Source organism: Bartonella sp. AA23NXGY, from assembly GCF_042197165.1.
Taxonomy (GTDB): domain Bacteria; phylum Pseudomonadota; class Alphaproteobacteria; order Rhizobiales; family Rhizobiaceae; genus Bartonella.
Genome location: NZ_JBHIRO010000001.1, coordinates 115,343 through 173,013, shown reverse-complemented (window position 1 = coordinate 173,013; position 57,671 = coordinate 115,343). Strand labels below are relative to the sequence as shown.

Below are 57,671 nucleotides of genomic sequence, written 5' to 3'. Positions count from 1 at the left end.
ATTGAATCAATCAAAATCATTCTCTTGCACACCACAAGCGGGTCTGGCGTGTGGGTAAAATTTTTTAAAGAAAGAGTTAAAATGCTCCTTATGAACCATCTCAAGTGCTAAGCGCTGTCGCAGCATTGAAAATTGGCAAAGTGTGTGATGATGCCGGCTTGCTCTCTTATGAAGCGTAAAGACGGGAGTACTCTATAAATTTTATAAACTTCATAAGGGACTTACCACTATACTATTAACGAACGCCGTCGCGAAATAGGTTGGGTACCTTAAGAAAGCTTTCTTTAAAAAAGCACGTGAATTAGCGACCCAATGGCGTTCTGTTTTGCATGAGAGGCGTGACTTCATTAAAGAAATGGAAAAAATCACAGTTCAAATTGCATACAAAATATATTAAATAATGCACATTCATTATCAAAATAAAAAATGTTCTCTTGTCAAACCTTTCATCTTAAACTGAAGTTTATTTTAGTTTATAAACTTCATTATCCGCTGGGAAAGCACGAGATGTGACATCCTCTGCATAATTCTTTATTGCAGTTTCCATGGCTTGTTCAAGGTCTCCATAACGGCGTACAAATTTTGGCACATGAGAACCATAGCCCAACATATCTTCCATAACCAATACTTGCCCATCACATTGATTGGACGCCCCTATACCGATCGTAGGGATAGAAAGCTTATCTGTCAGTTTCACCGCTAAAGGTTCAACCATTGCTTCTAAAACAACAGCAAAAGCACCTGCCTCTTCAATCGCTGCTCCATCTGCTTCAATTCTTTGCCAATCATTCTCCTTGCGTCCTTGTGTTTTAAAACCACCAAAACGATTCATTGCTTGGGGTGTAAGACCGATATGCCCCATCACTGGAATGCCACGTTTACACAAAAAATCTACTGTTTCGGCTATATAAACGCCCCCTTCAAGCTTAACTGCACCACACCCCGTTTGTGCAAGAATGCGCGATGCATTTAAAAAAGCTTGCTCTGGACTTTCCTCATAAGAACCAAAAGGCATATCAATAACAACAAGAGCTTTTTGAGATCCACGCACCACGGCTTTCCCGTGTGAAATCATCATATCTAAATTAACAGGAAGCGTTGTCTCAAACCCATACACAACCATCCCAACGCTATCACCAACCAAAAGGATATCGCAATATGGATCAGCAATCCGCGCAGTATAAGCTTGATAAGCTGTTAAAGAAACAATTGGCTGTTGTCCCTTTCGTGCACGTATTTCGGAAGATGTTATACGCTTTACGGTTTTATGTACACTCATTTTCCACCCTTCTCTTGCAATATATATTGATCAATCAGCCTTATCTCACCAAAGCGGACAGTAAGAAGTAAAACTGCTGGTTTATTCAATGTTCCTTTAACCACGCATAAAGTTTCCATATCCCGTAAATCTATCGCTTCAATGATTGCACGCGTTTCTTGTTGTAAAATATCACGAACAGTTTTGCATAATTTATCAACCGACCGTTCACCTTCATGATAAAGCTTTTCAGCAGCTTTTCCACTTTCAGGAATAATTTTGGCAGCTTTACGATCTTCTAATGTTAAAAGCTGATTGCGTGAAGAACACGCTACACCATCTGACTCCCGTAGAATAGGAACTCCAACGATTTCAATAGGAAAAGCCAAATCTTCAACCATACGCCGAATAATTAAAATTTGTTGAAAATCCTTTTCCCCAAAAAAAGCCTTATCTGGTTGGACAATGTTAAAAAGTTTAGCAACAACGCTTGTTACACCACAAAAATGCCCTGGACGTAATTTTCCCATCAAAATACGTGATAATTTTTTCACTTGTACAATTGTATCATTTCCTAGTGGCCACATTTCATCTACAGAAGGAGCAAAAACACATTCAACACCTGCTTCTTTTAACAAAGCACAATCGCCCTTCAAATCTCTTGGATATTGAGAAAAATCTTCATGAGGTCCAAATTGCTTTGGATTGACAAAAATAGAAACCACTACGCGATCACACATTGCTCTTGCATACTGTACTAATGCATGATGGCCATCATGCAATGCCCCCATTGTTGGAACAAAACCAATCGAAAAACCTAAACGTCGTTCCTCTGAAGTATATTGGCGGACTTCAGCAATTGTCTTTAAAATTCTCATTTTCCCATTCAATTATCATCAGATCAACCAATTAATGCCTGTACACCAAATTGACGCTCAAACAATTGTATCAAATTCATGCGCACTGACGGCTGCTTTATATCTCGTGGCTCCCAGACATGACGCATAAGAAAAAAACCCGTCAGTATAAAACCATTTATTATGTCACTAAAATCAGCAGGACGAGTCGTTCTGTGTACAAGAAACTGTGGTAGAATGAGAAGCTTTTTTTTCCAAGGTTCCCCTGCTTCTTCACAGACAGCCCGTCCAGATTTTGGTGATACGTAATGAAGCCTTTCCTGACGACCTGTTGCAGCACAACAAGATAAATCAAGACCAAAACCAAGTTCTTCAAGAAGCCGCATTTCAAAACGTACAAGCAATTCTGCATTTACAAATGGTTCATCAAAATTCTGCATAAAAAGGTGTAAAATATCATATAAAATGGGGTGCGGATCACGTTCGGGAAGAAGCCGCAAATGAAAAGCTATCAATTGCAAAGCATAAAGTGCTTCTGGTAGACAGATTAATCGTGCCGCATGTAAATCAAGAGCTTCAAGCCGAAAAAGTCCCAAATGTTCGTCTAAACGAGCCCACCATTCAGCCTCCACAAAATTTCCAGGTTGAAGAAGAGCTGCCATGCGACGCGAGCGCCCCCCTTTTACCACTCCCATATAACGACCATGTTCACGTGTCATAATCTCAAGAATAACACTTGTTTCACCATATTGGCGTGTACCAAGTATAACGGCTTGTTCTTTCCACTTCATTTTACTTTAATTATTTTTAAAAATCTTATTTTAAAAAATCCAATCCCATTTCACGATAACGTTCTGGATCGGTATCCCAATTATCGCGCACTTTCACAAAGAGAAAAAGATGCACCTTTTGATCCATAATTTCCATGAGTTCTTTACGTGCTGCTTGACCAATCGCTTTAATTGTATCGCCTTTTGCTCCTAAGACAATTTTTTTCTGACTCTCACGCTCGACATAAATAACTTGATTAATTTTAACGGAACCATCTGAACGCTCTTCCCAGTTTTCTGTTTCAACCGTTGAGGAATAAGGAAGTTCATCATGAAGACGAAGAAAAAGTTTTTCACGCGTAATTTCAGCAGCAAGATGACGCATAGGCATATCAGAAATTTGATCTTCCGGATAATACCATGGCCCTTCCTGCATCATGTTACTCAACGCATGAAGTAAATCCTTGCAACCAGAACCGTTTAGAGCAGAAATCATAAATGTTTGCGCAAACTTTACACGTTCATTTATTTTAGTGGTTAACGCTAGAAGAGATGATTTAACAACTGTATCAACCTTATTAAGAACAAGAACTTTTTCTTGTTTCATATTGTTTACAATATCTAACATCATATCAACTTCATCCGAAAGACCACTTTGAGCGTCAATTAAAACGAGTAGAACATCAGCGCTCTTAGCCCCTCCCCAAGCAGCAGAGACCATGGCTCGTTCTAAGCGCTTATGGGGTCGAAAAACACCCGGTGTATCAACCAACACAATTTGCACATCATCATGAATGACAATACCGCGGATTAAAGTTCGTGTTGTTTGTACCTTATGTGTTACAATTGAAACCTTTGTTCCAACCAATTGATTAACCAATGTCGATTTACCGGCATTAGGCATCCCAATAAGCACAACAAACCCAGAACGCTTTTTCATAACGTCACTCATGATCATTTTTTCCTACTGTTTTCCATACACCCTCTCGTCGCAAAATTTTTTCAGCTGCCATTCTTTCAGCATATCTTTTGGAGCTTCCCTGCCCAATCTCTGAAGCAAACCCAGAAATACTGACCTCTACCATAAAAACAGGATCGTGATCTGGACCTGAACGTTTTATAACCTGATAATGTGGTTGTGCATTGCCTTGGATATGCGCCCATTCCTGTAATTCTGTCTTGGCATCACGTCGACCAGCATCCATTTTCTTTGCCCGACTTTGCCAATATTTTTGAATAAAAGGGCGAACGCTTTCCAATCCTCCATCGAGATATATTACGGCAATCAAAGCTTCCACGACATCTGCATGCATGTTGATAAGTCGACGCCCCTCAAAATTTTTCATCTCAAAACCAACACGGATCATATCAGGAAGTCTCATTTCACGCGCAATATCAGCACATGTCTGTGCATTGACCAGATGATTTAAACGGACTGATAATTCACCTTCACTTGCCTGAGGAAAAAGTTGATACAGCATCTCTGCAATCAAAAGCCCTAAAACCCGATCCCCTAGAAACTCTAGTCGTTCATAATTCCCCTGTTCCGAATCTTGTACACTCGAGTGTGTTAATGCCTTCTTTAACCTCTCTTCATCTTTAAAACGATGCCCCGTCAGCTTGAAAAGCTGATCAATCATGAGACGTTTCATCGTTGTTTCCTTGCTTGATAAGCGGCAAATCATGAACCGTATTTATGAAAGAAAACAAACGTTTCCAACGCACATCAAATGGCCAGCGCCAAATCTGCCAAGCACTTGAACCATTACTGATAGAAAAGAAAATCACGCTCGCGCGACCAATAAGATTTTCTTCTGGAACATAGCCTACATCTAAACGACTATCATCTGAATTGTCGCGGTTATCTCCCATCATAAAGTAATGTCCTTGAGGAACTTCAAAGACTTCTGTATCATCAACTTTCGGGATGAAAGCTAAATCAAGTGTATCATAACTGACACCGTTAGGCATTGTCTCGCGATAAACCTCAACAGGATAGTTAACCTCTGTTATATCAGAATTATCAATCTCCCCCATAAAGTGACGTGAAACAGCCTCATCATTAATATAAAGGACACTTTGACGGACTTGTATACGATCACCTGGTAGCCCAACAACGCGTTTTATATAATCAATCTTCGGATTACTTGGTAAGCGAAAAACGACCACATCTCCACGTTGAGGTTGAGATGCCCAAATCCGTCCAGAAAAAAGAGGAGGAGAAAAGGGGATGGAAAAACGAGAATACCCATATGCATACTTAGAAACAAACAGATAATCTCCCACCAACAAAGTAGGACGCATTGAACCGGAAGGAATACTAAACGGCTGGAAAAAAAGTGTCCGAATAAACGCTGCTAAAAGCAAAGCCTGTATTAAAACAGAAATAAATTCACGAAGCCCACCTTTTTTTTCTTTTTTATGCACTTTATCTTTTTGGATCATCACCAACTGCCTTCTCATCACAGATATAATTTTTTTCATCATAATATTCAAATAACAAAAGCACAATCTCTCACGCCATCTATCCACGTGGAAGTGCTTCGATAATAATAAATGCCTGTGCCCAAGGAAAATCATCTGTTATGCTAAGATGAATAACTGCATCATGATGAGGAGGTAATAACTTTTGAAGTTGCACTTGCGCACGATTTGTTAATTGCATTATTGGTTTACCAGATGGCAAATTAACTACCCCCATGTCTTTCCAATTGATACCACAAGCGATTCCCGTTCCTAAGGCTTTAGCACATGCTTCTTTAGCAGCAAATCTTTTTGCATAGGACGAGGAGCTTTTTTTGAGATTTTCAGATCTATTTCTTTCAATATCCGTAAAAATACGTTGGATAAAACGCTCACCATAACGAACCAACATTTTCTCAATACGTCGTATATCAACCAGATCATTTCCAAGACCAATAATCATAAGATATTACCCGATCTTTCTTACGATGAGCGCTTCTTTAAACGCCTTTTTTTTATAATCTTTTGATATCGCTTTTGTTTAAAACGAACCGTTGCTCTGTAAACACCTATATAAGATAAACCACCAAAAACAATACCTAAAAGAGTTCCCCCTAAAATCATAGGACTCATAATTGTGTCCCATGCGCCTTTAAAGAGGAGAGAGAGATTTGACAATGTCAAACCATTAAATAGAGCACGAATTTGCGAAAGAGAAATCTCTTTGACATCGCTAAAAAGTGATAAACAAAAATACCCTACTTTATAATCAGCCATGACAATCAATAAAAATGTGAGTGGATTAGAAAAAATTGTCCCAATGATTGCGGCAGCAAAGTTTGCACGCAAAAGCCAAGAAAAAAATATTGCCAAAATAATATGCAGCCCAAAGAAAGGGGAACAAGCTAAAAAAACGCCAACAGCAACCCCTAATGCTACTTCATGCGGTGTTGCTGATATACGCAAAATACGTTTATGTATGTAGCAAAATGAGCGAGAAAATGAACGACGTGGCCATAACCAAAGTCGAATACGCGTTACAAAATCTATTGGTTCTCGACGACGAAAAAGCATATGACTCTCAATATACATCTTTTGATGATGAAATAATCTATATCATCCAAATTAATCTTTTTAAGCTTTTGCACAAAAAAAATAGAACGACAATTAAATATTTCGACTGCCTGGTTTAATCGCGGGAAGAACAGAAAGCTCTGCAGGAAGTGCATCACTAGCATAAGAGGTTATCTCGTATTCAGCAAGCGCAATCAATGGAACTCCAACATTGACCTTACCACCAGAACGATCAAGGATACATGCACTGGCCAACACCTCTGCTCCTGCTGCAACAAGCGCTTCAACAGTCTCACGAATGGAAAGACCCGTTGTTACAATATCTTCAACAATAACAACCCGTGCACCCTTCTTGATTTCAAAACGACGCAATTCAAAGATGCCATTTATACGCTCTACCCAAAGAGAAGGAACACCAAGGTGACGTGAAGTTTCATAGGAAGGAATAAGACCGCCAATTGCGGGACCAACAACATAGTCAATTTTTCCCTCGATAGATTTTTTGATTTTTTCAGCCAATCCACGACATAACTTTTCCGTCAAGTCAGCATGCATGAATACTTTCGCTTTTTGCATATAAGTCGCACTATGGCGCCCCGATGTTAAAATAAAATGCCCTTCTAGAATAGCATCTGCTTGTTTAAAAATATCAATGACATCTTGTGTCTTCATTGCAAAATCTTTCTTTTTATCCATGAACCCGCCGTACTGTACTTACTGAACCTGCCTTTTTTAACTGAGAAAAAATACGATTCAAATGTTTTAAATCCCACACTTCCAAATCAATCATAATTTCTGTAAAATCTGGTGCTGTACGGATAAAAGATAAATTTTGGATATTGGCATCGTTAGCAGAAATTATTTGTGTAATTTCAGCCAGAGAACCAGGACTATTTACAACTAAAATATTCATCCGTGCAGGAAAACGTTCATTCATTTGGGCATCAATATCCCAGCGGACATCAATCCATCGTTCTGGCTGATCATCATATGCCATCAAAGCTGAAGACTGTATTGGATAAATAACAATCCCAGCTCCTGGCTGCATAATACCAACAATCCGATCTCCAGGTACTGCTCCTTCCGGTGAAAAACGTACGGGTATATCTCCACGGGTTCCTCTAATAGGCAAGGCTTTAGATTGATGATTCTCGACCATTGCATTCTTTTCATTTTCTGGAACTTTAAAAATCATACCTTGAGCATTTTCAATATTAAACCAACCTTCTTCCCCAGGCTTAAAAGATGACTTTTGTACCACACGGTGATCTTGATAATCAGGATAAACCGCTTTAATCACATCAGCGGAAAACAGCTCTCCACGCCCAACAGCAGCCAATACATCCTCTACATCTTTACGTGCTAAACGTGGCAAAACTTTCTTCAAAAGGTCTTTTGAAAATTGCTTTCCCATATATTCAAATGAACGCTCGAGAATACGATATCCTAAACCCGAATATTGTTTACGTACCGCTGCACGACTTGCTCGTCGAATAGCTGAACGTGCTTTACCCGTGACAACAAGAAATTCCCATGCTGCTGGCGGAATTTGAGCGTGTGAGCGAATAATATCAACCTCATCACCATTTTTTAATTTGGTCATTAAAGGCATAATACGACCATTGATTTTTACACCAACACAAGAATCACCGATGTCTGTATGGACGGCATAAGCAAAATCAATAGGCGTAGCTCCTTTAGGAAAAGCAATTAATCGACCTTTCGGCGTAAAACAAAAAACTTGGTCTTGAAAAAGCTCAAGTTTTGTATGTTCTAAAAACTCTTCTGGATTATCTCCATCAGACAAAGATTGTATCGTTTGACGCAACCATGCATAGGCATTCGTTTCACTTGATAACTTCACAGTCGAATAATTGGAACCGTGCTCTTTATATATGGAATGAGCAGCAACCCCATATTCAGCAACTTCATCCATAGCAGCCGTTCTAATTTGCAACTCAACACGTTGTCTTGAAGGACCAACAATTGTTGTATGAATAGAACGATAATCATTTTGCTTTGGTATAGAGATATAATCTTTAAAACGACCAGGAACCATTGGCCATGTCGTATGAATGACACCAAGAGCACGATAACAATCATTCACGGACTCAACAATCACACGAAATCCAAAAATATCCGATAATTGTTCAAAAGATAATGCTTTACTTTCCATTTTGCGAAAAACTGAATAAGATTTTTTCTGACGGCTTTTAACATCTGCTTTAATGCCATTTTCCAAAAAAAGTTTTGTCAATTCATTTTCAATTGTGGAAAGCAAATCACGGTTGTGTTTCAATAATTCAGAAAGTCGATTGGTAATCGTACGATAACCTTCTGGATTTAAATAAAAGAAAGAGAGATCCTCTAATTCCTCACGCATATCCTGCATACCCATACGACCTGCAAGTGGCGCATAGATATCCATCGTCTCCTCAGCAATTCGCCGACGTTTATCATCACGCATAACACCAAGGGTACGCATATTATGAAGACGATCAGCAAGTTTGACTAAAAGAACACGAACATCATCAGAAATAGCAATAAGAAGTTTACGAAGATTTTCTGCTTGTACGGCTTTCTTTGATACAAGATCAAGCTTATTAAGCTTTGTAAGCCCTTCAACCAACTTCCCAATTTCAGAACCAAAAAGCTGATCAATTTCTGCTCGTGTAGCGCTTGTATCTTCAATTGTATCATGCAAAAGAGCAACAGCAATCGTTGCCTCGTCCAACCGCATATCTGTCAAAATAGCAGCAACTTCTAAAGGATGAGAAAAATAAAGATCACCTGACGCACGCTTTTGATGTGCATGCTTTTTCATTGCATAATCATAGGCCCTGTTTAAAAGAGCCTCATCTACGTCAGACTTGTAACGTTGAACACGTCCAACAAGCTCACACTGACGCATCATACGAGCATATCCTTTATCTTTTCACACCTCTAATCTTTATTGAACATGTCCTATCAATAAAAGACAAGAAAAATAATTGCTCCTTACATGACAAGGTATCTTTACTCCTGTAACATAAATTGCTGCAATTAATAATCGTCACTTTTTTCTGGAACAACCAAACCTTCAATACCCGCTAAAAGCTCTTCTTCTGACATATGATCAAATGAAGTACCTTCTTCTTGCGACGACGTATTAAAAACACTTTCAGCTTCACCTGAATGGGTAATAAATTCACTTGCCATTTCTGGCTCATCTACTTCCACATGCTTTTGCAACGAATGAATAAGGTCTTCCTTTAAATCAGCAGGCGACAATGTTTCTTCTGCTATTTCACGCAAAGCAACAACTGGATTTTTATCATTATCACGATCAACCGTAATCTGCGCTCCTTGTGAAATCTGACGCGCCCGATGACCTGCTAAAAGTACCAATTCAAAGCGGTTGTCAACTTTATCAATACAATCTTCTACCGTTACGCGGGCCATTTATGCCTCTTTCTCAAATAAAAAATTTAATAGCGGATAGAGGAGTATATACAATAATCAAAATAAAACACAAGAAAAACAACACAAACTTTTATATTTTTTGATTAAAGAACTTATTTAAAAAAATTCTTGGAAAATTTATAAAAATGTATAACCTATTCATGCTTGTTATCAAAATTTCTTTTAAAAGCATTCCAATAGATTGACTTCAAACAAAGGGAGGTCTTTCTTGACAAAATACTTGTCTGGAGTCCTTATCCTTTTAAAAGGAATACCTGCTGTTTAAACCCTTTGCAATAACAGCAGCCTTATACATACTTTTTATGATAATATCTTTATCTAAAGAGATAAACTTTTTTCTTTGAACATCATGTGTATCGCACTCTTATTCATCGAATAAATTACTGAAAGATGATCTCTCTTTACACAATAATGAGCAATAAGTTTATATTAAACTTTCTTCTAAAAAAGTTTATTTATATTCATTATAGATTGTTTATCAAAACATAACCCGTCATATACGCTATATAAAGACTCAAAAAAATAGAAAAACGATTGATGCCTAACACCATGAATAGCCAATTAACATCACTTTGCCCAGAACCACCCCAAAATTGCAATTTATGTCCTAGGCTTCATCAATTTATCGCTGGCTGGCGTGTAAAAGAACCAAGTTGGTATAACGCACCGGTGCACCCATTCTTTCCTTATAAAGGGCCAGATACAACACGCCTTCTTATTGTTGGGCTTGCTCCTGGATTACGCGGAGCAAATCGAACTGGACGTCCATTTACTGGTGATTATGCTGGGCACTTACTTTATTCAACTTTAAAAAAGTTTGGTTTTGCCCAAGGAACCTTTGAAGAAAGAGCAGACGATACTCTTGAACTTATTGATGCAGCAATTGTTAACTCTGTTCGTTGTGTTCCACCAGAAAATAAACCCACCGGTGCAGAAATTAACACGTGCCGCTATTTCTTCTCACCTCTTTTAACAAATCTTCCGAAACTTAAAGCCGTTATTACCTTAGGCACCATTGCGCACCATTCAACGATACGTGCCCTTAATGCAAAAGTTTTATCTCACCCTTTTGGACACGGTGAAATCAATAATATCGGCAGATTACGCATCTTTTCGAGCTATCACTGTTCTCGTTATAATACAAATACTGGGCGCTTGACAGACGCCATGTTTCACCAAATCTTTCAAGCAGCAAAAACATACTTAGATCAATGCTAAAACTGTTTTAAAAAGTGCTATAAATTTCGATAAAGAATATCGAAATTGCATCCATCATCCATATCTTTTTAAAAGTCTTGCTTTTTCACGTCCCCAATCACGTTTTTTTTCCGTTTCGCGCTTATCATGAAGCTTTTTCCCCCGCGCTAGAGCGATCTCCAACTTAACGCGCCCTCGTTCATTAAAATAAAGTTTGAGAGGAACAAGTGTCATTCCTTCACGAGACGTTGCATTAAAAAAACGTGCCATCTCACGTTTTGAAAGTAATAATTTGCGCAAACGTCGTGGTTCATGATTAAAACGATTAGCCTGCGTATATTCAGGAATATAGCTGTTTACTAACCATAATTCCCCATTCTCAAAACTCGCATAGCTTTCAGCAATATTGGCATGATTAGAACGTAAGGACTTCACTTCCGCTCCCTGAAGGACAAGACCAGCCTCGAGATTATTAAGGATTTCAAAATTAAAACGTGCTTTACGATTGTCAGCAATTATTTTCCGTACGGGCGCGTTCTTTTTTTTATTCATGGCTTTGTCAATATCATTTTATGCTTTTAAAAGACCAGCATGACTGAGGGCTGCATCAATAATCTTCTTTGTTCTTTCTGTTAATGGAACAATAGGAGAACGCACAGTATCACCACAAAATCCTAATTTTGCAGCAGCATATTTAATACCTGCTGGACTAGGTTCAATAAACAGAGCACGATTAAGAGGCATCAAGCGATCATTTAATTCTCGTGCTGTTTTATAATCACCACGAAAACAAGCGGCTTGAAGCTCTGCACAAAGCTTTGGAGCAACATTAGAAGAAACTGAAATACACCCCATACCTCCATGTGCATTAAAACCTAACGCCGTACAATCATCACCGGAAAGCTGCACAAAATCTTTTCCACACTTTTCACCTTGTTCACTAACGCGCTCAATTCTGCTCGTTGCATCCTTAACACCAATGATATTGTTAAAATCTTGATAAAGGTCTTTCATCGTTTCTACAGCCATATCGATAATAGAACGACCAGGAATATTATAAATTATAATCGGAATAGAAACAGCTTTGGCAATGGAAGAAAAATGCTTGTATAAACCAGATTGATTTGGTCTATTATAATAGGGAGTGACAACCAAAACTGCATCTGCACCAGCTTTTTGCGCGTATTGTGCAAGCTCTACAGCCTCGCTTGTGCTATTTGATCCCGCTCCAGCAACAACAGGAACACGCTTTGCAACCTGCTCAACACACAATTCTATAATCCGCTTATGTTCTTCATGACTTAACGTTGCTGATTCACCTGTTGTCCCAACAGGGCTTACACCGTTAATCCCTTGTGTGATCTGCCATTCAACAAAATCACAAAACGCCTTCTCATCAATCGCGCCCTTGTTATCAAACGGTGTGATAAGCGCAGTTATAGCTCCCTTGAGCATGATAAACTCCCTATAATGTTTGCTTTTATTTTTTTATAATCGCCTTTTATAAATTTTAAATAGAGCATAATCTTGCTCTATCATTGAAGCAAGATGAATTTCAAAAAAAGCCCCCATAAAATGAAAATGTCCCTCCTTAAATGTTGAACATTTCTTTAAAATAAGCCGTCTATATTAACGCGTTTTTCATGCTTGTGTTCTATAAATCCTTAAGTTTTTACAAAAAGCAAGGTCTCAAGGTCTTTTCTCTATGCGTGTATTTTCCACCTCTCTTTTCGTATCAACCTTTACTGCACTTATACTGGCAATAAGAATTTTATTTTCAAGTGCATACGCGCAAACACCCCTTTTGCAAGGGAAAGTACCAATCCCTTTGGTTCGCCCTACTCCCTTTACCGCAAAAGAAGCTCAAGAATCTCTTCAACAGATACACACGACATCACACAATACTGCTACACTTCAGCAACTGAAAACTGGGCTAGATGCACTAGCAAACAACAATATTGCAAAAACAATAAATCTTCGTAATTCAATGGAAAAACATAGCCTTGATCGTCATATTTTGACATGGGCGCTGGGGGTGTCAAACCAAGCTAATATACCCAGTTCTGAAATATTTAATGCAATCAACATGCTAAAAGGATGGCCAGGTATAGAAACGATGCAACGCAATGCTGAACGTGCTTTTCTTAACGAAACCAACGTCACACGCGCAATCATCCAAAAATTTTCTCATCACCCGCCCCAAACAGCACAAGGGATGGCTCTCTTCGCTAAAGCACTTATCGCAACGGGACAAACCACTCGTGCTCAACACGTTATTGCGCCATGGTGGCATAAAACACAGCTCAGTGCAAAAGAAGAAGTATTTGTTCTTAAAAATGCAAGCGCTGCATTAAAACCTATTGATTATTTGAAACGCATGCAGTTTATGCTGTATGCACATCGTTTTGATTCAGCAGCACGCGTTGCAAAATTAGCCCATGCTCAATCTCTTTTTAATGCTTTTGTAGCCGTTGAAAAAAATGATCCTAGAGCTACACAAAAATTAAAAGCTGTAGAGAGATCATGGCAAAAAGATCCTCTTTTTCAGTTTGCTCGAATACGCCATCTTCGACGAACAGAGCAATATGATGCGGCCGCAGCACTCATGATGAAAATATCAAAAGATGCATTCCGCCTTATGAACCCTCATTCATTGTGGAAAGAACAACGCGCCCTTTCTCGTGAAATGCTCGATTTAAACAAACCCAAAATTGCTTATCAACTCGTTGCAATGCACACTGGTATAACATCTGCATTAGCCGTCGATGCTGAGTTTCATGCAGGATGGTATGCACTACGGTTTCTTCATAACCCTAAATTAGCAATGCAGCATTTTTCACGTATTCCTCAACTCTCTTCTTTACCTTTTTATGCATCACGTGGATATTACTGGATGGGACGAACAGCAGAAGCGCTAAAAGAACATCAAAATGCCCAGCAATACTTTCATCGCGCAGCTCATTTTGGTGCAACTTACTATGGTCAATTAGCCGCTGCACGACTCAACCAAAAAAAGCTTAAAGTTTTCTTTCCCAAACCAACAACCGCTGAGCGACAACATTTTAGTGCACGAAAAGCGATCAAAGCAATTCAACGTCTTGAAGCAGCCGGCTATGCTGATTTTGCTAAATTTTTTTATAGAGAGCTCGGAAAAAAAATAGAAAGCCCCGGTGAATTAGCTCTTCTGGCTGTTATGGCAGAAAAAAATGGAGACTATTATACCAGCCTCAAAATTGGAAAAATGGCTGTTTTTCAGGGGAAAAATGTCGGTGCACTCTCTCATCCTCTGGGAGCTATACCAGCTTCTGCTAATATTTCTGTAGAAGAAAAATCGCTTATCTATGCCATTGCACGCCAAGAAAGCGAATTTAATCCAACAGCCATATCAAAAGCAGGTGCACAAGGTATACTCCAATTGCTTCCTACAACAGCAAAAGCACTGGCAAAAAAATACTCAATCGCATGGTCTCCTAAAAAATTTAGCAGTGATGCTCATTATAATGCAACATTAGGTGCACATTTTCTCAATGAACAATTAGAACGTTTTAATGGATCCTATATACTAACTCTTATTGGCTATAATGCGGGTCCCCGTCGAGTCAATGAATGGATAAAACGTTATGGCGATCCTCGAGGACAACCTCTCGATAACGTCATTGATTGGATTGAACGTATTCCTTATACAGAAACACGTAATTACGTGATGCGTGTCATGGAAAATTATGGTGTCTACAAAGCAAGACTCACTGGGAAAATAGATATAAAAACCGACTTGCTTTCTGGTCGACGGAAATAATATGCCTTAACTTCCCAAATAGCATTTGAAATGCGTTCACAAGAAGTGTTTTTATTCCTTTTTAAATAGTACCCACATACCAACCTTCTTAGGATATATAAAAAGTAATTTTAATTAATTCAGTATTAATAAATTCGAAATGAGAAAACCCTCCGCTATTTTGGTCTTTTATTCCAAATACAAAATGATGAATTATCATTATAAATAAACATGTCGTACAAATAGTTCATTTCTTCTCAACATAAACGACAATATCATAGAGATTACAAATATAAGAAAAGAGTGAAACAAATAGCTCATCCTTTTACTACTGCTTATTAGACAATATTCAAATCTTGTGAAACAGCATTTTTTAAAACTATTTTTTCTGCTTATAACATTTCTATACCAAATAAGAGCACGTTATTATATATATATATATCGTTTGGATTATTTCTGATAACAGAAAGATAGACACATTGAGTTAGAAAGCCTTTAAAGACAAACAATTTTCTTCTGCATCTTCCCTTTTCATTCGGTTTTACGACTTTTAAATATGTCAATATCTTTTAATAATGAAGATGAAACTTTGCTTTTTGTTTTTCTCATTTTTACATATAAGCTTTACATATAAGCTCACATCCTTCACACAAAACAGAGTATCCCCAAATAGTATGTTTTTCTTATTTATATTATTGTTTTATTTTAATGTTTCTAAGTCCATTTCACAACGGTGTATCTGAAAAGTACTTACGAAAATCCTCTCACGAATGGTATAAAAATCGATTAGACCTTTAATTAATAAAAGCTATAGCTCTATCATCCCTTAACTCCCAATGTTGCAAAAGCCCTTTCATTTAGAGCACTCATAAGAAGTATATTCACTGCTTTTTAGAAGTTTTTTATCCATGCTCCTCCTCAACTTGTATCATAAGTAAGCGGATGGTTTTGATTGATTCAACATCAAAAAAATTCGAATAAATTATATTTTAACTTTCATTAAAATTATAAACAATCATTATAAATCAATATATTATAAGAAAACGCCCCGCATAAAAAATCAGCTAAATATTAGGGATACTCTAATTGTTTTATTCACTTTTGATGGTGGTGGTGGTGGAAAAGAACCAACGCGTCGAAGGGCTGCCATCGCTAATCGATCAAGTTCCGGGTCACCAGCAGAGACTACTACACGACTAGAAAAAATACTCCCCTGCTCATGCACCATAAATTCTAACTTCACCGTTCCTTTTGTACGATTGGTGCGCTGTCCCACAATATAATTTTTTTGCCTTTCTAATTGTGACTGTACCTTTGCTAACCACTCCATTAACAACATATCTTCAAGCCCTGCTGTACCGCCGCCCTTGTTGATGGAAGAAGAACGTACCGCCTTTGCATTGGAGCGCTTTACTACAGCCTTTGGCATCGGTATTGTTTTTTTGATAAACGCTTTATGCTCCACTTTTTGAGGTAGGGGTTCTTCCAAAGGCTTTAAGTCATCTTGTTCTACTATATGCTGAGGTTCTTCCGATTGAACTTCATCCACGGATTCCAATCCTTCTGACTCCTGCTCTAGGAGATCAGACTGTAATACTTCTTGCTCTGTATTAATATCCGACTCTCTATGAATATCTGGCAAGTCTGTATCAACATCCGGATATACAGTTTCTTGCATAAAAGTCAGCATAATCTCCGACGAGAGCAAACCATTACTTATACCAGTACTTTGAAAATAAAACTGTGCTGCCAATAATACATGCAAAAAGAAAGCCCCAATAAATGCACCAATCCAAAGAGTTAATAATTGTTTCGTATTTGCAAAAATCATCGTTTCTTCTGCCACTATTTTAAGCTTAATATTGGTGTTCAATCTCATTAAAACAGGCTATTTTGAAATTGCAACTTTTTTCTTGACTGATTTTGTCATGTTTAATATGGTCTTCTAATGATTTTGTGACGTTGTCAAAATCATTCCTACTTGGCTGGCAAGTTTTAATCAGTGAGTCCAGCCTTTTTGTATTAAAAAATTTCAAAACAGAGAGGGGATGTTTAAAAGGGTTATGATGTGTTATGCAAATAAGACGAAAAAATATCTATAAAAGCTGTGTAATTTTAAGTGCATTATCGGTCTGTATACCTTCATTTGTTTTTGCACAAAATAAAGATGGAAGTGCTGTCACTGAACTCAAACCAATCCTTATTAAAGGAAAAAAAATAGAAGATGCTTCAAATTCAATAACCATTCTGACTGATCGTAAGACCAACAAGAATATTGATGAAAGACAAATAACTGATGTTTATGATGTGAGTCGTCTTAATCCTTCCGTATCCTATAACTCAGAAAATAACAGTTTCGTTATTCGAGGTTTAGATGCAAACCGTGTTCTTACGACAATGGATGGTATTTCTCTTCCATGGTTTAATGATATATTCCGTGGTGGAGGTGGAAACACAACTTTTGATTTCAATGCTCTTTCTACGTTTGATACTATTCAAGGATCAGATTCTAGTCTTTATGGTTCTGGCGCCTTAGGGGGAATCATTGCGTTGCGTACCCTTGATCCTGAAGACCTGATCGTGGAAGAAAAGAATTGGGGAAGCCTTATAAAAGGTGGTTATAATTCTGTTGATAACAGCTGGCGCATCGATCAAGCTTTTGCTGTGCGTAATTACCGGACATTTTTACTTTTTCAAGGATCTTATGTAGAAGGTCATGAGCGCAAAAATATGGGAACAGTAGAAGGGTATGAGGAACGCACGCGCAAAAACCCTTCTCACTTTGATAAAAATAACTTGCTTTTTAAAATTCATCAATATTTGAGTGATAATCACCGCCTTGGTTTTACCGCAGAGCGTTTTGGTCATAATAGTAACACACATGAATTAAATTCGTCTAAAAGATACGCTCCAGGTTCCGTTTATGAGCAGGATAATAAACTTCGTGAGCGCTTTTCTCTTTCTTATAATTATAATGGTAATGGTGATGCAGTTCTTGATGCGTTTAATGGGCAGCTTTATTGGCAAAGGCAATCAAGTCGTTACGTTATGACAGGCGTTCGTGTTTCAGCTCCCAAAGGGGATTATTTGAGAGATAATTTCTTGCGTAATATCAATTATGGTTTCAATGCTGATGCCCTTAAAAAAGTGGATTTTGGCACTATAAACCATACGTTAAAGTTTGTAATGAATGTTTCGTCATCTAAATTTCATCACTATTTGTTAGGTAAAGACAATTGTCATATAAAAGAATACGCTCGGGGATGTCTTTTTGTTCCTGCTAATCGATCAGATTCACCAGACACAAATGGTTACAATTTAGGTTTTGTTTTTGAAGATGAAATTGGGTTGGTTGATGATCGTTTTCGTATAACACCGGGAATCCGGTATGATTGGTACAAATATGTTCCTCAGAAAACACCTTCTTATGAGAAAGCACTGATTTCTGATAAATTCCCTCCAGAAAGAAATGGTTCACGCTTTTCTCCTAAATTACGCGTGGAGTGGGATGTTCGTAATCAAGTAACGCTCTATGCTCAGTGGGCACAGGCTTTTCGTGCACCACGTATTTCAGAACTTTACGTCTCTTATATCAAACCTTCTGCTTATTACGTGAAAGGGAATCCTGATCTTCAACCAGAAACAAGCAATGGGTATGATGTTGGTCTACGGTATGGAAATGTAAATTTCGGTGGTTCCTTCAATGCCTTTTTCAATAAATATAAGAATTTCATAGATACTGAGGATAGAGGGCCATCAGAGGAATTTAGATTTGCGCGTCGGCATTACATGAATCGTTTTCACGTGCAAATTTTTGGTGTTGAGACAAAAGCCCATTTAGTTCTTAAAAATGGTTTTCATAGCAATGTTGCTCTTGCTTATTCACAAGGAAAAGATCTTGATAAAAAGGAGTATCTTAACTCAATTCCTCCTTTGAAAGCAGTTATCGGATTAGGATATGCAAAAGAGGTTTGGGGAAGCGATATTATCCTTACTTTGGCAGCTAAACGTGACAAAGTAGCCGGAGAATCTGATTACCAAAAAATTCCAGGATATCATGTCGTTGATATGACAGGGTGGTGGAAACCATTCGGTGAAACGGGACCTATTCTAAGAGCCGGTGTTTATAATCTTTTCAATACAAAATATTGGAATGTATCTGAACTTCCTTCAGGTAAAAGTTCAACACCAAAAGATTATTATAGCCAGCCTGGTCGTAACTTTAAGGTGTCGTTTGTACAAAAGTTTTAGTCACTTCTGTTAATTATTCGGTCAATAAAATCGTATTGATAAAAGGATTAATTATTGTGTTTCTATTTTCAACATCTTTAAAATTACAAAGATTTGGTAGAAAAGTTTTAATTCTTTCTGTTTTATCGTTTTTTGATTGCTCAGCTGTTGGCGATAGAGTGTTATTTTGTGATAGATTGAACTCTTAAAAGAATTTAATTTATTGCCTTGGAATTGTAAAATTTGAAAGTTAGTTTTTGAGTTAAGTAACATAAGGTAAATTCATGGCACATACAGCTGAAATGATTCTTCGTTTGCGTGAAGAAAAAAAAGAAATGCGAAACCGCGATTTTGCGGTTTCGATTGGTATATCTGAAGCGGAGCTTATTGCGGCTTATTGTACCATTGGAAAAGCAAAAAGGCTACAAACTGATGTTGCTACTCTCTTGGAAAATGCACCTCGACTTGGAACCGTCATGGTCTTAACTCGCAATGAATATGCTGTTCACGAAATAACGGGACGCTTTGAAAAAATTGTTCAAAACGAACATATTCCTATCACACTTGGTGAAATTGATTTGCGTATTTTTACAAAACAATGGAAGTTCGGTTTTGAATATGATGTCGTTATTCTTGGAAAACCTACAAAAAGTCTGCAATTCTTTGATCAACATGGCGTTGCTATTTTAAAGGTCTATTCTAAAGATATGACAAATATGGAAGAGTGGAATAAACTTGTTGAAAAGCTCCTTCTTGAAGATCAGTCTCCTGTTCTTAACATTCTTCCCGTTTCTCTCCCAGCCCAATGTGACATAACAGAATTGGATATTGAGAGTTTTCGGGATCGTTGGCGGAAAATGACAGATGTACACCAACTTCACAAAATTATTTCCGAATTTAAAATTAATCGACATCATGCTGTAAAATATGTTGGTAATGAATTTGCCGATGAATTGCAGGTAAATGCTGTTGAAATAATGCTTAACCAAGTCGCACAACAAGAACTGCCAATCATGTGTTTTGTTGGGAATAAAGGGTGTATTCAAATTTTTAGTGGGACTGTAAAAAATATTAAGCAAATGGGACCTTGGCTTAATGTTCTTGATCCAAGATTTGACCTTCATTTACTCACGTCTGGGATTGCTAGAGTATGGCATGTTCGCAAACCTACCCGTGATGGTTATGTCAGTTCACTTGAAGTTTTCGATAAAGATGATGAGATGGTTATTCAATTTTTTGGCGTACGCAAGGAGGGTCAAAAAGAACGTGAAGATTGGCGTTCTTTATTGAATAGTTTGCCATCATGCCAAGAAAACAGCAGTAACTAAGATAAGGTTAGACATGTTCATATCTCTTTTACATAGGTTATCAAACCTTTTTCTTACGTGTTTACTGCTCTCTCTTACTTGTTTTTCTAAACAAGTAATTGCTGAACCTGCAACGCGTTTTCCTGAAAATGCTCGAATTGTTTCTATCGGCGGAGCACTTACAGAAATTGTCTATGCATTGGGAGCCCAAGATCAACTTGTCGCCCGTGATAGTACAAGCGTCTACCCACAAGAAGCGCTCAAGCTTCCTGTGCTTGGATATATGCGTGCTCTTTCACCTGAGGGGGTTTTATCACTTGCTCCAGAGGGTATATTGCTTGTTGAAGGAAGTGGTCCCGCTTCAACAATTGATATTCTCAAAAAAACATCAATACCTCTGGTGATCATACCAGAAGACTACTCCCGTGAAAATGTGATAGAAAAGATTCGCCTCGTTGGTCAAGCCATTCATCGGGAAGTGCAAGCCGCGGCGTTAATTGAGAAATTGAAGCGTAATTTTTTAGACAACGATGCGCTTTTGGCGAAAGTAACAACACCAAAGCGTGTCCTTTTTGTTTTCTCTGTGCAAAATGGACGCGTCATGGCATCTGGAACAGGTACTGCAGCTGATAGTATGATCAAACTTTCAGGTGCTATCAATGCTATCACCGATTATAAAGGATATAAACTTCTCAATGGCGAAGCATTATTGAAATCAGATCCTGATGTTATTTTGCTTGTAAAACATGGTGCAAGATCAACCAGCATTGATAAGATTTTAGCCATACCGGCAGTTCAAGCAACAACTGCAGCGAAAAATCATGCCATAAAACAGATGGATGCTATGTATTTTTTGGGATTTGGTCCACGTACTGCAGACGCATCAAGAGAGCTTATTGAGATACTTTATGGTGCACATCAAAACGGTAAGAGCTGATAAAAATGGTAGACGGTACATCCAAGATGCATTTACCTAAAGAAAAAGAAGGTAAAAAAATAAACCGTTCAAAGCAGGGAAAAAATTTATTATTAAGCTTAATAATATTCCTTATTTTCAGTATTTTTGGTGGGCTCTTGAATGGTGCAGCAAAGGTTTCTTTCGTTGATCTCCTCCATGTGATACTTACACAAGATTTTTCGGTAAGTAGTAAAACGCGTGATTACCTCGTGCTCATCGACATAAGGCTTCCCCGTGTTATCTTGGGATTATTGATTGGAGCAGCCTTAGCTGTCTCCGGTGTTCTTATGCAAGGGCTTTTTCGTAATCCTCTTGCAGATCCCGGAATTGTAGGTGTATCAGCAGGTGCTGGACTTGGAGCAGTCTTAGCAATTGTTGTCGGCATTGCTTTTCCTGTTTCTTTTGCACCTTTTCTAGAGCCTTATAAAGTTATCATAGGTGCTTTTTTTGGTGGACTTTTATCAACGATTATTCTCTACATAATAGCAACGCATAACAGCTTTACCTCTATTGCAACCATGCTGCTTGCTGGTATTGCTCTTGGTGCATTAAGCAGTGCTGTTGTAGGAACATTGATTTTTGTCGCAAATGACCAACAACTGCGTGATATCACTTTTTGGAGTCTGGGCTCTCTTGCGGGCGCTACATGGTTGAAAGTATGGCTTGTTCTCCCTTTTATCGTTATTGGTCTTCTTTTCTCTCCCTTTTTATCACGAGCACTTAATGCCCTTGCTCTTGGAGAAGCTGTTGCTGGCCATATTGGTTTCCATATTCAACGCGTCAAAAATATTGCTATTCCCCTTGTTGCTCTTATGTGCGGTAGTGCTGTTGCTGTCAGTGGTGGTATTGGTTTTATTGGTATTATTGTTCCTCATATTTTACGTCAACTCATAGGTCCTGATCATCGCTATCTCATTCCTTGCTCTGCTCTCTTGGGAGCAGCATTACTTATTTTTGCTGATATGTTTGCACGCTTAATTGTTGCCCCCGCAGAATTGCCGATTGGGATTGTAACAGCGCTTTTTGGTGCACCTTTCTTTCTATGGATCCTTATATGCAAACGAGGAACAGACTTTTCATGATTGAAGCGACAAATATTTGTGTTCAGCGCGGAAAGAAGCAGATTCTTAAACACATTAATCTTCAAGCTAAAAGTGGTGCTTTTACCATTATTATTGGTCCTAATGGATCAGGAAAAAGTACTTTTATCAAAGCTCTGAGTGGTGAAATTCCTTATAGTGGAAAAATAACCTTAAATGGTTATAATGTATGCCAAACAAAAACTCATGTAATGGCAAAAATGCGGGCTGTACTACCACAATCAACAACGCTCGTATTTCCATTCTTAGTCCATGAAGTTGTAGGGCTTGGCCTTTCTGTAAACCAATTTAGCATTGCCAAAGCCGAATTGCAAAATCTTATCCAGAAAGCTTTAGAGTGCGTTGACCTTTCTGATTATGGCAACCTGTATTATCACCAATTATCAGGTGGAGAACAAGCTAGAGTACAACTTGCCCGTGTACTTTGCCAAGTCTGGAAACCTGTTCATAATGGGATTCCTCGCTGGATGATATTAGATGAACCTATTGCTAGCCTCGATATTCAACATCAAATCATCGTTATGGATATTGCTAAACAATTTGCTCATTCTGGTGGCGGCGTTCTTGCTGTTCTTCATGACCTCAATCTCGCGGCACATTATGCAGATAACATGATCTTGCTCAAGGAAGGTGAGATTTATTGCGAAGGAAATGCAACTAATGTGTTGACAACACAAAATCTCCGCGATGTTTATCATTGTTCTTTAAACGTTTCTGAATTACCTAAAGAAGATATCCCTTTTATACTCCCTCAAACGACATCCTCCTATGAAATTAGATCTCTAGGCTATCGGCTTCAATCTAAAAACTAAAGTCCATAGCAAAATAAAACACGCAAATATTCAAGAATCTTTTTTATTTTTATATGAACTCCTTTTTGTCATCTATCATTAAAAAAGAAGACCAAGCACCCTAAAGATATTTTTGGAAAAAACTACCAGTTTAAAATCTTTCAAGATTTTACGTAACTAAAAACATGTGAAGTTTTGTTTTGCTATCAAACTGTTAGATAATACGAATTTATACAACATAAATATGCGTTTTCCTACTCTTTCTATCACTTTTATCTTTATAAAAATGATTCAAGAAATGCGTACAAATGCCTTTGTTATAATAACGGATGTATTATTATATCTTCTAAGGACCATATAGAAATCAAGTACCTTTCTCCCCTGCATAAAAGATTTATTTGTAGCTTTAATGGTAATGTTTTCTTTATAATACATATACTTTAGCTTATTTGTATAAATAAATATTGATTTACAATGATATTTTTACTTTTCTCTCTCTATTAAAAAATTGTTTATTGGCATATCACAAAGAATTAACCTATTGAATAAAAACTTTAAAATAAACTCAATAACGCTTTTTGTAAGCCCCCTAATGCAAAAACAATGCGGAATATAGGGATGAGGAGAGAGTATAGAAATAGCGTTTGTCTTCTGCTTCATAAGCATAATGATGATTCCACTCAAAGGGGAACTATCATTTACAGATAAAGCCTCCTACCATGGCAATGCAAAGAAATGAAATCGACAACAAGGTGAGAAATATATTTATAAGATGAATTAACTCATACAGGGGTATGCTATTTTTGCACAAAAAACGCTAAAAATATTGTACTTTTTTATGCCTCAGGTTGAATAATTTTATTACCTTCCCCTATCAAAACACCTTATGAAAAAATATATCTCCAGATCTCTTCACGGCACAGTTTAAATGATTTTTAAACATTTTCCCTATGTTATCATATAATTATAAAATAAATTATATCCTTAACTCTTTCTTTCAATCATTTTAAATTTGTTTTTTGACGCTCTCAAGTATTCTATTAACAATATAGATTTCCTTTTCATATGTATAGAAAATAACGCGGAATTGCTCCGCGTTAACAAAATTATCAAGGTGTATAGATTATTATTACTTAAACATACTCATGATTTTATAGCATAGACAACGGTTGTATTAACAGGGCGCGTTTCTGCCTCACCCGTATGGGAAAGAGTTACCTTGTGTGTATGTGCACCAGCAGAAGCTGTTCTCCCTTTCAGGGTTGCATTATAAGTATAATGATTCGGGAGTCTCCCAATATCACCAACGGGCCATCCTACCCCTTGATACTCAAAATTATGCGCATGCTCGCCTGCGTTTTCAATACTCCCAATATGCGTATGTGATTTTATGCTATCTTGTTGTTCATCTGCAAACTTTCTACCACCATCTAAACCCCGACCATTATCAAAGCCGCGTAAAAACATGCCTCTAAAATCAGGAACTTTAAAAGTTTTATTGCTGTCTTTTCCCCATTTATCACCTATTGCCTCGAATAACTGCGGATAATCTTCACGCTTATAGGCCTTACCATCACATAAAAGCCAACCATTTGGCACATTTTGCATAGCAAATGTTGCAATAAATCCAGAGGGGAAACTTTCTATCTTTGGTGGTGTAGGGTTTAATAAATACCAACCCTCATGCTCTTTTATTAAAACACCATTATTGTATACCATTTCATAAATGCCATCTGTTTGAAATTCTCCACCTTCTAATGGTATAACCCCCGTATCAGTGGCTTTATAGATAAGCTTTTCTCCTATATTATTAACAGTTATTGTTGTCACGCCAATATTTACACCACAAGCTTTAAAACGTATGACGATATCATTGTTGTATTTCTTTATAGGCGAAACTGTCTTTAAGGTAATTAATGTTGTTTTATCTTCCAAATTTACTATAAAGCTTGAATTAATAGATCCACCATTATCTGCAAGATATTCGCGCACGCGCTGCATCATCGCCCTTGCACTATCATTAACAGAACTAGGCGGCTGTCCTTCTGCCCAATTAATGATACTATCTGAATAAGCATTTTCATCAGCCTTTAGAGACCAATCATAGATATTAGACATTTTAAATCCCCCATTATTTTCATAGTTTTTCTAACAACTTCTCGTTCTGTGCACTAAAATGTGCTGCCGCTGTTTATTGGTACATCATAACCACTGCACCATCCTTATTTACGCATTTTATCTCTCTTCACTCCTTCCAATTTTATAACCTAAATTCACCAGACGCTTTTCATAACATTAGTATTAATGCTTTCTCTTCTAATGTATAATGTAACCACCTCATCTGATGTTACTTAATATCTTGTTTTGTTGCTTTGCTGTTGTTATATAATTATTTTTTCAATCTTGCATCTTGTTGCAAAATTTATAAATACTTCCAAAATTTTTCTTATTATGGATTTCATATAACCATTACTGAATGTAATAACTTATCATCCACATAGAAAGTTTCTGACTTAAACATTATCTTTTTTTATTTTTTTTCAATAGTTTAAATCTATCTCGTCGATATTTTATACCATATATTTTAAACAAAGAAATTCTATCTTTTGGCTATCATTTGTATTAAAACTTTAAAAATTAGCTTCAAATTTTTTGCATGCTTCATTATGTTTTTATTCACATGCAAATACTTTGTTCTATTTTATTCAATTGATTTCTGAAATTGTGTCACAAGATTAGCACCAATGTTTTTTTGAATAAGCTTTTGTTCAATCTAAATGTATCACAGAGAATATATTCAATATGGACATTTGCTCCACACTTTCATTAAACTGGAAATAAAATACTTTGAAATATTAAATATCACACACCTTCACAAAATTTGAAGGTTGTATCCGATCCGGAAAAAATTAAAAAGCATAACCCAGCCCCTCCCCCAATTTTTATGAACAATATCCTTGTTTATTAAACGCCCCATAACCAACTTTTCCCCTCCCACACTTAGCACATCCTCCTCTATATATTATTATATGTATATTTTTTTTGCAAGAACAATAAATCATTCTAAACAACATCTTGCAATTATTGGTGTTCTTCTTAATTCAAGGCAATATTATTTTTATAATAAAGATTAGGTATTGTTTCTCGCTTTTATTTATCGCATTCTTAATGGGAACATCCCCCTCATGAAGAATAGAATGCCCCAAACAAAATATAATGATATTGCATATTACGCACTTTTTAAGAAATATTGTTCAAAATATACTCCTTTCATTTTACGACAGCGCACGTCAATGATACAATAGCAAGCCATTATAGATCATCAGCTTTAAGCTTTTGAAGATACAAGTGGAATCCATCATACATTTTGTTGGCTCCCACGTTTTGACAGCCTCACTCTTAGAATGTTCATTAAATGACATTTGGCTTCCTTTCTTCAAGTGCTTTGCCCCATACGCTCCCACTTATGACGTGCAAGGAAGTGTTTTTATACGAAAAGATATATGATGAGAGGATCTTATGGTATTCTGAGTTATTATTTTAATATGAAAAAAATCTCAATCAAAGCCATAAACTATCTACTTTTCCCTGATAATCCGTTTTTAACTTTATTCTGGTTTATAAAAGCTTCAATATCATAGTTTATCACTTCATAATATCTATTTTCACTCTTAAAAACACACCAAAATCGTTTAAAATATATTTTTATGATTGACAATATAGATATTTAAGCCAACCATATTCGTATTAACAAAAATACTTCAAGTGGGAGGAGGCATGCAAATATTAGAATAGATATTGTATCAGTTTTTCAAAATAACTTTTCTTGAGCTGTATTGGGTTTTCTTTGCTACAAAGCAATACTATCCCTATTCATCTGAATGCTCGTGATTGATAATTTGAATACATCTCCATTAACATCGTAACTCCATTAACATCGCAACCTATTTTTGAACTCCGTGTCTATAAGGAAAAAGTTTGTGCAGAAAAATACTCCATCAATCAGTTGTAGCCCCTTTCCCGCTTCACGCAAAATTTATCAACAGAGCCTTCTCTTTTCTGATGTGCGCGTACCATTGCGTGAAATTTCACTGGCTGATGGCAGTGGTGAAAAACCTTTAAACGTCTACGATACTTCTGGCCCCTACACAGATAAAGATATGATCATTGATATTACAAAAGGCCTGCCAGCAATTAGCTTGCCTTGGCTCTCTAAGCGGGATGATACTGAAACTTATCCTGCACGATTAGTTAAACCTGAAGATAATGGATTGACTTCTGATAAAAACCTTACACCAGCCTTTAAGCAAAAACGTTCTATTTTACGAGCAAAAAATGGCAAAGCAATTACACAAATGGCTTACGCACGCGCAGGCATTATTACCGAAGAAATGGAATATGTGGCTATACGAGAAAATGAAGGATTAGCAGTAGAAGAACGGCAGAATGTACCATCAAATGAAACATTTGCTGGATCAATACCAGAAATTTATACTGCGGAATTTGTGCGCAATGAAATTGCTTGTGGACGCGCCATTATTCCACAAAACATTAATCATCCAGAGTGCGAACCCATGATTATTGGGCGTAATTTTCGTGTTAAAATTAATGCTAATATTGGCAATTCAGCAGTAACTTCATCTATGGAAGAAGAAGTTGATAAAATGGTTTGGGCCATTCGCTGGGGAGCAGATACAGTTATGGATCTCTCAACAGGTCGAAATATTCATAATATTCGTGAGTGGATTATTCGAAATTCTCCTGTGCCCATCGGAACAGTTCCTCTTTATCAAGCACTCGAAAAAGTACAGGGTATTGCCGAAAACTTAACATGGGATATTTTCCGTGATACCCTTATTGAGCAAGCAGAACAAGGTGTCGATTATTTTACCATTCATGCAGGATTAAGATTACCATTTATTCCTATGACCATTGATCGTGTAACAGGTATTGTTTCACGAGGCGGTTCTATTATGGCAAAATGGTGTCTCCATCATCATAAAGAAAGCTTTCTCTATGAACATTTTGATGAAATTTGTGATATTGCACGCACGTATGACATCTCTCTTTCATTGGGGGATGGATTACGCCCTGGCTCTATTGCCGATGCCAATGATGAAGCCCAATTTGCAGAGCTTAAAACTTTGGGAGAATTGACAAAAATTGCTTGGAAAAAAGATATACAGGTTATGATTGAAGGTCCTGGGCATGTCCCAATGCACAAAATTAAAGAAAATATGGAGCAACAATTAGATCTTTGTCATGAGGCGCCTTTTTATACTTTGGGACCTCTTACAACGGATATTGCTCCTGGTTATGACCATATTACATCAGCAATTGGTGCCGCTATGATTGGATGGTTTGGAACTGCTATGTTGTGTTATGTAACACCTAAAGAACATCTAGGACTGCCCGATAGGAATGACGTAAAAACTGGTGTGATCACTTATAAAATTGCTGCTCATGCCGCTGACCTTGCTAAAGGTTTACCTAGAGCACAATTGCGCGATAATGCTCTTTCGCGTGCACGATTTGATTTTAGATGGCACGATCAATTTAACCTTTCTCTTGATCCAGAAACAGCCTGTGCCTTTCATGATGAGACAATGCCTAAAGAAGCCCATAAATTAGTGCATTTTTGTTCCATGTGTGGACCAAAATTCTGTTCTATGCGTATTTCCCATGATATTCGTGAGGCAGCTGCAATAAGAAAAACAAAAGGGGAAGGTATGATCGCCATGGCCGAAAAATATCAGAAAAATGGTGACCTTTATATGGAAATTGTTCCTCCTCAAAAAAAGAAAGTAAATAGTTGAAGAACATTCTTATCAAAGGTGCAGGTGTAGGCGGCTTAACAGCTGCCTTTATGTTACAGCAAAAAGGTGCTTCTGTTACTGTATCAGCCCCCCCTCATTCACCTATAGGAAGTGCTAGTTGGTATGCAGGAGGAATGCTCGCACCTTACTGTGAAAGGGAAAGTGCAGAACAAATTGTTGAAGATCTTGGTGTACAAGCTATACAATGGTGGCGTAAAACGCTCCCCAACCTTGTCATACAAAAAGGCACTTTAGTGGTTGCACCTACACGAGATAGAGGAGAGCTCGAACGATTTTCTGTACGTACGCATAATCACAAAACCGTAGATAATACAGAAATAGCTCATCTTGAACCAGATCTTGCTGAACGTTTTAACTGTGCACTCTTTTATGAAAATGAAGCCCATATTGATCCTCGCAAAGCACTTATGGCTTTAAAAGAAAAGCTGCTCAACAATGGAGCCTGTTTTGTTGATGTAGAGAAGGCTGAAAAAAAATTTGATATTGTTATTGATGCGACAGGAATAGCACGTTTAGGAAAAGATAAAAATATACGGGGCGTACGCGGTGAAATGCTTCTCGTGCGCTGCACCGATATTAAAATTTCGCGTCCAATTCGTCTTCTTCATCCACGGTTTCCTCTCTACATTGTACCTCGACAAGATAATATTTTTATGATTGGTGCAACGATGATTGAAAGTGACTTTGATGGTGCAATCTCTGTAAGATCAATGATGGAACTGCTCAACGCGGCTTATACTTTACATCCTGCTTTTGCTGAAGCAGAAATTATTGAATCTGGCGTTGGTGTTCGTCCATGTTATCCTAATAACTTCCCTTCTGTGCATAAAGATGGTAACTTTATTTCTATTAATGGATTTTATAGACATGGTTTTCTGTTGTCTCCAGAAATGGCAAAACGAGCAATGGAATTGGCATTGGAATAAAACATGCAAATATTTGTTAATGGTGAAACAGTCCAAACAGAAGTTATGACTCTCGGTCTCTTGCTTGAAGAATTGGGGTATGAAGGAAATTGGCTTGCAACTGCTGTTAACGCTGAAGTTGTTCCCATAGATGCACGAAGCCAATTTGTCTTGCATGAAGGAGATAAAATTGAAATTTTAAGCCCAATGCAAGGAGGCTAAAATTATGCTGAATCTTTATGGACGACAATTCTCTTCCCGTCTTCTATTAGGTACAGCGCAATATCCTTCACCAGCAATCCTTCGTGATGCTATTCATAAATCGAATACGGAAATTGTAACTGTTTCCTTGCGCCGTGAAACTGCAGGTGGAAAACAAGGTGGACAATTTTGGAAATTTCTTCAAGAACTTGGGGTAACAGTGCTTCCTAATACTGCTGGTTGTTATACTGTTAAAGAGGCCGTAACCACAGCGCAATTAGCAAGAGATCTTTTTAAAACAGCTTGGATTAAACTCGAAATTATCGGTAATTCAGACACCTTACAGCCAAATATTTTTTCCTTAATCGAAGCTGCTCAAATTTTAAACAATGAAGGTTTCAAAATTTTTGCCTATACAACGGATGATCTCATTGTTGCTGAAAAACTTTTCGACATTGGTTGCCGTGTTATTATGCCTTGGTGTGCTCCTATTGGTTCTGCCAAAGGACCTCATAATACTGATGGATTGCGTTCTATCCGTGCTTACCTTCCTGATGCTACTCTTGTTATTGATGCCGGCATTGGACGCCCATCACATGCCGCCATTGCGATGGAACTGGGTTATGATGCGGTCCTTCTTAATACCGCAGTTGCTAAAGCAGCTGATCCTGTTTTGATGGCTGAAGCATTTTCTAAAGCTGTTCAAGCAGGACGTATGGGATATAAAGCTGGCATGATCGAAGCACGCAATGTAGCAGTCCCTTCAACACCAATCATTGGAAAAGCGGTATTTTCATGAAACTGGATCCATTTTACCTCATCGTTGATAACGCTGATTGGATTGAACGTTTGCTTCCTCTTGGTATCAAGCTCGTACAATTGCGTATGAAACATGAAAATCAACAAATAATCCGTCAACATATTAAGCGTGCAAAAAACATATGCAATAAATTGGGAGCACAATTAATTATTAATGATCATTGGGAAATAGCAATTGATGAAAAGTGTAATTTTATTCATCTGGGACAAGAAGACCTAAGCAATGCTGATCTTCATGCAATTCGTAAAAGTGGTATAAAAGTTGGTCTTAGTACACATGATGAACATGAATTGGATATCGCACTCTCTGCTAATCCTGAGTATATTGCACTTGGTCCTATTTATCCGACAATCTTAAAAAAAATGAAATGGATGCCGCAAGGACTAGAAAAAATCAAACAATGGAGAAAGCGGATTGGTGCTTTACCTTTGGTGGGTATTGGTGGTTTAACACCAGAACGCGCAGTGGGTGTTTTAAAAGCAGGAGCAAATAGTGCTGCTGTTGTGACTGATATTATCCTCCATAAAAAACCAGAAGAGCGTGTACAGCAGTGGATAAAAGTGACACAAACATGGCGTTGATACCTTCTATTCTTATTGTTGCGGGCACTGATCCAACAGGAGGTGCTGGTATTGTTCGTGATATAGAAACCTCTGCACATTTTCAAATAAAAGCAAATTTAGCAATTACTTGTGTTAACGTACAAGATGATAATCGCGTTGTCGAAATCATTCCAATGCGTGGGGACCTCGTCGCTGCGCAAATGCGTGCTGCCCTAGAAGCAAATCCAATAAGCGCAATAAAAATCGGTATGACGGGGACAAAAGCAATTATAGCAGCAATCTGTAACGTACTCAAAGACTATCCCCATGTTCCAGTTATTTTGGACCCTGTACTTGTCGCTTCATCAGGAGGAAAACTAATAACGGAAACAATCATCGACACGATGATCGATAAACTGCTTCCTCATGTTGATCTTTTAACACCGAATAGAGAAGAACTCGCTCTTCTTAGCAAAAGTCCATTGGCATCTCATGATAAGCAAGCAATACAACAAGCAAAAAAACTTTTGTCATTGGGAGCTCGCTCTATTTTAGTAAAAGGGGGACATGCAGAGGGGCCTCTTGCAATTGATAGCTTCATTGACAAAACTGAAGTCATAAATATCTCTACTCCACGTTTAAAAGGAACAATGCGAGGAACAGGTTGCATTCTCTCAAGCGCTATTGCAGCGCATTTAGCATTAAATGAACCTCTCATTTCAGCTGTAAAAAAAGCAAAAGCATATATCCACACATTGCTTTTAACCCATTGTAAAAATAGTTTATAACGTCTTAGTATTTTCTCATATAAAAGTAATATTTATATATTTCAATTAATATATTTAATTTTTTTAATAAAAGTTATTAAAAAATATAATAATATAAAATTTATAATTAATCTTATAAATAAAATAATACAAAATTCACTTTCATTAAGTATTAAATATAGAATATAATGATAAAAAATATTATCACACCACTTGCATTCAGTAAAAAATTCTTTTAGTATGAGTGAGTTTAGTCTGTTTAAAAAGTTGAAATAACGCAATTTAAACAAATTATACATTTAAAGATGCATATAATCGCGAACATTCGCATTTTACGATTTGCCTTTTTTGTGAAAAGAGAGAATCCTATCAGCGTTCTTATACATTAATGGCTAGCGAATACATTTAATAAAACTTGAAGGATAATTTTGTTTGATCTATAATCGCTAGATCATTAGAAAAAATAAAATGTTAAATCAAACACCATGCTCAATTTCCTATGAAGAACTCTTAAACTTTTATAAAGAAAGTGGTGCGGATGCCGTTCTGACAGATTTTCCTATTGATCGTTTTAAGCAGTCTGCTTGTTCAGAGAGAAAATTAATATCTGTCGTGAACATTTCTCATAATCAACAAGCATCTCCCAAAACATCTCCAACCGTAAAATTAGATCATCATCAGCTGCATAACTCTAGGACTATACAAAATGAATCCACAGCTATAGAGAGTGCAAAAAGTGCCAAGACACTTGATGAATTAAAATCTGCTCTCCTTGCATTTAATGGCTGTTCATTAAAATTGACAGCAAAAAATACCTGTTTTTCAGATGGAACAGCAGGAAGCCCCCTGATGCTTATAGGCGAAGCACCAGGACGAGACGAGGATATACAAGGAATTCCTTTTGTGGGAAAAGCTGGGATGTTGCTTAATAAAATCCTCGCATCAATTGGCTTAACAAGAAATAATGTTTACATTGCCAACACTATTCCTTGGCGTCCGCCAGGAAATCGTACACCAACACCAAGAGAAGTTGCCTTGTGCCGCCCTTTTATTGAACGGCACATTTATTTAGCGCGTCCTCGTGTTCTTATAGCACTGGGAGGCGTTGCTGCACAGTTTCTTACCGGATCTCAAAATGGGATTATCCGAACAAGAGGTAAATGGCATATTTATGAAAGCGAGGATAATATAAAAATACCTGTTATGCCAACTTTCCACCCAGCTTACCTTCTTAGAACCCCTAGTCAAAAGAAGCTTACATGGATAGACTTCTTAGAAGTAAAAAATCGCCTCGACAGCCTTTTGTAATTCTTTAATCCTATATTGCTTCTAAAATTAACACACCCTTCTTTAACTCTTAAAATACAAATGGGAAAAAACTATGAAACAGCCAATAACATCTATTTATCGTTTGGAAGACTACCAACCAACCCCTTACGTTATCCCTAAAACACAACTTTCTTTCCAATTAGCACCGACAAAAACCTATGTTACAGCCATATTGTCTATTGAATCCCGTCACGATACAAAAGAATTAACACCTCTTGTTCTTTCTGGTGATGATCTTACTTTAATTTCCGTTTCTATTAATGATGAGATATTAGCCCCAAACACTTATAAAGTGACGCCTTCACGTTTAGAAATTACAACGCCACCAACGGTTCCTTTTACATTGAAATTGGTTACGGAACTGAATCCTGAAAGCAACCGCCAACTTATGGGGCTTTATCTTTCAAATGGTGTTTATTGCTCACAATGCGAATCGGAAGGTTTTCGTCGTATTACTTATTTTTACGACCGCCCAGATGTTCTTTCTACCTATAGAGTGAAAATTGAAGCAGATTCTCAAACAATCCCAATCTTGCTTTCCAATGGTAATCTGGTGGAAACAGGAATTTTAGAGAATAATCGCCATTTTGCCATTTGGGAAGATCCTTATCCCAAACCATCTTATCTCTTTGCTTTAGTAGGTGGAGATCTTGATAAGTTAGAAGACCATTTTACAACTGTATCTGGACGACGTATCGAGCTTGGTATCTATGTAGAAAAAGGAAAAACCGAACGCGCAACCTATGCAATGGATGCTCTTAAACGTTCCATGCGTTGGGATGAACAATGTTTCGGACGCGAATATGATCTTGATGTTTTCAATATTGTTGCTGTTTCCGACTTTAATATGGGAGCAATGGAAAACAAAGGCCTTAACGTTTTTAATGATAAATATGTTCTTGTCGATCCTGAAACAGCAACCGATCAGGATTATAGAAATGTTGAACGTGTCATTGCACATGAATATTTTCATAATTGGAGCGGTAATCGTGTTACCTGTCGCGATTGGTTTCAACTCTGTTTAAAAGAAGGATTCACTGTTTATCGTGATCAGGAATTTTCATCAGATCAAAATGTACGCAGCCTACAGCGAATTGAAAATGTAAAAGCATTAAAAGCGACGCAATTTGCAGAAGATGCAGGACCTCTTGCGCATCCTGTGCGTCCTCGTCAATATAGCCAAATTAATAATTTTTACACAACAACTGTTTATGAAAAAGGTGCTGAAGTTGTTCGCATGATACGGACTATTTTAGGTCCTACTCTTTTTCGTAAAGGCACTGATCTTTATTTTCAACGTCATGATGGACAAGCTTGTACAATTGAAGATTTTATTACCTGTTTTGCTGAAGTGTCTGGTCAAGACTTCTCCCAATTCATGCTATGGTATGAACAGGCAGGAACACCCAATGTAGAAATCGATAGTCATTATAGCGATGGTGTTTTAACAATTCATGCAAAGCAACATATTCCCGCAACCCCACAACAAAATACAAAAAAGCCCATGCTTATCCCTATCGTATTTGGCTTGTTAGGACCTAACGGAGAAAACCTCACCTATGAAGCAGATACAGATATTCAATCAGATGTTATGCTTTTATCCAAGGAAAGCCAAACCTTTACATTAAAGGGACTGCGTGAAAAACCCGTTTTATCACTGCTGCGAGACTTTTCAGCTCCAATCATTCTACACACGCCATTCAATGAAAGAGAACTTATTTTTCTTGCACAACATGATGACAATCACATCAATCGCTGGCAATCTCTTAATCATTTAATGACGCAAGCTTTGATTCAAAGCATTCAAGATAAAACACAAGAAAAAGCAACATTCCCTTCTGCTTTGCTAAAGCTGATTGAAACGATCATAATAGATGAAACCTTAGAGCCTGAATTTCGTGCCTTCTGTTTAAATTTACCTAGTGAAGTTGAGCTTGCTCATACAATCGGTAAAAATATTGACCCAGATCGTATTCATTGTGTCCGCAATCAGTTTTTAGTTTCACTTGCACAAACCCATCAAGAGCTCTTAACAAAATTCTATGAACAAATGCAAACCCAAGAGCCCTATTCACCAAACACTGCACAAGCTGGAAAGCGAGCATTAAAGAATATCATACTGGATTATCTTTCCATTGCTGAAGCCAATCCAAATCGTGCTGCTATACAATATGCAACAGCTGATAATATGACTGACCGTATGGCCAGTATCGCTGTTCTCGTGAAGCGTTTTAATGAAAATGAGCAGGCACAAAATGCCTTAAATGATTTTGAAAACCGCTATCGACATGACCCTTTGGTTATGGATAAATGGTTTTCTATTCAAGCAATGGTTGCTGGCACATCAACACTCGAAAATGTTCAAAAGCTCATGCAACACCCGCTATTTTCAAAGGATAATCCTAATCGTGTACGATCTCTGATCGGTGTCTTTGCCTCTAACAACCTAACAGGCTTTAACAGAGTTGATGGTGCCTCCTATGATTTTCTTTGCCAAATCATTTTAGAAATTGACAAAAAAAATCCACAGCTTGCTTCACGATTATTAACAACTTTGCGCTCTTGGCGACAATTAGAACCTATTCGACAACAAAAACTTGAAACTGAATTAAAAATGATTGCTGCTGCGCCAAAATTATCAAGCGATGTTGCTGATATCATCAACCGTCTGCTTACTTGAAACAAAAAATTATTTTAAATCAATATGCTATAATATTTTTTAAAATAAATTCTATAAACTATTCGATCATCATTAAACCTATAAACAGGCAATCTAAGCCTGTTTATAGATCACGTTTAAAGTACTTTTTTCTTTTCATATTCCAAAATCATAAAAGTAAAATTATTTTTTTAAAAAAAAGACTGGACAGAAGACTCCTGTTTTGATTCATTGCACTCGATGGGGTTACTATGAATATCGAAGCAGTTTTTAAATCACATTATTCCAGAATTAAAGGAACGCGAAATGGCTAAATTGGACGCATATAATGCGCCAAGGGAGGTGTATGCTGATTCAAAATCAAGCGCTCAAAGTCGCAAGGAGCGGACAGAGCGTACCAATCTGTATTCTGGTTCGGCCTATAAAAAACTTCTTTTTATTGAACCTTGGCTGCGACGTTCACTCCCATTTGTAATTCTTGCATTTCTTGTTATACTAGCAGCAATCCGTTCCTTATCAATCTATGATTGGCGCAACACAATTGATAAAAACACGCATTCTACCATCGCTCTCTTAGCTTCTCATATTACCAATATAATCGACCGTGACTTACTTGCCGCCACTCAACAAGGAAAAGCTGCTGCTCTTTCTCATAATCATTTACAAAATATCCTGACCAATTTTCGTAACAAAGGTTTTATAAAAACCAGCGCTGTTATTGCTATTGTCGATCAAAAAGGCAATGTCCTAGCTTCATCAAGTTCCGAGATTGTCTTAGGAAAACCCTTACAGGATTTTACCTCTGAAAGCATTACTTTACAAGCTCTAGGAAAACATGCTGGAATCATGAAAATTACAATAGGAAAAGATATTCCTGCTCTTGCTTCCTTTCAGCAAACAGAAAATGGACAATATGGGGTATTCATCAGTGAAAAAATGCAACATATTTACATGGAATGGCGGAAAGCTCTCTCGTTAAATATAACCATGTTTATTGGAACTAGTGGCGTTATCCTCGCTCTTCTTTATGCTTATTACAACCAAATTGTACGAGCACGCAAAACAGATCTTGTTTCAGAAAAAATTCAAAACCGTATTGATATGGCAATGATGCGTGGACGCTGTGGACTATGGGATTGGAATATGGCAAGTGGACGCGTCTACTGGTCACGAGCAATGTACGAAATGCTCGGCTATGTCCCTCAAGATGCACTGCTCTCAATTTCCCAAATTAGCGCCATTATCAATCCAAATGATGCGAATTTTTTTGATCTTGCTCAAGAATTAATGAGCGGTAAAAAAAAGCATATCGATATTAACGTTCCTATGCGTCATGCTGATGGTCATTATGTATGGATGCGCATTCGTGCCGAAGTTACTGAAGAAGAAGAACCCCATTTGGTTGGTATTTCCTTCGATATTAGTGAACAGCAACAATTGGCTGAACAAACAGCGCAAGCCGACCTTCGTATCCGTGATGCGATTGAAAACATTTCAGAATCTTTCGTCTTGTGGGATGCTGAAGGACGTTTAGTCATGTCCAACAGCAAATTTTGCGAATATGCCGCTATTCCTAAACAAATTCTCCAATCAGGTATCCAACGTGCAACCGTCGAAGCCATGGCACGCCCTGCACTCAGTGAATATCCCCTTAAAGATGATGGTACTGGTAACTTAACCAGTATTCGCCAAACGGCAGATGGTTGTTGGCTCAAAATTAACGAACGACGAACCCAAGATGGAGGATTGGTTTGTATTGGTACTGACATTTCTGAGCTTAAACAACAACAGGAAAAATTTGAAGACAGTGAAAGGCGTCTTTTTTCTTTCATTCAAGAACTCAAGCGCGCACGAGGGAGTGCTCAACAACGCGCAACAGAAGTTGAAAAACTTAATAAAAGTTTGAAAGCAGAAAAAGAACGCGCCGAAAGTGCTAATAAGGCTAAATCAGAATTTTTAGCCAATATGTCTCATGAATTGCGCACGCCTCTGAATGCTATTCTTGGTTTTTCAGACATCATGTTGCAATCAACTTTTGGCCCTCTTGGCTCACAACGCTATAAGGAATATATGCATGATATTTACAATTCAGGAACCCATCTTCTAACCCTTATCAATGACATTCTTGATATGTCAAAAATCGAAGCAGGAAGATTTACGCTTGATTGTAAAAATACCGATCTTGAGCCCATCATTAGTGAAGCAGTACGAACACTAACGCCCCAAGCTCAAGAAAAAAATATTGTTGTTACAACAAACATTACCCCAGAACTTCATGCTGAAGTTGATGGTCGTGCAATGAAACAGATTTTCCTTAATCTCATCTCTAATGCCGTTAAATTTACGCCTTCTGGCGGAAATATTGATGTCTGCGCTTTCAAGAAAAAAAATAACCTTATTTTTAAAATTACAGATACAGGTGTTGGTATTCCCCAATCAGCAATTAAAAAACTTGGGCAACCTTTTGAACAAGTCGAAAATCAGCTCACTAAATCTCATACGGGCTCAGGTCTTGGATTAGCCATTTCACGCTCCTTGCTAGAACTCCACAAAGGAAAACTTGAAATTACTTCAAAAGAAATGAAAGGAACAACTGTAACGATTATAATGCCCATTACACAAAGTTAAATTTTTCCATTTTGTTCCCGTTGTAGTAAAATCTGTTTCCGTTTTTCCCCCCAACGATACCCTGAAATAAAACCATTTTTACGCACAACACGATGACACGGAATGATAATAGCCAATTCGTTACGTGCACAGGCATGAGCAACGGCACGAAAAGCTTTCGGCATACCAATACGGCATGCTAAGATCTCATATGAAATTGTTTCACCACATGGTATATCACATAATACTGCCCATACTTGTCGTTGAAAAACTGTACCATTTATATCTAAGGGAAAATTATATTTTTTTACCAGCTTAGGTGTTTCTATCATGGCTATAATATGGGCAACTTCTCTCTTAAATGTATTGTCACCTACAACTTGTTGTGCATCACCAAAGCGTATCGTAAACTCCTGTAATAATTGCTCTATAGTGTCTCCTAACGCTATATGACAAATCCCTTTTTGAGACCTAGCCACCAAAAGCTTTCCTATTGATACATCTTTCAGACAGAATACTCTCGTTTGGGAAATATTCAGCATTTTAGCCTTCTTTATATTTTAAAAAGTTTTGAACATCATCCATAAAGTAAAGGGAGAGTATTCACTCTCTTTTAAAAACAAACAAAATCATTCTGAAATGATCTCCTTAGCCATTGTATTAAAATACACTCTCACCCTTTTATGAAACAGACACATCTATAGATTGACGTTCCCTACCCTAAAACAGAAACTTCGACCAGAGCTGATTTATCAACAATCTTGCTATTTATCTAACAGATTCCAACTGAAACCATTTGATATAGTTTATTTCATAAGCTCTCTACACACAAATCTTGTCCTGAATTTTATCATATACTAACAAAAAATACCTTAATGTGGTCAATTTTCATACCTTATATCACAGCTCTAAACGGCAGTATTTTACGGAACAACACGATAAGCTTCCCACTTCATTTTACGAAATCCCATTGAACCATAAATAATGGCTTATGTTTTACAAGCAATAGAAAAAGAGCGTGCTCTCTTAGGCAAAAAATGTCATAAAACACAAAATATACCGGCAATGGATTGGAAAGATGTTCCGGCTTTTTATGCTCCACGTATGCTTGAATATTCTAATTTGTTAGAGCACTGTTATTATTTTTTTATCAAAGGTCATACTTTTGATAGACTGACGAGATGACTCAACTCAAAAAAGAAATTTATCTTCAATTTTATGAAAAAAAGCATGGAAAAGGTATTTTAATGCTTACTTTCTTTGTCACTTAACTTATAAAATGATTGTAGCCTCAGAACTGAAATATTTTGCCCGCAACAATCGCACATAGATATTTGTCATAGGAAAAAGTCATGCCCAAACGCACAGATATAAAATCTATTCTTATCATCGGAGCAGGACCTATTATCATTGGTCAGGCATGTGAATTTGATTATTCAGGCACTCAAGCCTGTAAAGCATTAAAAGAAGAAGGTTACCGAATTATTTTGGTAAATTCTAATCCTGCCACGATTATGACAGATCCAGATCTAGCTGATGCAACTTATATAGAGCCCATTACTCCTGAAATAGTTGCCAAAATTATTGCTCACGAGCGTCCCGATGCCCTTTTGCCCACTATGGGAGGACAAACAGCCCTCAATACTGCTTTATCATTAAAGCGTATGGGTATTCTAGACCGCTATCATGTTGAAATGATAGGAGCCAATGCTGATGCTATTGATAAAGCTGAAGATCGTGCTTTATTCCGCCAAGCGATGGCAAAAATCGGTTTGGAAACGCCACGCTCTATGTTAGCCAATGCAACAGAACTGAAAGAAGAAAATCGCCAACAACACGCAAAAACGTGTGCTGAACTTAAAGCAAAACTTTCTGGTGCTGCGCTTGACAAAGCACTCGAAGAACTTGAGCGCAACTGGCGACATACCGAAGCTGATCGCAAACAACATTATATCGCTCATGCAACAGCAAAAGCAGTTCAAGCTCTTGATGTTGTTGGGCTTCCAGCTATTATTCGTCCTTCATTCACCCTTGGTGGAACTGGTGGTGGAATCGCTTATAACCGCTCTGAATTCTATGAAATTATTGAACGTGGGCTTGAAGCTTCACCAACAACAGAAGTATTAATTGAAGAAAGTGTTTTAGGGTGGAAAGAATATGAGATGGAAGTTGTTCGTGATAAGAACGACAACTGTATCATCGTTTGTTCTATTGAAAACATTGATCCAATGGGGATTCATACCGGTGATTCGATCACTGTAGCACCTGCTCTCACCTTAACCGATAAAGAATATCAATGTATGCGTAATGCTTCGATTGCTGTTTTGCGAGAAATTGGTGTTGAAACGGGGGGATCCAATGTACAGTTTGCTGTCAATCCTGAAAATGGGCGCCTCATTGTTATTGAAATGAATCCGCGTGTTTCTCGCTCTTCAGCGCTTGCCTCAAAAGCAACGGGGTTTCCCATTGCCAAAGTAGCGGCTAAACTGGCTGTTGGTTATACACTTGATGAATTAAAAAATGATATCACGGGTGGTGCAACACCAGCATCATTTGAACCTTCTATTGACTATATTGTGACAAAAATTCCTCGTTTTGCGTTCGAAAAATTTCCCGGTTCATCACCTGTCCTCACAACTGCGATGAAATCTGTAGGAGAAGTCATGGCAATTGGACGCACTTTTCAAGAATCGTTACAAAAAGCACTCCGTGGACTTGAAACAGGGCTTACAGGTCTTGATGAAATTGTGATTCCAGAGCATGCTGAAGGTGATGAAAAAAGTTCTATACGCTCAGCCATTGCCATACCAAGCCCTGATCGTCTACGCTATATTGCTCAAGCCATGCGCACAGGCTTACCCTTAAATGAGATTCACCAAATTAGCAAAATTGATCCGTGGTTTTTAGAACAAATAGCCTCCATCATTGAAATGGAGCAGCGTATCCGCATTCATGGATTACCCCAAGACGCAGATAATTTACGTATGTTAAAAGCTATGGGCTTTTCAGATGCGCGATTAGCCTCCCTTACAGGGAAAGAACCCGATTATATCGCAGCTTTACGTAAATCACTGAATGTTAAACACGTCTTCAAACGGATTGATACTTGTGCCGCTGAATTTTCTTCTCCTACAGCCTATATGTATTCAACATATGAAGTTCCCTTTGCAGGTGTAGAGCACTCGGAAGCACACGTTTCTGAACGCAAAAAAATTGCTATTTTAGGCGGTGGACCAAACCGCATTGGGCAAGGTATTGAATTTGATTACTGTTGCTGCCACGCTGCTTTTGCACTGCGTGATGCAGGATTTGAAGCGATTATGATTAACTGTAATCCTGAAACAGTTTCAACCGACTATGATACCTCTGATCGCCTTTACTTTGAATCTTTAACAACAGAAGACGTTATCGCTATTTTAGAAGCAGAACAGGAAAAAGGAGATTTGGTTGGAGTCATCGTCCAATTTGGCGGACAAACACCCTTGAAATTGGCAAGCGCTCTAGAAAAACACAATATCCCCATCCTAGGTACTTCACCTGACGCTATCGACTTAGCAGAAGATAGAGACCGCTTTCAAAAACTGTTATTTAAACTTAATTTAACACAACCTCAAAATGGTATTGCCCACTCCATTGAACAAGCACGCCTCATTGCTCACGAACTAGGCTTCCCCTTGGTTGTACGTCCCTCTTATGTTTTAGGAGGACGTGCTATGCAAATTATCCGTGATGAACGTAGCTTACAAAATTATTTACTTGAGAGTGTCCCCGAATTAATTTCAGAAGATATCAAAGTCCGTTATCCTAACGACACAACAGGACAAATCAATATATTGCTTGGTAAAAATCCGCTTCTCTTTGATACCTATTTAACAGAAGCAATTGAAGTAGATGTTGATTGTCTATGTGATGGCAAAGAAACACTAATCGTTGGTATTATGGAACATATTGAAGAAGCTGGTATCCACTCTGGTGATTCAGCATGTTCTCTACCAGTCCATACGCTCTCAAATAAAATAGTTACTGAATTAGAGCGCCAAACCAAAGCATTAGCACAAGCACTTCATGTTCGCGGCTTAATGAATGTACAATATGCTATAAAAGATGACACCATTTATGTCTTAGAAGTCAATCCCCGTGCTTCACGTACTGTCCCATTTGTTGCAAAAACGATTGGTCGCCCTATTGCTAAAATGGCTGCACGTATTATGGCAGGAGAAACGCTTCATGATGCTCTTCAAGCTTATGGTGGATTACCTTCTTTGCAAAAAAAACAACATATTGCCGTCAAGGAAGCAGTATTTCCTTTTGCTCGTTTTTCAGGTGTTGATACACTTCTTGGTCCAGAAATGCGCTCAACCGGTGAAGTTATGGGTCTTGACTATGAATTTTCGCTTGCTTTTGCTAAAGCCCAACTTGGAGCTGGTGTAAAACTCCCTAAAGAGGGAACTTTGTTCGTTTCTGTAAGGGATGAAGATAAAAAACGCATCTTAAATCCTGTAAAACGTTTAACTGAGCTTGGCTTTTCTGTTGTCGCCACAAGTGGAACACAAAAATTTCTCACCGAACACCACGTTGAAGCAAAAAAAATCAACAAAGTTCTAGAGGGACATCCCCATATTGAAGACGCTATTCGTAATCGCCAAATTCAATTAATTTTTAATACAACTAGCACTGCCAGTGCCATCTCAGACTCAAAATCATTACGTTATGCAGCACTCATGCAAAATGTTCCCTATTATACAACAATAGCTGGAGCCGAAGCCGTCGTAGAAGCGATCAAAGCACTCAAAAAAAGGCACCTTGAGGTACGTTCACTACAAAGTTATTTTAGTTGAATTTTTTTCTACTTAGCAAAATGTACACTGTTTTCTTATTTTTTCTTTATATAAAAATTGATTAAGACTTGCTTTTTGTTCTAAAAACTTTTATAGAGGTTTCATCGAATTTTCGGTTACGTGACTTTCTTTCCTGTGCAATCTGCACTTTCGGCGAAACTTCTCCCACCTAATTTCGATCTACAACCGTATTGAAGAAATGAAAGCTTCAATGCTCAATATAATTATATATTCTAAGGAGTTTCCTATGTCTACAGGAACAGTTAAGTGGTTTAATACAACAAAAGGTTTCGGATTCATTCAGCCTAGCGATGGTAGTGCAGATGTATTTGTACACATTTCTGCCGTCGAGCGTTCAGGTCTAAACAGTCTTAATGAAGGGCAAAAAATCTCTTATGATGTTCTTCAAGATCGTCGTTCAGGAAAATTTGCCGCTGGTAACCTTGCAGCACTTTAAAGTTTAAATGCTGCAATATTTTATTTAGAAATCTTCGTCTGTAAAGACGAAGATTTTTTTATTTTGTATAAAGCATTATTTTACCTTGTTAAAATAAAAGACTGCTTATCTCCTTTGCACAATTTATCAAACCTCTCTTATACTTCCTCAAAAACTTTCATAAAATCTACGAAGAGATTATCTTGTAAAAGATCTCAAAAAAGAAGAATATAAAGCCCGTGTAAGAGTATTTTGGAAGTTTTTTATTGCATACAATATAATCTCTTATAGAATATCCTTAAAGCAATAACCATTTGTTGATATAATATAAGGATTTAAAATTATGGCTTTTATTGCCGACAAACTGTCTCGTATCAAACCTTCTGCAACAATTGCTGCTTCTCAAAAGGCCCGTCATTTAAAAGCATTAGGGCGAAATGTTATTGCTTTAAGTGCTGGAGAGCCAGACTTTGATACCCCAGACAACATCAAAAACGCGGCTATTGAAGCTATTCGAAGGGGAGAAACAAAATACCCTCCCATATCTGGAATTCCAGAATTGCGCCAAGCAATTTCTGCAAAGTTTAAAAGAGAAAATAACCTTCTTTACCAACCAGAACAAATTATTGTTGGTACTGGTGGAAAACAAATTCTCTTTAATGCATTCATGGCAACTTTGAATAAAGGAGATGAGGTTATCATTCCATCCCCTTATTGGGTTAGTTATCCAGAAATGGTCGCACTCAACGATGGTACGCCTGTCTTTTTAGAAACAAAAGCCGAATTTTCTTATAAACTCCAACCACAAGAGCTAGAAGCTGCCATTACCCCCAAAACCAAATGGTTCATCTTTAACTCTCCTTCAAATCCATCAGGTGCCGCTTATACACATAATGAATTGAAAAAACTTACAGATGTTTTAGTAAAATATCCTCATGTTTATATCCTTTCCGATGATATATATGAACATCTCACATATGAGGGTTTTACCTTTGTGACTCCAGCTCAAGTAGAACCAGCGCTTTATGAGCGTACACTCACAATGAATGGTGTTTCTAAAGCCTATGCGATGACGGGATGGAGAATCGGTTATGCAGGCGGACCACAAGAATTAATTAAAGCCATGGATACCATTCAAGGACAGCAAACATCTGGAACAAGTGTCATTTCACAATGGGCTGCGGTTGAAGCACTTAACGGACCACAAGACTTTATTGCTAAAAATAAAAGTATTTTTCAAGCACGCCGTGATCTCGTTGTCTCCATGCTAAATCAAGCTCCTGGCATTTACTGTCCAACGCCTGAGGGTGCTTTTTATGTTTATCCTTCTTGCACCGGACTTATTGGAAAGAAAACACCCAATGGTCAACGTATTACGAATGATGAAGACTTTGCCATAGCGCTTCTAGAAACAGAAGCTGTTGCTGTCGTCCAAGGATCTGCTTTTGGACTTGGATCAACTTTTCGTATTTCTTATGCAACATCAGAAGAATTACTTGAAAAAGCTTGTATACGTATACAGCGTTTTTGCAACAGTTTAATTTAAAATTTTTAATATCATCTCTTGTGATTGTTTTTTGCCGAATGTTAGTATATCCGAGAAAATATCTGAAACTGTGTCACGAAATCTATCGATTCAGCAAAAATATCTATGAATAAACACAAAAATAGATGCTGTAGATAAAGATCAAAAAAATTTAGCTATCAAATAAATGAATCGGTCTATTATCATAAGAGATGACAAGCCTATTCTACTTTCTCCATTCAATTTATAACTCTAAAAAAGACCGAGCACTTTTAAACACAATTGCCCTTATAATCAAAGGCCCTTACAATAAAATCTCTTCTATTTCTCAGCTTCTTCTTCGTCCTAAAACGAAGAAGAAGCCACCTCCCATCGTTGTGTAAGCAATCCAGTTTCCTTTAAGTTCTATTTAATAACTACTTGATTTACTTCATAGGCTTTATGAACAAGACCTGCCTTAAATATTCACCTCACATTCTAATAAAAAGCACTTCATGTATAAGGTTTTAAATATTTTATATCACACCCCTAAAAGACAGACTTTTACAGTACAATAGAATATCCCCTCTCAAACTCCTCATTGAATTTTAGTATTCTTAAAAAAATTGTTGGATATCCACCAGTTTCGAAATTTTTTCTTTATCATCTTCCCATATATTGCAATTTCTAGGGACTCTTTCAAAAATTAAAAAAAAGCCGGACATATGTCCGGCAAATTTGGAAGATCCTCAGAGATAAAATCAATCTGATAGATCTTCGTAAGGGAACACTCAAGAAAACGAAACTGGGAGGCAACATAATCAAGAGATAGTATTCTATGTCATTTTATAAGGAAAAGCACAATAAAGACTTAAGCGTATCTGCTATGCAATAAACACATAGCTTTAAATTTGTCTCCATCATGTACCACTCTCTTTAATTAAATAGTAAAAATGTTAACTACACCATCACACGATTGTCCATTTTTCAATATATAATAGCTCTCACGTTTGCTAGCATTTGTAAAAAAACATTTATCCCTCTTTTCAAAAATATTTACCCGTACGGACTCCCTCCACTTTTAATGTGCAACAAATAATTTTAATTGATTCAATATAGGCAAATTTGAAACGAAAGAATATTACGGGAGTCTCAAGTTGCAAAATAGCTAATTATTCCTTATAAATTAAGATATTAATATTAAAAAGACCACTGGCGAGCTTTTAAAAAAATATAATCTCGAAAAGCATTTAACCTTGCCAAATTCTTTAAATTATAAGGATAACAAAAAAAAGTATCAAAAGAAGGAATATCAACCATATCAGGAAAAAGACGCACTAAATGCTCATCATTATTGACGATATAATCAGGAAGCACAGCAATCCCAAGATCACGCATAAGCGCATTCTTTATTGAGATGATATTGTTGATTTGTAAAACTGAAACGCGCAATGATCCATCACTTCTACCAGCCTTTTCCAACCAATTTAAACCAGACAAATAAGGTGGAACAGGTTCACCGAACGAAATAATACGATGCTCATCGAGATCAGACAATTTTTCCGGCTTTCCATAATTTGCAATATACTTTTCCGAAGCATAGACATGCATATGAATTGTAAAGAGTTTTCTTTGTATAAGATCAGGTTGTTTGGGTTGATGTAAGCGAACAGCACAATCCGCATGACACATTGTCAAATCAAGCTCTTCATCGGAAAGCAAAAGCTGAACCTGCATATCAGGATAAAGACTAAGAAATTCTGGCATACGCTCTGCAATCCACCCTGCCCCCATTCCAAAGGTCGAGGTCACACGCAAGTGCCCCGTTGGTTTTGCATAGCTTTCACTTAATTGCAAACGCACACTTTCAAGCTTCATCAAAACATCATGAGCTGTACGATAAAGAGTTTCTCCCTGTTCTGTAAGAATCAAACCACGCGCATGACGTTGAAATAAGGATACCCCAACCTCTTGTTCTAAAGCCGAAACCTGTCGTGAAACGGCTGATTGAGATAAATGAAGTTTTTGAGCAGCATGCGTAAAAGATCCCGCTTCTGCTGCAGCGTGAAAAACCCTTAACTTATCCCAATCCAACGGTGGCGCCACAATTAATTCTACCTCTATATTCTCTATGTTCTCAATGAGTGACTAACGCCTGGGTATATCCAAAAACCGTTCTGCTTCCAACGCTGCCATACATCCTCTTCCCGCAGCTGTTACAGCTTGGCGGAATGTTTCATCTGTCACATCCCCAGCAGCAAAAACACCAGCAATGCTTGTTGCTGTTGAGTCGGGTGCTGTCCATAAATAGCCGCCTCGTTTTTGTTTCAGCTGTCCTTCAAACAGAGAAACAGCAGGATCATGCCCAATGGCAATAAATATGCCCTCTGCATTCACTTTCATCTCGTGACCTGTCTTAACATTTTTCAGACGTGCCCCTGTTACAACAGCGCCCATTGAATCTTGAGCTGGCAGCCCCACAATTTCTTCAACCACATGATCCCAAAGAACACGCACATTATTACAAGCCAGCAACCTATCTTGTAAAATTTTTTCTGCCCGAAACTGCCCCCGCCTGTGAACCACGCTTACACTTTTAGCCAAATGCGATAAATAAAGTGCTTCTTCAACAGCCGTATTTCCTCCTCCCACGACAATAACGTCCTTATCACGATAAAAAAAGCCATCACATGTAGCACAAGCGGAAACACCTCCGCCCATAAAGGTCTGTTCACTTTCTAAACCAAGCCAGCGCGCTTGAGCTCCTGTTGCAATAATCAGTGCATCACAAGAATATTGTGTTCCTGAATCCCCATATAAGACAAAAGGATACTTCAACAAATCAGCCTTTATAATTGTATCATAGACAATTTTTGTCCCCATATTCTCAGCTTGTTTTGCCATTTGTTCCATCAACCATGGTCCTTGAATGGGATCTGCAAAACCTGGATAATTCTCAACATCAGTTGTAATTGTTAATTGTCCACCCTGCTGCAAGCCCGTCACCAAAACCGGCTTAAGCATTGCTCTTGCTGCATAGACCGCCGCTGTATAACCAGCCGGACCTGAGCCAATAATTAGCAGACGAATATGCGATTGTACCATTAAATCCCCTTCACTTTATTATAAATTAATTATTCTATAAATGATAACGGAATGCAGCCTTTTAAAAAAATATTTTTCAAGAGCCCTAATTATGTTATGTATACTTCTTTTCAAGTTTTATGAAAAGGTCTGATTACTAATTCATCAAGGCACGCTAATGTTAAGAATTAATCCTTATCCTATAAAGAGAAAAATGTAACTTCTTATGAGCACAAAACCATAATAAAAAGAGATACAAAGATAGGGAACGATCATTTTTCAATTTATTATCAATGTCTGTGCACGTTTTGCCTTAATCATGGGAGGAGCAATGCTTTTGCCAATTTTTGTGGATTTGCACGACAACAATCGTAATTGGATAAGCTTTCTCTATTCTTGTGCCATAACCACCATGTTAGCAACGCTGATTCTTTTAGCAACTAAGGGAGCTACTTGTCGCTTTTCAGCACGGCTTGGCTTTATGCTCACTGTTTGTCTTTGGCTTACAGGAAGCATCGTAGGTGCCTTACCTCTTTATCTTTCTCCTCTTCCCATTTCTCTAGCAGGAGCCATTTTTGAATCTGTTTCTGGAATTACAACAACAGGCTCCACAGTCCTTTCTGATCTTGATAATTTATCGCGAAGTATTTTATTATGGCGTTCTCTTATATGCTGGATTGGGGGCATTGGTTTTATCGGTTTAGCCCTCTTAATTTTGCCTTCACTGCGTGTGGGTGGCGTGCGACTTTTTCATATGGAATCATCTGATAAATCTGAAAAAATATTGCCTCGCATCAACCAAATTGCTAACGGAATTATCATCGCTTATATTGGGTTAACATTGGCTTGTATGCTTTCTTATTTTGCTGCAGGCATGAATTTATTTGATGCCATTAACCATGCAATGAGTACAGTAGCAACAGCTGGTTTTTCAACGCATGATGCTTCTTTTGGCTATTTTTCTGATACACCAGCCATCTTAATTATTTCAACAATCTTCATGTTGCTTTCTGCTTTACCTTTCGTACTTTATGTTAAATTAGTCCTTCCTGGACACTCTAAACGCTTCCTTGACCCACAAGTGATTGTTTTTCTCCATATCGTTCTCCTTTTCAGCTTTGCTTTAGCGGCATGGCTACGGTTTTATGATCATCGCGCGTTCCACTTGATTTTCCTTGATGTCATTTTTCACCTTTCATCCATTATTAGCACCACCGGTTACAGCGCTGAAGATTATCAACTTTGGGGACCGTTTGCGCTTGGAATTTTCTTCATTGTTTCTTTTACAGGCGGATGTGCTGGTTCTACTTCTGGTGGCATGAAAATCAATCGCCTCATTATTCTTTGGCGTATTACACAAACAAATATAGAAAAACTTCTTTCTCCTAATGTCGTTGTAAAAGCGCGCTATGATCACTCAAATATATCAAATGACGTTGCCCAAGCCGTTTTGTTTTTTGTCTGTCTTTATATGTTTTGCCTTGTTATCGGCACTGCACTTTTGCTTACAACCGGTCTTGACTTTACCTCTGCCTTTACAGGTGTCTTAACCGCACTTTCAAATGTTGGTCCAGGCTTTGGAGATATCATTGGCCCTGCAGGTAATTTCTCTACAATCAATGATAATGCTTTATGGATTTTAAGTTTTCTAATGTTAGCTGGACGCCTTGAAATCATAACAATATTCGTCCTTTTTATTCCCGCTTTCTGGCGTGAACAATTTTAATGCATAACACTTTATTTTACCAAAATAAAAGGTATGAACAATATGCGTAATAATATTCAACCTTCACTCAATCGACCGAAAATTTTCTGAAATTTCAATCAAATTATCATATAGATGATTATACAAGTTAACATAAAAATAATTCGGCAAGAACAATCAAGTACCAAGAGCTTTCACATTCATAACATATAACTCTTTACTCTATTAAGCCCTTTTATCGTTAAAAATGGGCACATAAAACATTCTTTTTTTTATGAATAATTTCTAATGCAAAAAATATGAATATTTGCTAATAAAAATGTTTTTTCTCTTTAATAGAACAACATCTTTATGGAAAATAGAATGCATTCTATTACAAATTTACAAGCTTGTTAAAAAACATCTCACAATACTCATCTTATTCATTTCACAACAATTCTTATAAAAGGTATAAGATATAATTGGTCCCATCATTTTTACTTAAATAATAAAGTGCATACCGAAACCACAACATAAGATACAATTAGCACCATCATATTATTTTTCTGCTGTTAATGTTGCAACAGACTGCATTTCAGACAATTTATAAGAAATCTCTTTACACCTTTCTTAAATAGTTTTTATCCGCCACATGCTCTCTTCCAATTGTGATGTGCAAGAAGATAGCTCTCATTGTTAATATCAACAGATTTTACATAAGAAAATCTTACGGTACTCAAAGCTCTTATTCAAATTGAAACGGTAAATTATCTATAAAAATCATATATATATATATATATATTGATCTTAAATCCATCTTATTATGAATTTATTGAAAATATGTACGACTATTTCATCCATGGAGATACCATCATTATCTTTTTAAGACAAGAAAACGTTTTTTTTTGCTATCTATTTAAGTCTTACAAAACGAACAATATCAGCACGACCCCGTATAAGATAGTGCATAAATCCCCAGACTTGAGTTAAAGCATTATTTTCTTATTCTAAAATATCAATGAATAAAAGTAGCTTTCTTCTCTCCTAGTATGCTTTATCATAAACTACATATCGCTCTCAAGCGTATACATTTTTAATATTTTATCCAAAATTTTGAGAACTTTTTATAGCGTGCTACTAAAGACAATATAAATTTTGTAAAATAACATTTATATCATTGAGCTGTTTTCTTAATGACTATGAAAAACCTTTAAGAAAAATACTTTTATCATTCCTCAAAAAGATTTTTGATATAATAATCAAAGTGTTTTTTCTGCAAACAGTTCTTTGTAAACACTTTCAATCTTGCTTGCCTCTTTTTCCAAAGGAAAGTGAGTACGAACATGGGTTAAAGCTTTCTTTCCGGCTGCCAATGTTTTTTCTACATCAGCAAAATAAGGTTCAATTGCTGCTGTTAAAGCCGCTCCATCTCCTGCTTGAACAACCGTTCCTGTTCCCTCGACCACCAATTCTTTAAAAATTCCTACATCACTCGCCACTACAGCCGTCTGTGATGCCATTGCCTCCAATGGTGTCAGACCAAAACCTTCCAAACGAGACGGAGTTACATAAAGTGATAAACGGCGATACCACACAGGTATATCAAGCCTTTCACCAAGAAAAATAATGCGGTCGTTTAAACCAGCTTCAGCAATCTTCTGTCGTAATTTCTTTTCAAAACCATAATGCTGTTCTGTAGTCCGACCAGCGATAAGTGCTGTCCATTCGGGATAGTCAGGCAATAATGCTATCATCGCGTCCACAAACAAATCAGTACCCTTTAAATAGCGCACGCGCCCAAAACATCCTACCGCATATTTTCCTGGCACCCCAGTTGCTGGAAAGTAATCATCAGGAATTTTGGGGGGTGAAAAACGCCTAATATCCACTCCATGCATAATAACCTTATGAGGCACTTCTAGATAGGTTCCCGTACATACACTAGTAGCGATAACTTTATCCATACGACGAAGCAACCATTTGGTAAAAGGCTTGTGTTCGCGTCGAGATGCCGAAGTAAAGATGAGTTTAAGCTTCATTCGCAAAACATCGCGTAAAAACACCCCGCAAAGCATCTCAATATTGCGTCGTGCATGCCAAATACGAAATGGCTTCCCTTTCGGACTTTTCCAAAGTCCGAAAAGGTCCTTAAAGGCAAGTGTCGGTAAAGTTCGTGGTAAACCAAACCCCAAAGTGGATATACGCACACCCTGTTCGCGTTGCAGTGGAATAAGCTGAATAATCGTAGATGTTACTCCCGACAAACGCCTTTTAAAGTGAGGCGCAATAATTTCAGTTTCGTCCAAAGATACACGCATAATAATCCATATGTTATTTAGATGTACTGAACCTTAATGATCTCGTAATTATGCGCACCACCTGGTGCATTCACCTCAATCACATCACCTTCTTGCTTGCCAATAAGTGCACGTGCGATAGGCGAAGAAATAGAGATTTTACCAACCTTTACATCAGCTTCTTGATCCCCTACGATCTGATACACTTTTTTTTCCTCAGTATCCTCATCCAAGAGTTTAATGGTTGCACCAAATTTTATTTTGTCACCTGAAAGACGCGAGACATCTATAACTTCTGCTCGTGCGATATAATCTTCAAGCTCATTTATACGCCCCTCATTATGACTTTGTGCTTCTTTAGCTGCATGATACTCAGCATTTTCAGATAAATCACCATGCGCACGCGCCTCAGAAATTGCTTCAATAATTCGCGGACGCTCCTGTTGTTGACGCCAACGCAACTCTTCTTTAAGACTCTCAAAACCAGCTGTAGTCATCGGAACTTTTTCCATAATCCGTCCCTTTCTATTACACGGAAGGTTTAATAAAAATACAAAAAACGGCTTCCAAAATTACTTTTGGAATCCGAAAACTACGATCTTTTTTATTATATAGTACAGTATCGCTGTTTTCCATATAAAAATAAATAAAGGAAACAAAACATGCACAAATAGTGATTAAAACATCTCATTTTGGTGTTTAAAACGTTAAACTTCACTCTTCTCTTTAAAGTGTCCTAAAGAAGAAAGAATTGTATTTTTTTCTGTTTTATCATAATCTAGTAAAAGAAATTATATAGAATATGAAGAGAGAAGGATAGAAAATCTCTAAAGAAATTCTTTACAGAAAAATGAAAAAAATCGTCATTTTTTTTATGTTTGGCTCTTTCTTTTTAGCCACAACAATATCAGAGGCAGCAGATGCTTTTGTTACGAGAAATCTTAATTTTAGAACAGGTCCCAGCACTCAATATGCACTTTGCGGCTTAATCTCTGCTGGAGAATTAGTTTTTGTTAAAAACTGTGAAGGAAATTGGTGCCATATCCGATATAACACTCAAATAGGTTGGGTGTCATCTCGTTATCTTTCATTTAAAGATGGAAATGATCTTTATCACACATATACAATGTCTTTAATGCCCAAACGTACCGATTATTCTCCATAACAGCTATAATAACTTATGCCCTCTTGAATATCATCATGGCAAAAATGCAATAGTGTTCACGAACAACCACAAATATGCTCCTTCCAAAGAAATACTTCGAAGAATTTGTCTCATAAAAAACTTGATCAATATCCTAATGAAAGCTCTAATAAACCAAAATAAATCTGTTCAATAACGTTTTGCTGTTGTCGTAATAAATTTGTAAAAATTAGTATTTTCTTTAAAATCACCAGCACTTTTCTATCAAAGGATACAACAATGAAAAATGGTGTTACTGCAACAGTAGAAGCTCTTTCTGCTCTTATTGCTTCAGGTAATCCTCTTTTTAAGAATGGTGCATTATGGACACCTCACCGCCCCATTCGTCCTGAAAAATCTGAAGGTGGTATTCCATTTCAACTCGAAACATCTTTTAAACCAGCGGGAGATCAACCTCAAGCCATTAAAACTCTGGTCGAGGGAATTCAAAAAAATGAACGTACACAAGTGCTTTTGGGTGTTACCGGCTCAGGGAAAACCTATACAATGGCCAATATCATTGAAAAAACACAGCGTCCAGCTCTGATTTTAGCTCCCAATAAAACTCTAGCAGCGCAGCTTTATGGGGAATTTAAAAATTTTTTTCCCCATAATGCCGTCGAATATTTTGTTTCCTATTATGACTATTATCAACCAGAAGCCTATGTTGCACGCTCAGATACTTATATTGAAAAGGAATCCTCAATTAATGAACAAATCGACCGGATGCGTCATGCTGCAACACGCGCTGTCTTAGAGCGTGATGATGTTATTATCGTCGCATCTGTCTCCTGCATCTACGGAATTGGTTCCGTAGAAACCTATACGGCCATGACCTTCGAAATAGAAAAAGGGGACAAACTCAATCAACGAAAACTCTTGGCTGATTTAGTCTCTCAACAGTATTATCGACAAGATATCAACTTCGTTCGTGGTTCCTTTCGTGTACGAGGGGATACAATCGAAATTTTCCCTGCCCACCTCGAAGATCGTGCTTGGCGTATTTCGCTCTTTGGCGATGAAGTGGAAACAATTACGGAATTTGATCCTCTCACCGGACAAAAAACAGGCGATCTTCAATCAATTAAAATTTATGCCAACTCACACTACGTAATACCACGCCCAACACTTAACCAAGCGATGAAATCTATCAAAATGGAACTCGTTCAACGCCTCGATGAGTTGAACGAAGCTGGACGTCTTTTAGAAGCACAACGTTTAGAACAACGTACAGTTTTTGATTTGGAAATGTTGGAAACCACCGGTTCATGTCCGGGAATTGAAAATTATTCACGTTATTTAACAGGACGAAATCCCGGTGAACCACCCCCAACTTTATTCGAATATATTCCACTCAATTCTCTTGTTTTTATCGATGAAAGCCATGTAACCATTCCCCAAATTGGTGGTATGTACCGAGGTGATTTTCGCAGAAAAGCAACCTTAGCAGAATATGGTTTTCGCCTCCCTTCCTGTATGGACAACCGTCCTTTGCGCTTTGAAGAATGGGATGCCATGCGCCCACAAACAATTGCTGTCTCCGCAACACCTGGACGGTGGGAAATAGAACAATCTCACGGTACTTTTGCTGAACAAATCATTCGCCCAACAGGGCTTGTCGATCCAGAAACAGAAATTCGTCCAGCACGCACTCAAGTCGATGATGTTGTGAATGAAATTCGGAAAACAATTCAAAAGGGCTACCGTACATTGGTGACCGTCCTAACCAAGCGTATGGCCGAAGATTTAACGGAATATCTGCACGAACAAGGTATTCGTGTACGCTATATGCATTCCGACATTGATACATTAGAACGCATTGAGATTCTACGCGATCTTCGGCTTGGCACCTTTGATGTCCTCATCGGTATCAACTTGCTCCGAGAAGGCTTAGATATTCCAGAATGTGGTTTTGTTGCCATTCTAGATGCCGATAAAGAGGGCTTTTTGCGCTCTGAAACTTCCCTCATACAAACAATCGGACGTGCTGCACGTAACGTAGATGGCCGTGTTATCCTCTATGCAGATACGATCACTGGTTCCATAAAACGAGCCTTACAGGAGACACAAAGACGTCGACAAAAACAAATAGCCTATAATGAAGAACACCATATCACACCGAAAAGTATCAAAAAAAATATCGGAGATATTCTTAATTCAGGCTATGAAAACAACCATATTCATACAAATATCCCTGATGTCATCGAGAAAAAAAATATGGTTGGCAACAATTTAGCATCTCATATTAAACACCTCGAAAAATTAATGCATGAAGCAGCTGCTGATCTTAATTTTGAAGAAGCAGCACACCTTCGCGATGAAATCAAACAATTACAAAAGATAGAACTAGAACTCGCGGAAAATCCCTTAACACATCATAGCGAACAATCCACCCATGAGCGCGTATTACAACCAAGTCTTTTCTCCAAACCAAACCTTGCACACATGGGACCAACCATGGACACTGGTATTTTGGAAAATCAAAAAGGAAAATCTCGTAAAAACACCCCTAATCAAGCAACAATAAAACGAAAAAAACGCAATCAATGAAGGAGCAAAAAATTTCAAACCGCCAAAACTAATCTTTAGCTCTTCTAAAAAACTGACTATCGATGAAGAGCAAACAGTATTGCCCTAAAAATAGATAACAGCAAATATTAAAAATATTCCAATTTTTCTAAGACAACATAAGAGAGGATATTTTACAAAAAATGCCTAAACTTATTGACTTTTTAAAAAATCTTTCTTGTTCAACTTTATTATAAAAATCTTTAAAACTGTAAAAACTTCTAAAATATAAATAAATGCAGACAAATTTTAAAAAATATCTTCCATGAAACAAAATATTACTACAAATATATTATATTTATACAATTATACTACAATATATAATTTAATATTAATCATAATTATATAGTGATAAAACTATAGGCTTTATTTATAAAATAGTTATTAAATTACATTAAATTAATTGATAGTAACAAATTATTCCCAAATAAATACTTTATACAACATAGTAAAAATCATCTACTACCAATACAATCTTATCAATTAAATACATTAAATTGAAATCAAAATTTTGTCAGTATCTATGATAGCTTTTACTAAATGGCTTATTTATTTGTTTTGTCACAATAAAGTCCCAAATTGTTCAGGCTCTATTCAGTTTGAAACGTGTAGGATGTGAAAAATACGAATTAACACAAGGAGCATCATTATGAAAAAAGTGATCAGGTTAGCGGTATTATCAGCAATGTCAACTGTGACCATTTTGATGCCGCTAAATGCAACGCTTGCGGATATGGCATGGAATCGTAGTGACTCTATCTCGAGAGAAATAGATGATATGATGAGGAAGATGCGTAAAGAAAGAGATGATGCGATAAGGGAAATAAGGAAGAGAGCTGATATTCTGCCTTGCGGTTTTTCTCACTCCCATTGTTCTGATAAAAAACGTGGTTTTTTTTCTGATGATTTCCAAAAGTTTGTTGATGATTTCCACAAGAGTTCTGATGACAACAAGAGAAGATTTAAAGCCAAACATGAAAGGTCTGTAGCCAAACATAGTAAGACGGAACAACAACAACAACAACACCATCATCACCACCACCACCATTATCATCATGTTGAAAACAAAACATATCATTACGTCGAGCGCAAAAAGACAAAACACAGTAATATTCATATAGACAACTCAGGAGATGCTTTAGCGGTGGGCATTCTTGGTCTTGCAACA

Annotated in this window: 43 protein-coding genes and 2 pseudogenes (1 of these 45 cut by a window edge); 25 read left to right on the top strand and 20 right to left on the bottom strand. The window is 37.4% G+C overall.

Going from position 1 to position 57,671, the window contains the following annotated elements:
* Positions 1 to 222 precede the first annotated feature (222 nt).
* Positions 223 to 364: pseudogene (locus ACFINY_RS00715) on the top strand (integrase); the annotation flags it as partial.
* A gap of 99 nt (positions 365 to 463) precedes the next feature.
* On the opposite strand, the gene panB reads toward ACFINY_RS00715, so the two are convergent.
* From panB to rpoZ, 11 genes are all read right to left on the bottom strand, one after another.
* The gene (panB, locus tag ACFINY_RS00710) at positions 464 to 1,279 is read right to left on the bottom strand and encodes a 3-methyl-2-oxobutanoate hydroxymethyltransferase (RefSeq protein WP_375612945.1); all 816 of its coding nucleotides are present in this window, start codon (positions 1,277 to 1,279) and stop codon (positions 464 to 466) included.
* Positions 1,276 to 2,136 (bottom strand): pantoate--beta-alanine ligase, encoded by an 861-nt coding sequence (gene panC / locus ACFINY_RS00705; RefSeq protein ID WP_375700756.1) that lies wholly within the window; start codon positions 2,134 to 2,136, stop codon positions 1,276 to 1,278. The genes panB and panC overlap by 4 nt, the downstream gene beginning before the upstream one ends.
* A 23-nt stretch (positions 2,137 to 2,159) precedes the next feature.
* Positions 2,160 to 2,906: a DNA repair protein RecO gene (gene recO / locus ACFINY_RS00700; protein ID WP_375638092.1), complete on the bottom strand. Its 747-nt coding sequence runs from the start codon at positions 2,904 to 2,906 to the stop codon at positions 2,160 to 2,162.
* A 25-nt stretch (positions 2,907 to 2,931) separates the two neighbouring features.
* Positions 2,932 to 3,837: a GTPase Era gene (gene era, locus ACFINY_RS00695; RefSeq protein WP_375612948.1), complete on the bottom strand. Its 906-nt coding sequence runs from the start codon at positions 3,835 to 3,837 to the stop codon at positions 2,932 to 2,934.
* A complete protein-coding gene (gene rnc / locus ACFINY_RS00690; protein WP_375612949.1) occupies positions 3,830 to 4,537 on the bottom strand; it encodes a ribonuclease III in 708 nt (235 codons plus the stop codon). The genes era and rnc overlap by 8 nt, the downstream gene beginning before the upstream one ends.
* The gene (gene lepB, locus ACFINY_RS00685; protein ID WP_375611213.1) at positions 4,518 to 5,330 is read right to left on the bottom strand and encodes a signal peptidase I; all 813 of its coding nucleotides are present in this window, start codon (positions 5,328 to 5,330) and stop codon (positions 4,518 to 4,520) included. Before lepB ends, rnc begins: the two co-directional genes overlap by 20 nt.
* A 79-nt stretch (positions 5,331 to 5,409) precedes the next feature.
* Positions 5,410 to 5,811, bottom strand: coding sequence for a holo-ACP synthase (acpS, locus tag ACFINY_RS00680; RefSeq protein WP_375612950.1), 402 nt, complete (start codon positions 5,809 to 5,811; stop codon positions 5,410 to 5,412).
* Between the two features lie 20 nt (positions 5,812 to 5,831).
* The gene (locus ACFINY_RS00675; RefSeq protein WP_375606309.1) at positions 5,832 to 6,422 is read right to left on the bottom strand and encodes a DUF2062 domain-containing protein; all 591 of its coding nucleotides are present in this window, start codon (positions 6,420 to 6,422) and stop codon (positions 5,832 to 5,834) included.
* A gap of 93 nt (positions 6,423 to 6,515) precedes the next feature.
* A complete protein-coding gene (gene pyrE, locus ACFINY_RS00670; protein ID WP_375700763.1) occupies positions 6,516 to 7,094 on the bottom strand; it encodes an orotate phosphoribosyltransferase in 579 nt (192 codons plus the stop codon).
* A gap of 16 nt (positions 7,095 to 7,110) precedes the next feature.
* Entirely contained in the window at positions 7,111 to 9,336 is a 2,226-nt protein-coding gene (locus ACFINY_RS00665; protein ID WP_375611211.1) for a RelA/SpoT family protein, read from the bottom strand.
* Between the two features lie 128 nt (positions 9,337 to 9,464).
* On the bottom strand, positions 9,465 to 9,863 hold the full coding sequence (rpoZ, locus tag ACFINY_RS00660) for a DNA-directed RNA polymerase subunit omega (RefSeq protein ID WP_273791104.1): 399 nt from the start codon (positions 9,861 to 9,863) through the stop codon (positions 9,465 to 9,467).
* 570 nt (positions 9,864 to 10,433) lie between these two features.
* On the opposite strand from rpoZ, the gene ACFINY_RS00655 reads away from it, so the two are divergent.
* A complete protein-coding gene (locus ACFINY_RS00655) occupies positions 10,434 to 11,102 on the top strand; it encodes a uracil-DNA glycosylase (protein WP_375611296.1) in 669 nt (222 codons plus the stop codon).
* Positions 11,103 to 11,156: 54 nt separating this feature from the next.
* Here ACFINY_RS00655 and smpB read toward each other — a convergent pair whose 3' ends face one another.
* Positions 11,157 to 11,633 carry an SsrA-binding protein SmpB gene (gene smpB / locus ACFINY_RS00650; RefSeq protein ID WP_012231306.1) on the bottom strand — a complete coding sequence of 159 codons (477 nt, stop codon included), beginning with the start codon at positions 11,631 to 11,633 and terminating at the stop codon, positions 11,157 to 11,159.
* Positions 11,634 to 11,651: 18 nt separating this feature from the next.
* A complete protein-coding gene (gene dapA / locus ACFINY_RS00645) occupies positions 11,652 to 12,536 on the bottom strand; it encodes a 4-hydroxy-tetrahydrodipicolinate synthase (protein WP_375611210.1) in 885 nt (294 codons plus the stop codon).
* Positions 12,537 to 12,786: 250 nt separating this feature from the next.
* Between dapA and ACFINY_RS00640 the strand changes: the two genes are divergently transcribed.
* Positions 12,787 to 14,877, top strand: coding sequence for a lytic transglycosylase domain-containing protein (locus ACFINY_RS00640; protein ID WP_375611209.1), 2,091 nt, complete (start codon positions 12,787 to 12,789; stop codon positions 14,875 to 14,877).
* Between the two features lie 1,039 nt (positions 14,878 to 15,916).
* Here ACFINY_RS00640 and ACFINY_RS00635 read toward each other — a convergent pair.
* Positions 15,917 to 16,687 (bottom strand): energy transducer TonB, encoded by a 771-nt coding sequence (locus ACFINY_RS00635; RefSeq protein ID WP_375611295.1) that lies wholly within the window; start codon positions 16,685 to 16,687, stop codon positions 15,917 to 15,919.
* A 242-nt stretch (positions 16,688 to 16,929) separates the two neighbouring features.
* Between ACFINY_RS00635 and ACFINY_RS00630 the strand changes: the two genes are divergently transcribed.
* The 5 genes from ACFINY_RS00630 (at position 16,930) to ACFINY_RS00610 (ending at position 23,263) form a co-directional block, all read left to right on the top strand.
* The gene (locus ACFINY_RS00630) at positions 16,930 to 19,107 is read left to right on the top strand and encodes a TonB-dependent hemoglobin/transferrin/lactoferrin family receptor (protein WP_375611208.1); all 2,178 of its coding nucleotides are present in this window, start codon (positions 16,930 to 16,932) and stop codon (positions 19,105 to 19,107) included.
* A 263-nt stretch (positions 19,108 to 19,370) separates the two neighbouring features.
* The gene (locus ACFINY_RS00625; protein WP_375611207.1) at positions 19,371 to 20,414 is read left to right on the top strand and encodes a hemin-degrading factor; all 1,044 of its coding nucleotides are present in this window, start codon (positions 19,371 to 19,373) and stop codon (positions 20,412 to 20,414) included.
* A gap of 13 nt (positions 20,415 to 20,427) precedes the next feature.
* Positions 20,428 to 21,330: a hemin ABC transporter substrate-binding protein gene (locus ACFINY_RS00620; RefSeq protein ID WP_375611206.1), complete on the top strand. Its 903-nt coding sequence runs from the start codon at positions 20,428 to 20,430 to the stop codon at positions 21,328 to 21,330.
* A gap of 5 nt (positions 21,331 to 21,335) precedes the next feature.
* Positions 21,336 to 22,433: a FecCD family ABC transporter permease gene (locus tag ACFINY_RS00615; RefSeq protein WP_375611205.1), complete on the top strand. Its 1,098-nt coding sequence runs from the start codon at positions 21,336 to 21,338 to the stop codon at positions 22,431 to 22,433.
* Entirely contained in the window at positions 22,430 to 23,263 is an 834-nt protein-coding gene (locus tag ACFINY_RS00610; RefSeq protein WP_375611204.1) for a heme ABC transporter ATP-binding protein, read from the top strand. The genes ACFINY_RS00615 and ACFINY_RS00610 overlap by 4 nt, the downstream gene beginning before the upstream one ends.
* 1,122 nt (positions 23,264 to 24,385) lie before the next feature.
* On the opposite strand, the gene ACFINY_RS00605 is transcribed toward ACFINY_RS00610, so the two are convergent.
* The gene (locus ACFINY_RS00605) at positions 24,386 to 25,360 is read right to left on the bottom strand and encodes a tail fiber protein (protein ID WP_375611203.1); all 975 of its coding nucleotides are present in this window, start codon (positions 25,358 to 25,360) and stop codon (positions 24,386 to 24,388) included.
* Between the two features lie 1,862 nt (positions 25,361 to 27,222).
* Between ACFINY_RS00605 and thiC the strand changes: the two genes are divergently transcribed.
* The 9 genes from thiC (at position 27,223) to ACFINY_RS00560 (ending at position 38,930) form a co-directional block, all read left to right on the top strand.
* Positions 27,223 to 29,058, top strand: a complete 1,836-nt coding sequence (gene thiC, locus ACFINY_RS00600; RefSeq protein WP_375611202.1) for a phosphomethylpyrimidine synthase ThiC — start codon at positions 27,223 to 27,225, stop codon at positions 29,056 to 29,058.
* Positions 29,055 to 30,005, top strand: a complete 951-nt coding sequence (locus tag ACFINY_RS00595) for an FAD-dependent oxidoreductase (RefSeq protein ID WP_375611201.1) — start codon at positions 29,055 to 29,057, stop codon at positions 30,003 to 30,005. The genes thiC and ACFINY_RS00595 overlap by 4 nt, the downstream gene beginning before the upstream one ends.
* A 3-nt stretch (positions 30,006 to 30,008) precedes the next feature.
* Positions 30,009 to 30,206 (top strand): sulfur carrier protein ThiS, encoded by a 198-nt coding sequence (gene thiS / locus ACFINY_RS00590; RefSeq protein WP_273791115.1) that lies wholly within the window; start codon positions 30,009 to 30,011, stop codon positions 30,204 to 30,206.
* A gap of 4 nt (positions 30,207 to 30,210) precedes the next feature.
* Entirely contained in the window at positions 30,211 to 30,984 is a 774-nt protein-coding gene (locus ACFINY_RS00585; protein ID WP_375611200.1) for a thiazole synthase, read from the top strand.
* Complete coding sequence (locus ACFINY_RS00580) at positions 30,981 to 31,586, top strand: thiamine phosphate synthase (RefSeq protein ID WP_375611199.1); 606 nt, start codon at positions 30,981 to 30,983, stop codon at positions 31,584 to 31,586. Before ACFINY_RS00585 ends, ACFINY_RS00580 begins: the two co-directional genes overlap by 4 nt.
* Positions 31,577 to 32,335 (top strand): hydroxymethylpyrimidine/phosphomethylpyrimidine kinase, encoded by a 759-nt coding sequence (locus tag ACFINY_RS00575; RefSeq protein WP_375611294.1) that lies wholly within the window; start codon positions 31,577 to 31,579, stop codon positions 32,333 to 32,335. Before ACFINY_RS00580 ends, ACFINY_RS00575 begins: the two co-directional genes overlap by 10 nt.
* A 447-nt stretch (positions 32,336 to 32,782) precedes the next feature.
* A complete protein-coding gene (locus tag ACFINY_RS00570; RefSeq protein ID WP_273791211.1) occupies positions 32,783 to 33,622 on the top strand; it encodes a uracil-DNA glycosylase family protein in 840 nt (279 codons plus the stop codon).
* A gap of 73 nt (positions 33,623 to 33,695) precedes the next feature.
* Positions 33,696 to 36,323, top strand: a complete 2,628-nt coding sequence (gene pepN, locus ACFINY_RS00565) for an aminopeptidase N (protein ID WP_375611198.1) — start codon at positions 33,696 to 33,698, stop codon at positions 36,321 to 36,323.
* A gap of 285 nt (positions 36,324 to 36,608) precedes the next feature.
* On the top strand, positions 36,609 to 38,930 hold the full coding sequence (locus tag ACFINY_RS00560) for an ATP-binding protein (RefSeq protein WP_375700755.1): 2,322 nt from the start codon (positions 36,609 to 36,611) through the stop codon (positions 38,928 to 38,930).
* Here ACFINY_RS00560 and ACFINY_RS00555 read toward each other — a convergent pair.
* Complete coding sequence (locus ACFINY_RS00555; protein ID WP_273791214.1) at positions 38,927 to 39,451, bottom strand: methylated-DNA--[protein]-cysteine S-methyltransferase; 525 nt, start codon at positions 39,449 to 39,451, stop codon at positions 38,927 to 38,929. The genes ACFINY_RS00560 and ACFINY_RS00555 overlap by 4 nt on opposite strands.
* 454 nt (positions 39,452 to 39,905) lie before the next feature.
* Here ACFINY_RS00555 and ACFINY_RS00550 point away from each other — a divergent pair.
* From ACFINY_RS00550 to ACFINY_RS00535, 4 genes and pseudogenes are all read left to right on the top strand, one after another.
* A pseudogene (locus ACFINY_RS00550) lies at positions 39,906 to 40,004 on the top strand (integrase); the annotation flags it as partial.
* Between the two features lie 257 nt (positions 40,005 to 40,261).
* Positions 40,262 to 43,747, top strand: a complete 3,486-nt coding sequence (gene carB / locus ACFINY_RS00545) for a carbamoyl-phosphate synthase large subunit (RefSeq protein ID WP_375611195.1) — start codon at positions 40,262 to 40,264, stop codon at positions 43,745 to 43,747.
* A 247-nt stretch (positions 43,748 to 43,994) separates the two neighbouring features.
* Complete coding sequence (locus ACFINY_RS00540) at positions 43,995 to 44,204, top strand: cold-shock protein (protein WP_012754908.1); 210 nt, start codon at positions 43,995 to 43,997, stop codon at positions 44,202 to 44,204.
* A 322-nt stretch (positions 44,205 to 44,526) separates the two neighbouring features.
* A complete protein-coding gene (locus ACFINY_RS00535; RefSeq protein WP_375634296.1) occupies positions 44,527 to 45,729 on the top strand; it encodes a pyridoxal phosphate-dependent aminotransferase in 1,203 nt (400 codons plus the stop codon).
* 1,158 nt (positions 45,730 to 46,887) lie between these two features.
* On the opposite strand, the gene ACFINY_RS00530 is transcribed toward ACFINY_RS00535, so the two are convergent.
* The gene (locus ACFINY_RS00530) at positions 46,888 to 47,793 is read right to left on the bottom strand and encodes a LysR family transcriptional regulator (protein WP_273791217.1); all 906 of its coding nucleotides are present in this window, start codon (positions 47,791 to 47,793) and stop codon (positions 46,888 to 46,890) included.
* A gap of 42 nt (positions 47,794 to 47,835) precedes the next feature.
* Positions 47,836 to 48,792 (bottom strand): thioredoxin-disulfide reductase, encoded by a 957-nt coding sequence (gene trxB / locus ACFINY_RS00525; RefSeq protein WP_375638079.1) that lies wholly within the window; start codon positions 48,790 to 48,792, stop codon positions 47,836 to 47,838.
* Positions 48,793 to 49,102: 310 nt separating this feature from the next.
* Here trxB and ACFINY_RS00520 point away from each other — a divergent pair, with 310 nt between their 5' ends.
* Positions 49,103 to 50,497, top strand: coding sequence for a TrkH family potassium uptake protein (locus ACFINY_RS00520; RefSeq protein WP_375700754.1), 1,395 nt, complete (start codon positions 49,103 to 49,105; stop codon positions 50,495 to 50,497).
* A gap of 1,217 nt (positions 50,498 to 51,714) precedes the next feature.
* On the opposite strand, the gene ACFINY_RS00515 is transcribed toward ACFINY_RS00520, so the two are convergent.
* The gene (locus ACFINY_RS00515) at positions 51,715 to 52,773 is read right to left on the bottom strand and encodes a glycosyltransferase family 4 protein (protein ID WP_375628658.1); all 1,059 of its coding nucleotides are present in this window, start codon (positions 52,771 to 52,773) and stop codon (positions 51,715 to 51,717) included.
* Between the two features lie 17 nt (positions 52,774 to 52,790).
* Positions 52,791 to 53,264, bottom strand: a complete 474-nt coding sequence (gene greA / locus ACFINY_RS00510) for a transcription elongation factor GreA (protein WP_007347010.1) — start codon at positions 53,262 to 53,264, stop codon at positions 52,791 to 52,793.
* Positions 53,265 to 53,602: 338 nt separating this feature from the next.
* Here greA and ACFINY_RS00505 point away from each other — a divergent pair, with 338 nt between their 5' ends.
* The 3 genes from ACFINY_RS00505 to ACFINY_RS00495 form a co-directional block, all read left to right on the top strand.
* Entirely contained in the window at positions 53,603 to 53,917 is a 315-nt protein-coding gene (locus tag ACFINY_RS00505; RefSeq protein ID WP_375612971.1) for an SH3 domain-containing protein, read from the top strand.
* A gap of 258 nt (positions 53,918 to 54,175) precedes the next feature.
* Positions 54,176 to 56,485 (top strand): excinuclease ABC subunit UvrB, encoded by a 2,310-nt coding sequence (gene uvrB, locus ACFINY_RS00500; protein WP_375700753.1) that lies wholly within the window; start codon positions 54,176 to 54,178, stop codon positions 56,483 to 56,485.
* 667 nt (positions 56,486 to 57,152) lie between these two features.
* Positions 57,153 to 57,671: the 5' portion of a BA14K family protein gene (locus tag ACFINY_RS00495; protein WP_375611188.1), read on the top strand. 273 nt of this gene lie beyond the right edge of the window; 519 of the gene's 792 nt are visible here — the first part of the coding sequence; the start codon lies at positions 57,153 to 57,155; the stop codon falls past the right edge of the window.

What these genes read in the sequence shown, in the direction of transcription:
- panB (WP_375612945.1), bottom strand. Translation starts at nt 1,279, where the DNA reads ATGAGTGTACATAAAACCGTAAAGCGTATAACATCTTCCGAAATACGT.
- panC (WP_375700756.1), bottom strand. Translation starts at nt 2,136, where the DNA reads ATGAGAATTTTAAAGACAATTGCTGAAGTCCGCCAATATACTTCAGAG.
- recO (WP_375638092.1), bottom strand. Translation starts at nt 2,906, where the DNA reads ATGAAGTGGAAAGAACAAGCCGTTATACTTGGTACACGCCAATATGGT.
- era (WP_375612948.1), bottom strand. Translation starts at nt 3,837, where the DNA reads ATGAGTGACGTTATGAAAAAGCGTTCTGGGTTTGTTGTGCTTATTGGG.
- rnc (WP_375612949.1), bottom strand. Translation starts at nt 4,537, where the DNA reads ATGAAACGTCTCATGATTGATCAGCTTTTCAAGCTGACGGGGCATCGT.
- lepB (WP_375611213.1), bottom strand. Translation starts at nt 5,330, where the DNA reads ATGATCCAAAAAGATAAAGTGCATAAAAAAGAAAAAAAAGGTGGGCTT.
- acpS (WP_375612950.1), bottom strand. Translation starts at nt 5,811, where the DNA reads ATGATTATTGGTCTTGGAAATGATCTGGTTGATATACGACGTATTGAG.
- ACFINY_RS00675 (WP_375606309.1), bottom strand. Translation starts at nt 6,422, where the DNA reads ATGCTTTTTCGTCGTCGAGAACCAATAGATTTTGTAACGCGTATTCGA.
- pyrE (WP_375700763.1), bottom strand. Translation starts at nt 7,094, where the DNA reads ATGAAGACACAAGATGTCATTGATATTTTTAAACAAGCAGATGCTATT.
- ACFINY_RS00665 (WP_375611211.1), bottom strand. Translation starts at nt 9,336, where the DNA reads ATGATGCGTCAGTGTGAGCTTGTTGGACGTGTTCAACGTTACAAGTCT.
- rpoZ (WP_273791104.1), bottom strand. Translation starts at nt 9,863, where the DNA reads ATGGCCCGCGTAACGGTAGAAGATTGTATTGATAAAGTTGACAACCGC.
- ACFINY_RS00655 (WP_375611296.1), top strand. Translation starts at nt 10,434, where the DNA reads ATGAATAGCCAATTAACATCACTTTGCCCAGAACCACCCCAAAATTGC.
- smpB (WP_012231306.1), bottom strand. Translation starts at nt 11,633, where the DNA reads ATGAATAAAAAAAAGAACGCGCCCGTACGGAAAATAATTGCTGACAAT.
- dapA (WP_375611210.1), bottom strand. Translation starts at nt 12,536, where the DNA reads ATGCTCAAGGGAGCTATAACTGCGCTTATCACACCGTTTGATAACAAG.
- ACFINY_RS00640 (WP_375611209.1), top strand. Translation starts at nt 12,787, where the DNA reads ATGCGTGTATTTTCCACCTCTCTTTTCGTATCAACCTTTACTGCACTT.
- ACFINY_RS00635 (WP_375611295.1), bottom strand. Translation starts at nt 16,687, where the DNA reads ATGATTTTTGCAAATACGAAACAATTATTAACTCTTTGGATTGGTGCA.
- ACFINY_RS00630 (WP_375611208.1), top strand. Translation starts at nt 16,930, where the DNA reads ATGCAAATAAGACGAAAAAATATCTATAAAAGCTGTGTAATTTTAAGT.
- ACFINY_RS00625 (WP_375611207.1), top strand. Translation starts at nt 19,371, where the DNA reads ATGGCACATACAGCTGAAATGATTCTTCGTTTGCGTGAAGAAAAAAAA.
- ACFINY_RS00620 (WP_375611206.1), top strand. Translation starts at nt 20,428, where the DNA reads ATGTTCATATCTCTTTTACATAGGTTATCAAACCTTTTTCTTACGTGT.
- ACFINY_RS00615 (WP_375611205.1), top strand. Translation starts at nt 21,336, where the DNA reads ATGGTAGACGGTACATCCAAGATGCATTTACCTAAAGAAAAAGAAGGT.
- ACFINY_RS00610 (WP_375611204.1), top strand. Translation starts at nt 22,430, where the DNA reads ATGATTGAAGCGACAAATATTTGTGTTCAGCGCGGAAAGAAGCAGATT.
- ACFINY_RS00605 (WP_375611203.1), bottom strand. Translation starts at nt 25,360, where the DNA reads ATGTCTAATATCTATGATTGGTCTCTAAAGGCTGATGAAAATGCTTAT.
- thiS (WP_273791115.1), top strand. Translation starts at nt 30,009, where the DNA reads ATGCAAATATTTGTTAATGGTGAAACAGTCCAAACAGAAGTTATGACT.
- ACFINY_RS00585 (WP_375611200.1), top strand. Translation starts at nt 30,211, where the DNA reads ATGCTGAATCTTTATGGACGACAATTCTCTTCCCGTCTTCTATTAGGT.
- ACFINY_RS00580 (WP_375611199.1), top strand. Translation starts at nt 30,981, where the DNA reads ATGAAACTGGATCCATTTTACCTCATCGTTGATAACGCTGATTGGATT.
- ACFINY_RS00575 (WP_375611294.1), top strand. Translation starts at nt 31,577, where the DNA reads ATGGCGTTGATACCTTCTATTCTTATTGTTGCGGGCACTGATCCAACA.
- ACFINY_RS00570 (WP_273791211.1), top strand. Translation starts at nt 32,783, where the DNA reads ATGTTAAATCAAACACCATGCTCAATTTCCTATGAAGAACTCTTAAAC.
- pepN (WP_375611198.1), top strand. Translation starts at nt 33,696, where the DNA reads ATGAAACAGCCAATAACATCTATTTATCGTTTGGAAGACTACCAACCA.
- ACFINY_RS00560 (WP_375700755.1), top strand. Translation starts at nt 36,609, where the DNA reads ATGGCTAAATTGGACGCATATAATGCGCCAAGGGAGGTGTATGCTGAT.
- ACFINY_RS00555 (WP_273791214.1), bottom strand. Translation starts at nt 39,451, where the DNA reads ATGCTGAATATTTCCCAAACGAGAGTATTCTGTCTGAAAGATGTATCA.
- carB (WP_375611195.1), top strand. Translation starts at nt 40,262, where the DNA reads ATGCCCAAACGCACAGATATAAAATCTATTCTTATCATCGGAGCAGGA.
- ACFINY_RS00540 (WP_012754908.1), top strand. Translation starts at nt 43,995, where the DNA reads ATGTCTACAGGAACAGTTAAGTGGTTTAATACAACAAAAGGTTTCGGA.
- ACFINY_RS00535 (WP_375634296.1), top strand. Translation starts at nt 44,527, where the DNA reads ATGGCTTTTATTGCCGACAAACTGTCTCGTATCAAACCTTCTGCAACA.
- trxB (WP_375638079.1), bottom strand. Translation starts at nt 48,792, where the DNA reads ATGGTACAATCGCATATTCGTCTGCTAATTATTGGCTCAGGTCCGGCT.
- ACFINY_RS00520 (WP_375700754.1), top strand. Translation starts at nt 49,103, where the DNA reads ATGCTTTTGCCAATTTTTGTGGATTTGCACGACAACAATCGTAATTGG.
- ACFINY_RS00515 (WP_375628658.1), bottom strand. Translation starts at nt 52,773, where the DNA reads ATGCGTGTATCTTTGGACGAAACTGAAATTATTGCGCCTCACTTTAAA.
- greA (WP_007347010.1), bottom strand. Translation starts at nt 53,264, where the DNA reads ATGGAAAAAGTTCCGATGACTACAGCTGGTTTTGAGAGTCTTAAAGAA.
- ACFINY_RS00505 (WP_375612971.1), top strand. Translation starts at nt 53,603, where the DNA reads ATGAAAAAAATCGTCATTTTTTTTATGTTTGGCTCTTTCTTTTTAGCC.
- uvrB (WP_375700753.1), top strand. Translation starts at nt 54,176, where the DNA reads ATGAAAAATGGTGTTACTGCAACAGTAGAAGCTCTTTCTGCTCTTATT.